The sequence below is a fragment of the Aliterella sp. E5.1 genome (assembly GCF_057473825.1).
On sequence record NZ_JBYCCV010000027.1, the window covers coordinates 1 to 46,682 of the forward strand.

At 40.4% G+C, this 46,682-nt stretch carries 32 protein-coding genes, 1 tRNA gene and 1 pseudogene; 10 read left to right on the forward strand and 24 right to left on the reverse strand.

From position 1 onward, the window contains the following. Window positions 1-129: 129 nt before the first annotated feature. Window positions 130-804: a CHAT domain-containing protein gene (locus AC2VE5_RS11535; RefSeq protein WP_486887889.1), complete on the forward strand. Its 675-nt coding sequence runs from the start codon at window positions 130-132 to the stop codon at window positions 802-804. 82 nt (window positions 805-886) lie between these two features. Here the strand turns inward: AC2VE5_RS11535 and AC2VE5_RS11540 are convergent, their stop codons facing one another. From AC2VE5_RS11540 to AC2VE5_RS11615, 16 genes are all read right to left on the reverse strand, one after another. Further along, window positions 887-1,975 (reverse strand): S66 peptidase family protein, encoded by a 1,089-nt coding sequence (locus AC2VE5_RS11540; protein WP_486887919.1) that lies wholly within the window; start codon window positions 1,973-1,975, stop codon window positions 887-889. Between the two features lie 702 nt (window positions 1,976-2,677). After that, entirely contained in the window at window positions 2,678-3,760 is a 1,083-nt protein-coding gene (locus AC2VE5_RS11545; RefSeq protein WP_486887890.1) for a hypothetical protein, read from the reverse strand. A 310-nt stretch (window positions 3,761-4,070) separates the two neighbouring features. After that, window positions 4,071-5,993 carry a glycosyl hydrolase family 28-related protein gene (locus tag AC2VE5_RS11550; protein WP_486887891.1) on the reverse strand — a complete coding sequence of 641 codons (1,923 nt, stop codon included), beginning with the start codon at window positions 5,991-5,993 and terminating at the stop codon, window positions 4,071-4,073. A gap of 40 nt (window positions 5,994-6,033) precedes the next feature. Next, window positions 6,034-6,999 (reverse strand): glycosyltransferase family 2 protein, encoded by a 966-nt coding sequence (locus AC2VE5_RS11555; RefSeq protein WP_486887892.1) that lies wholly within the window; start codon window positions 6,997-6,999, stop codon window positions 6,034-6,036. Window positions 7,000-7,104: 105 nt separating this feature from the next. Then, window positions 7,105-8,265, reverse strand: a complete 1,161-nt coding sequence (locus tag AC2VE5_RS11560) for a glycosyltransferase (protein WP_486887920.1) — start codon at window positions 8,263-8,265, stop codon at window positions 7,105-7,107. A 26-nt stretch (window positions 8,266-8,291) separates the two neighbouring features. Further along, window positions 8,292-9,749, reverse strand: a complete 1,458-nt coding sequence (locus tag AC2VE5_RS11565; protein WP_486887893.1) for a lipopolysaccharide biosynthesis protein — start codon at window positions 9,747-9,749, stop codon at window positions 8,292-8,294. Then, a complete protein-coding gene (locus AC2VE5_RS11570) occupies window positions 9,749-14,920 on the reverse strand; it encodes an SDR family NAD(P)-dependent oxidoreductase (RefSeq protein WP_486887894.1) in 5,172 nt (1,723 codons plus the stop codon). Before AC2VE5_RS11570 ends, AC2VE5_RS11565 begins: the two co-directional genes overlap by 1 nt. 460 nt (window positions 14,921-15,380) lie before the next feature. Next, window positions 15,381-15,836, reverse strand: coding sequence for a hypothetical protein (locus AC2VE5_RS11575; protein WP_486887895.1), 456 nt, complete (start codon window positions 15,834-15,836; stop codon window positions 15,381-15,383). Between the two features lie 208 nt (window positions 15,837-16,044). Further along, window positions 16,045-17,373: a tyrosinase family protein gene (locus tag AC2VE5_RS11580; RefSeq protein WP_486887896.1), complete on the reverse strand. Its 1,329-nt coding sequence runs from the start codon at window positions 17,371-17,373 to the stop codon at window positions 16,045-16,047. A 340-nt stretch (window positions 17,374-17,713) separates the two neighbouring features. Further along, on the reverse strand, window positions 17,714-18,850 hold the full coding sequence (locus AC2VE5_RS11585; RefSeq protein WP_486887897.1) for a glycosyltransferase: 1,137 nt from the start codon (window positions 18,848-18,850) through the stop codon (window positions 17,714-17,716). A gap of 47 nt (window positions 18,851-18,897) precedes the next feature. After that, complete coding sequence (locus AC2VE5_RS11590; RefSeq protein ID WP_486887898.1) at window positions 18,898-20,136, reverse strand: glycosyltransferase family 4 protein; 1,239 nt, start codon at window positions 20,134-20,136, stop codon at window positions 18,898-18,900. A 2-nt stretch (window positions 20,137-20,138) separates the two neighbouring features. Continuing rightward, a complete protein-coding gene (locus AC2VE5_RS11595; RefSeq protein ID WP_486887899.1) occupies window positions 20,139-21,284 on the reverse strand; it encodes a glycosyltransferase family 4 protein in 1,146 nt (381 codons plus the stop codon). Window positions 21,285-21,322: 38 nt separating this feature from the next. Next, window positions 21,323-22,576: a glycosyltransferase gene (locus tag AC2VE5_RS11600; RefSeq protein ID WP_486887900.1), complete on the reverse strand. Its 1,254-nt coding sequence runs from the start codon at window positions 22,574-22,576 to the stop codon at window positions 21,323-21,325. A gap of 94 nt (window positions 22,577-22,670) precedes the next feature. Next, the gene (locus tag AC2VE5_RS11605; RefSeq protein WP_486887901.1) at window positions 22,671-23,927 is read right to left on the reverse strand and encodes a glycosyltransferase family 4 protein; all 1,257 of its coding nucleotides are present in this window, start codon (window positions 23,925-23,927) and stop codon (window positions 22,671-22,673) included. Between the two features lie 5 nt (window positions 23,928-23,932). Beyond that, window positions 23,933-24,976, reverse strand: a complete 1,044-nt coding sequence (locus AC2VE5_RS11610; RefSeq protein WP_486887902.1) for a polysaccharide pyruvyl transferase family protein — start codon at window positions 24,974-24,976, stop codon at window positions 23,933-23,935. Window positions 24,977-25,136: 160 nt separating this feature from the next. Beyond that, complete coding sequence (locus tag AC2VE5_RS11615; RefSeq protein ID WP_486887903.1) at window positions 25,137-26,222, reverse strand: acyltransferase; 1,086 nt, start codon at window positions 26,220-26,222, stop codon at window positions 25,137-25,139. Between the two features lie 555 nt (window positions 26,223-26,777). Here AC2VE5_RS11615 and AC2VE5_RS11620 point away from each other — a divergent pair. The 5 genes from AC2VE5_RS11620 to hpsJ-A all read left to right on the forward strand — a co-directional run bounded on the left by AC2VE5_RS11620 (window position 26,778) and on the right by hpsJ-A (window position 32,740). After that, the gene (locus AC2VE5_RS11620) at window positions 26,778-29,090 is read left to right on the forward strand and encodes a GumC family protein (protein WP_486887904.1); all 2,313 of its coding nucleotides are present in this window, start codon (window positions 26,778-26,780) and stop codon (window positions 29,088-29,090) included. A gap of 458 nt (window positions 29,091-29,548) precedes the next feature. Next, complete coding sequence (locus AC2VE5_RS11625) at window positions 29,549-30,271, forward strand: cistern family PEP-CTERM protein (RefSeq protein WP_486887905.1); 723 nt, start codon at window positions 29,549-29,551, stop codon at window positions 30,269-30,271. A gap of 213 nt (window positions 30,272-30,484) precedes the next feature. After that, complete coding sequence (gene crtA / locus AC2VE5_RS11630; RefSeq protein ID WP_486887906.1) at window positions 30,485-31,351, forward strand: cyanoexosortase A; 867 nt, start codon at window positions 30,485-30,487, stop codon at window positions 31,349-31,351. Continuing rightward, on the forward strand, window positions 31,348-32,001 hold the full coding sequence (locus tag AC2VE5_RS11635) for a cyanoexosortase A system-associated protein (RefSeq protein ID WP_486887907.1): 654 nt from the start codon (window positions 31,348-31,350) through the stop codon (window positions 31,999-32,001). Before crtA ends, AC2VE5_RS11635 begins: the two co-directional genes overlap by 4 nt. 67 nt (window positions 32,002-32,068) lie before the next feature. Further along, on the forward strand, window positions 32,069-32,740 hold the full coding sequence (gene hpsJ-A, locus AC2VE5_RS11640; protein ID WP_486887908.1) for an HpsJ-like protein, cyanoexosortase A-associated: 672 nt from the start codon (window positions 32,069-32,071) through the stop codon (window positions 32,738-32,740). Window positions 32,741-33,421: 681 nt separating this feature from the next. Here the strand turns inward: hpsJ-A and AC2VE5_RS11645 are convergent. From AC2VE5_RS11645 to AC2VE5_RS11660, 4 genes are all read right to left on the reverse strand, one after another. Continuing rightward, entirely contained in the window at window positions 33,422-34,315 is an 894-nt protein-coding gene (locus tag AC2VE5_RS11645) for a WecB/TagA/CpsF family glycosyltransferase (RefSeq protein WP_486887909.1), read from the reverse strand. Window positions 34,316-35,460: 1,145 nt separating this feature from the next. Continuing rightward, window positions 35,461-35,838 (reverse strand): hypothetical protein, encoded by a 378-nt coding sequence (locus tag AC2VE5_RS11650; RefSeq protein WP_486887910.1) that lies wholly within the window; start codon window positions 35,836-35,838, stop codon window positions 35,461-35,463. Between the two features lie 41 nt (window positions 35,839-35,879). Beyond that, the gene (locus AC2VE5_RS11655; RefSeq protein WP_486887911.1) at window positions 35,880-36,131 is read right to left on the reverse strand and encodes a hypothetical protein; all 252 of its coding nucleotides are present in this window, start codon (window positions 36,129-36,131) and stop codon (window positions 35,880-35,882) included. Between the two features lie 143 nt (window positions 36,132-36,274). Continuing rightward, window positions 36,275-37,894, reverse strand: coding sequence for a mechanosensitive ion channel family protein (locus AC2VE5_RS11660; RefSeq protein ID WP_486887912.1), 1,620 nt, complete (start codon window positions 37,892-37,894; stop codon window positions 36,275-36,277). Window positions 37,895-38,005: 111 nt separating this feature from the next. On the opposite strand from AC2VE5_RS11660, the gene ahcY reads away from it, so the two are divergent. The 4 genes from ahcY (at window position 38,006) to AC2VE5_RS11680 (ending at window position 42,317) form a co-directional block, all read left to right on the forward strand. Further along, window positions 38,006-39,283 carry an adenosylhomocysteinase gene (ahcY, locus tag AC2VE5_RS11665; protein ID WP_486887913.1) on the forward strand — a complete coding sequence of 426 codons (1,278 nt, stop codon included), beginning with the start codon at window positions 38,006-38,008 and terminating at the stop codon, window positions 39,281-39,283. 90 nt (window positions 39,284-39,373) lie between these two features. Continuing rightward, on the forward strand, window positions 39,374-39,979 hold the full coding sequence (locus tag AC2VE5_RS11670) for a DedA family protein (protein WP_486887914.1): 606 nt from the start codon (window positions 39,374-39,376) through the stop codon (window positions 39,977-39,979). A 102-nt stretch (window positions 39,980-40,081) separates the two neighbouring features. Beyond that, window positions 40,082-41,809, forward strand: coding sequence for an ABC transporter ATP-binding protein (locus AC2VE5_RS11675; RefSeq protein WP_486887915.1), 1,728 nt, complete (start codon window positions 40,082-40,084; stop codon window positions 41,807-41,809). A 145-nt stretch (window positions 41,810-41,954) separates the two neighbouring features. After that, window positions 41,955-42,317 (forward strand): hypothetical protein, encoded by a 363-nt coding sequence (locus AC2VE5_RS11680; protein ID WP_486887916.1) that lies wholly within the window; start codon window positions 41,955-41,957, stop codon window positions 42,315-42,317. A gap of 36 nt (window positions 42,318-42,353) precedes the next feature. Here AC2VE5_RS11680 and AC2VE5_RS11685 read toward each other — a convergent pair. The 4 genes and pseudogenes from AC2VE5_RS11685 to glyQ all read right to left on the reverse strand — a co-directional run bounded on the left by AC2VE5_RS11685 (window position 42,354) and on the right by glyQ (window position 46,437). Continuing rightward, window positions 42,354-42,440, reverse strand: a tRNA-Ser gene (locus AC2VE5_RS11685). A gap of 39 nt (window positions 42,441-42,479) precedes the next feature. After that, the gene (locus tag AC2VE5_RS11690; RefSeq protein WP_486887917.1) at window positions 42,480-44,726 is read right to left on the reverse strand and encodes a ComEC/Rec2 family competence protein; all 2,247 of its coding nucleotides are present in this window, start codon (window positions 44,724-44,726) and stop codon (window positions 42,480-42,482) included. Window positions 44,727-44,738: 12 nt separating this feature from the next. Further along, a pseudogene (locus AC2VE5_RS11695) lies at window positions 44,739-45,516 on the reverse strand (NYN domain-containing protein). A 48-nt stretch (window positions 45,517-45,564) separates the two neighbouring features. Beyond that, a complete protein-coding gene (gene glyQ / locus AC2VE5_RS11700) occupies window positions 45,565-46,437 on the reverse strand; it encodes a glycine--tRNA ligase subunit alpha (protein ID WP_486887918.1) in 873 nt (290 codons plus the stop codon). Between the last annotated feature and the right edge of the window lie 245 nt (window positions 46,438-46,682).

A 46,682-nucleotide genomic window follows, 5' to 3' on the forward strand; every position in this document is an offset into this window, starting at 1 on the left:
TCTGCTTGACTGTCTCTAGGTCTAGATGAGGACAGGCTTGCGTTACTTGACTCCTGTACATTTATCTTTGCCAAAGTTCTCTCTATTTAATACTCTACTACCTCTGACCACAACTTAGTATTAGCAGTAATGATGAGCGCGTCCAGCGCAGTACAAAAGAGCAAAAATATCCGTCTAAACGTCGAACAGAGAGCCTTAGTCAGGGCATCTACCGGGTCGGGTGTGAGTTTTGCTCGTCTGCTAGGAACTCGCACCGAAGCCGAGCAAATTTTGCAACTTGTGCCAATGGGCGATCGCTTGCAAAAACTTGATTTTGCCGCTAGTCGTGCGGCAGTTATCAGTCCCCAACTCAGTCAGTGCCGAATCGTTTATTTTGCAACTCATGGCATCCTCAACAGCGTCAATCCAGAGTTATCTGGGATTGTTTTATCTTTAGTCGATCGGCAAGGAGCAACCCAAAACGGTTTTTTACGCTTGCACGAAATCTTTAACTTGAACTTGCCAGCCGAATTAATCGTAATTAGTGCTTGTCAAACGGGGCTAGGCGAAGAAGTACGAGGAGAAGGGATAGTAGGATTGACTAGAGGTTTTATGTATGCAGGCAGCCCGCGAGTTGTTGTCAGTTTGTGGAACGTGGACGATCGCGCGACTGGCAAATTGATGGCAAGATTCTATAAAGGTATTTTAAACAAAGGATTGCAGCCTGCTGCCGCCTTGAGAGCCGCCCACCTAGAAATGTTACAGACGCAATGGAAATCACCCTATTATTGGTCAGCTTTTGGATTGCAAGGTGAGTGGAAATAAATAGCTTTTAGATGAAGCTATTTTAAGCAATTTATGAATCAAACGCATTGCAGCTTCAAAATATGCGATCGCCTCCAATTTCTCAAACTACCGCAGGCTCTAACATTCTGATACTTCCGGTATTGGCATCAATTTCAACGTTTAAACCAATCGGCAGCGTGACGATATTCTCCACGTGACCAATCGCTGCACCGTAATAAGCAGGGATTTTTAGGGGTTGAATATGACTCCATACTACTTCTTCTAAGGTAAGCGATCCATAATCAGCATCCGGCGTACATCCCGGACATTGCCCAAAAATAAACCCTGCTAGTTTATCAAATACGCCAGCAATTTTGAGGTGAGTCATTAGGCGATCTAGGCGGTAAATATTTTCGCCTGTATCTTCTAAAAATAAAATTGCTCCAGCCATATTAGGCAAGTAAGGAGAACCGACAATTGCTGATAACACTGACAAGTTACCGCCGATTAGTTTGCCTTTAGCCTTGCCTGGGGTAATAGTTTGAATGCGATTTTTTACTTGCATTAAGCGGTCTGCATCGTCGCCATCTTTAATATTTGCAATAGTTACAAGTTCGCCTGCAAATAATACGCGGCGGAAATATTCAGTTTGACTTGTTCGCCACGAAGTTAAACCATGAGGTCCATGAAAAGTAACTACTTGACTTCGAGCATTAATACCTAAAATTAGGGCAGTAATATCGCTAAAACCGATAATAATTTTAGGGTTTTGGCGGATAACTTCATAATCTAAATAGGGCAAAATGCGACTGCATCCCCAACCACCGCGAATAGGCAACAACGCCGCTACTTGCGGATCTTGAAAAAATTGGTTGATGTCTGCGGCGCGATCGCGATCGTTGCCTGCCAAATAACCATAGCGATCGCTTACATGAGGCGCAAGCTTAGGCACAAGTCCCAGACCCCGCACGGCATCTAAAACTATGTTCAGTTCTTCCCGGACAAAAGTAGCGCTTGCTGGGCTGATAATACCTACTACCGCACCAGGTTTTAAACGAGCGGGTTTTAGGAGAAGGCGATCGCCTTTGGCGCTACGCTCTGTGTAATCGCCTTTGGCGCTACGCTCTGCATAATCGTTTGCTTTTACAATCTTTAACGGTATTGCTAAGACAGTAGTAGCAGAAAGCTGGAGAAACTGACGGCGATTCAGCATTTATGTGGGTAAAGCTTATTATTCTCAAATTCTTCCACTAAATCGGCTCAGATTGACAACCTTGCCCTCCACATATCCGGTGAGTCTGAATAGCATTCAACGGCAACTACGCGCAGTTGAATAGTTATAGTATCTCCAACCTTGACATTGCCTTGTCCTATCATATTGACAACCGAACCAGATTCGCTGTCTTGAGCAACCTCTAGAAAGAAATCCTCGTCAGGGACTAGGTTCGTATAGTTATGGTTTCTATTCTTTCTTTTGAGAAACTTCATTTTAGTAATACTGGAAAAGATACTATTTTCGGTTAGGTCAGTCATTCTGGCTTATACCTTATAAAAGCTAATTTTGATTGCCATCCTGCTAATTGAACATAGTTCTAAGCTACGTGTTATCTCAACTTATTCAAGCTAAATCCGATCGAGTTTAATGACCTAGTGTATTTAGACTTTGCCAGTACCCACGTCTATATCAAACACTAATGACTAGATTAACGTACCGTCTAGAAAGATTGTTAGGTTATTTAGGCGATACTCTTGTGTTGAAGCCCTAATACTAATATTTACTCCTCACCACATATTTTTAATCCATCACTTGATACATTTAGTCTCAGACAACTTATAGGGTGGTTTTTGTTCCAGCAGCTGATACCAATTTATACTAAGTAGAATACAGATTGCTAATCAATGTGAGCGATCGCTAGGTTTTTGAGAAAGTTTTGGTAGCAGAGCGATGTTCTTGCCAGCGCAGACCGATTACGCTAACGACAAACAACATATAACCAGGTTCTTCCATCTGAGAAAAAACTAGACCAAAAGCAAACACACTCAGCACCAAGAATTTCGAAAGGTCATCTAAACAAATATAGAACCATACTAAAAACCAAAGGTACAAATACGCTCCTAGCCCTAAAAAGCCCAGATCTCCCCAGATTCCTGCCCAACCAAATAGTGGAGAAAATAGGCTAGATTGGTTGCCGAGCCAGCTTGCTGCTGTTGCCTGCCAAACAGCTTTACTAGCAGGATGAATAGTAGAGCCTAGGGGCGTTAATAACTCCTGATATTCACGCAGCATCCACCCTCCTAACCGTCCAACAGTATGACCAGGTCCAAGACCAAGCCACGGATTGAGAAATGAATGATAGTACGAAGGAACAATTGAAAATGTTGCTAACTTTAGTCTAGTAGCCTCACCATCCGGTCCGTATATTTCTGGGCGAATCCAAGTATTGAAGGCATCGAAAGCTGGAACGTTTTGGATGCACCAAACCATAACAACAGCGATCGCAACCATAGCAGATAAATACTTTAACGCCTCTCCAGCATTTTTTAGCTTGGTTAATAGCAGTAGTACCCCCGCCACCAAAAATGATAAAAGAACTTGCTTGGCATCCGCCAGCAACATATGCCAAACCGTTGCTAGAACTACAGATGTACGTATCCAAATTGGTACATTTTTAGCACTGATAAAATAAAATACCGCAAAGGTCAAAGCTACGGAAGCACCAATTACATGACCTGCTCCTTGAGCGATAAATACGCCTTTAATATTATCGGAAAGACCTCGACGCACTTGTAAGTTAAGAACATAGCGCTGGGCAAAGGCAAACAGAGTATTGATAAAGCCAGAATATATGAGCAAACGGCGGATTTGGTTAATTCTAGTTGCTGACATTGGAATGCTGACGAACGCCAGCAACATCATGAAGGGTTCACCTAGCAATAAAAAATCTACAACTATATTAATAATTCCAGCACCGTTTAGAAGCGCACTAGAAACCATTACTCCCAGCAAGATAGTTAGCCCTAGTATTATTGCTTTAGAAATAGCTATTTGACTTTTATTCTTAGTTCGAGTTTTAAGAACTATAAATATGCAAATACAAGGTATCAGTCCTAAATGCAAAAGATTAATAGTTGAAGGAAATTTCAATAAAGTTAAAACGCGGGGATAAAAAGCAGAGCAAAAGCCAAATATTAACAAATAAGAAAGCTGAATATATGCTTTTCTTTTCCTTGGGATTGTAGATTGTAAAGCCACTCAAATTGCACCTGAATATAATGTTTTATTTACGAAAAAACGAGTATTAATATTATTTAGAGCTAGTGCATAGAGGAATTGTACTACCGTTACAATTTTGTGGCGTATCACCTCTATTAAGGGTTGTCTTTACACCATTGCGAATTTGATCAACTAAATTGAGATAGAAATTGCCATTGAAGTTACATTCACTAATTGTTAGAGAAATATCAGAATTTTCATTGGTAAACATTGGCGTAGTTTTTTGCTTTCCAGTGGAATAAATAAGCCCTCCCAATATCTCTGTTTTTGCGCCAGCTTTAGTTTCTACCAAAACACCTACTTTTTCAGTTTTAAGACCTAGTACCCATAACTCTCCAGCATTATTAGATATATGCGTGCCTGTATTTTCCGGATTAATTTGCCGCGCCCAAACCTTTTGACGCTCAAATTTCCAAGGTCCTCCTACTACATCTTCAATAAAAAGTTGACCATTACCAATATTAGAGTAGCTAGATTTATTGCCACTTGTACCCAAGCCCATACTACTAAGCACTAAGGTTCTTGAAGCCGCATGAATAATTCCGCTACCAACTCCGTCTAGACGTTCTATAACTACAACAGGTGCATTGCCGTTTTCAAAACGAAAAATCCCCTTACCAACAATATTAGCCTCTAAGCCAATAATTCTTTTAACATTATTTCTAATATAAATTGGCTGCTCGATAATATAGGAACCGTTAGGAAAATATATAGTAGTTTTGCCAGAATCAATTGCTGCTTGAATCGCTACGCTGTCATCAGACTTATCATTAGCAACTGCCCCAAAATGCGTCGGGCTTTCCCAATTGCTTAAGTTATCCCAGGCTATATCTGGAGTTTCTTTGACTGGCAAGTTTAAAGATTTGGCGGGTGTAGCAATAGTATTAGAGATTTGATGAGAAACGAATTCTGTTACTAACGAACCTGTAACACCTTGATGAGTACCTTTATTGTTTTGAATTGCAACTTGATAACCTGATGTTTTAATATTACGAGCAAAAAGCGTCGAGTCATTCTTAATTGCAGGTTGCGATCGCGAACTACCACCAGTAGTTAGATTCGCATCAAGTAAAGTGAGAAATCCGCCTTTGTTATAAATTGCTGGAACAACGTTTTTACTCTGCAAGCCACGAATGTTAATAACTTGACCGTAATTAGCTAACCCATATTTTTTTTGATTTTGTAAGATAATGCGTTCAAAAGTCTGACTATTTACTCTGTTGGCGGTCTTAATCCCAATATCAAAGCCATCGACTTTAACATTTTTGACTAACAAAGGTCCAATTTCATTGGTGTAAGACAGATCAAGACCAATAAGACCTCGATCGTCTCCCGATCGCATAGTTACATTCCGAATTGCGCCTTGATTGTTGGCAATAAACTGAATTGCGATCGCCCCAGAATTGCCCTTACCTGTATCTATTGTCAGGTTGCGTATTGCATTACGAAACCTTTGAGCGGGAGCTTTACCAGTCCAAATCACAGCTTTTGGCATCAACGGGTTAGTAAAGGAACTAGCATTATCTTTCAACTTAATAATAGTTTTACCCGTATTTTGCCCTTGCAAAATAGTTCTTTTGTGGGCGCTACCACCTTTGCCTATTGGCCACTGCAATTGGTCGGAAACTAAATAAGTACCTATGGGTAAATAAATAATCTTATTTTTATTTGGATAAGTCCTCAATGCTTGTTGAATTGCTAGGGTATCATCAGCAATTCCATTTCCCTTAGCGTTGTAAGGAGCATTTTTGACATTAATGACTCCTCCATCCTCAGGAAAAACAATATTATCTTTTGTCACTTCCACTGCTGGAAGAGCTACTGTAGCGGTATTCAAAGATAAAGGAGTAGCTTCTTGTGCCTGACTCAGTTGGTGCTGTTTCGTACCGCAGCCAGCTAAACCAACTATTAATATTCCACTAATGGAGAAGATAAGTATATGAATTTTTTTCATGAACGCACCATTTCAAAATTAAAAGTTCTAGCAGCCATTATTAAACTTTCTGCTTTAATCCTAAAAATTGGCGTGTTTTGGGGGAAAGTTTTTGTTTCCAGACACGCGGCACAGAGTAGGAAGGATTAGAAGCAATAGCTATAAATAAATACCAGAATGCTTGTAAGTAATTCCTCTCAGCAAAACACAAGCCTGCTTTTCTATACCAAAACTGACCTAATGTCCGCACTTGTTGCTCGATTCTAGGTAATAGCGATTGCTGGTGATACTCTGTAATAAACTGATCGAGGTCAGGCTCTTTTTCTCCGAATATATGAGATCTATGGCGCGCTACTATGTACCTTGCTAATTGTTTTTGTTTAAAAAACTTTTGCATAGATTCACTTTTTGAGTGAATGCGATATAAAAGTAAAGGTTCGGGGACAGCTAAAATAGGACCATAATTAGCCATGCGAGCAAACAAATCTAAATCTTCAACAAATTGATATTTGGGATCGTATCCTCCGACTTCGAGCAAAACATTTTTATTGAGTAAAGCTGTAGGATTGATTACAAATGGTATGTGTCCGTTATTCCACATATGATAAAAATCTTCTTCATTTACGGCTCCCTGTCGAATTAAACTGAGAATTTTTCCCCTTGCACTTACATGATGAGCATAAGTTCCCCAAACCACTACTTTGGGATTAGTGGCGATCGCATTTATTTGCTGCTCAAATCTTTTAGGTAAGGCAACATCATCAGCATCCATAATCGCAATCCATGGATATTTTGCTTCACCAACACCAAGATTTCGAGCAGAAGGAGCGCCAAGGTGGGGGCTTTGGATAGTTTTTACTCTGTTGTCTTTTTCTAGATAAAGTTTAATAATTTCCAAAGTATTATCTGTAGATCCGTCGTCAATAATAATTAGCTCAAATTCTCGATACGTTTGATTTAATATGCTTTCAATTGCTTGAGCAATAAAATCTTTAGCATTGTACGCTGCCATTATTACGCTGATCATTAATATCCCCTGCTGATGACTTTAGTAGTGTAAATATTTTTTGGTTCTACATATTTTATGATTTCTTAATTTTTTAGTTTGGGATCGCAAATTATTTTCTGCAAACTATGATTTACAGGCTAATTGATAAATGTTCATTAGCTGTTTGTAGTTCTGCTTAGCAGTATACTTAGACTCAAACTCAAATCGAACTTCCCGGCGCATTTGCTGGAGTGCTTGCGGATGTGCTAGAGCAAACTCTACTTGGCAAGCCAAGTCTTGGGCATCGCCAGCTTTGAAGTGCCATCCCGTACGACCGTGTTCGACGAGTTCCGCAATCGCGCCAATATTGGCAGCAACTACTGGAGTCCCTTTAGCAAAGGCTTCTAATGCAACCCGACCAAAAGTTTCGTACCATTTGGAAGGAAAAATGAGAATTGTGGCTTCTCCCATCAAGCGATAAACTTCTGCCATCGGCTGCCTGCCCAACCACTCTACACCATCAATTTTTTTTGTAGCGACAATTACCTGCTCTGCCAAAGGACCGTCTCCAACAATTTTTAGAGGTAGCTGGTTGCCCAAATGCTCCCAAGCGTTGAGTAAAGTGTCTAGCCCTTTTTCGACAGAAAGCCTTCCTACATACAAAGCATATCCTCCCTTTCCTCCGCCAATTCCTGGATCGGGATTAACAAAATTAGGTTTGACGACAATCTTGTCTGCTGGCAAACCGCCTTGAATAAACTTTTGCTTAGCAAACTCAGTCAGCGCAACGTACACATCTACCATTTTTATCCAAGTCTGCATAGCGCGATGCACGCTCAACATTGTGGCTACAACTCCACTTGCCGCTCGACTTTCTCGATAGCAGCCATGCCATACCCCAGGTAAAGGAACCGCTTGACCGAGGCAGTCTTCACAAACGCGCCCCTGACGGAAAAATAACCCATTAGGACACAGGAGGCGGTAATTACGCAAAGTTTGTACTACAGGAATTCCCTGAGACTTGGCTGCGTAGTAAACAGAGGGGGAAATAAGCGGAAAAAAGTTCTGGACGTGCATTAAATCGCATTGCTGCGTAGCCAACTGCTTCACTTTTTGATAAGCAGACTGCGACCAAATTGTATCAGCAGCCATTTGGAGAGCGTTGATATTAGCAATGCGATCGTTGTTTTCTGCATAAACTTCTACCGAGTGACCCATTTCCCTCAGTAAGTTTTGTTCCGACTCGCTAGATTCGTCTTCTCCCCCGCGAATTTGGTAATAGTTGTGGACGCTGAGAATACGCACGCGATCGTTCTCCTTTACTGTTTTGCTTAGGTCTTTTGTTTGAAAGCTGGTAATGTAGAACGGCATAAATCGATTACTTGCCGCAATAACTGCGGTGAAATTAGCAGAATTACTGTTAGATAAGTTATGGCTCCGATTGCAATACAAGCGCCTAATAGTATAGGTGAAGTAAAACTACTCAAAAAGTGTTTTGTCCCTAAGACTACAACAGCCATAACCAGTGCGCCACTTAGAGGCGCAACAAATTGAGAGAAATAAGTAATAAGGTTGATCCGGAGCAACTTATAGATTGCCCATAGTTGAATGGGTAGCATTAAGTAAGCTCGAATGGCAAAGGATGCAGCGACAGCGACAATACCCCACTGAACGGCGATCGCAAAACCAATTACATTGACTATCGTGTTAGCAAACATAATCTTGAGATTCCAGTTAGGTTTACCAACTGAAACCATGACAAGCCCGCTAATTGTGAACAATGATTGAGTAATCCCGCTCAAAGCAAGAAATTGCATCACTGGAGCGCTGGGCATCCACTGCTCCCCAAAAAGAGTCCGGATAATCTCCGGCGCTAGTACCGCCATGCCCAAAAAAGCCGGAAAAGTAATAAAACTTACTAGCTGCGTAGCTGAAAAAAACGCCCGCTCCAATTTAGCAGGTTCGCTCTGGAGCCTAGAAAATGTGGGTAAGGCAACTCGTTGAATAGTAGCGCTCAAAATCTGGGTCATAGCTACCAGCAACCGATAGGCAACACTGTAGTAGCCCAAGTTGGCAGGACCAAGAAAATAACCAATCAAAAAGTCATCGGAGCGGATACTGAAGAAAGAAAGGATGTTACCCCCCAAAAGGTTGAGACCAAAGGAGAATAGATCTTGGAAATGTTTGAGCGAAAACTTTAGCCTTGGTCGCCAATCGCTGACCCACCACAAAGTAATCACTGCAACTAACCGATTGACTAATTGCTGACCTACCAAGCTCCAAACGCCGCAGCCGTAATATGCCATAACTATACCGACCGTACCTGCTACCGACATAGACAAAAGACTTCGCATAGCTAAAGTTCTGAAGGCAAGCTGACGGTGTAGAAGGGACTGCTGCACGCTACTAAAACCGCTAATTAGAAAGGTCAGAGACAGCCAACTAATAATTGGTGTAAGCTGCGGCTGCTTGAAAAAGATCGATACTGGTGCTGCCGCCGCTAAGGTAATTAACGTTAACAAGGTACTGATTCCCAAGTTAGACCAAAAAGCTGTATCTAAGTGTTCTGGTTCGAGTTCTTGGCGTTGGATAATCGCACCGCTTAAGCCTTGATCGGCAAACACCGCCATAAAACTGATAAAAACCCCGGCTAGGGAAACTAACCCAAAAGCTTCCGAGCCAAGCAAACGGGCAAGGAGAAGAAAGACAATGAAATAAAGTGCTTGACCGCCTAGATTTTCTATCGTAGACCAAGCTACACCTCTAGCTGTTTTTTGGCGTAGATTCATTAATTCTCCACCTGTGCTTTGTTCAAGCAATCTTTCAATAACTTGGCTAGATTCTGGACGCTGGCTTCATCAGTAAGTAAGTTTTCTGAGTGATAGCCAGGGATATCATAGACCTCTAAATTGCCTGTAGCTATTTTTCCCCAACCGAGCTTAGGATCGTAGTAGCAACCTGGAGGCTGCTGCGTAGCTCGAAATAAAGCGATCGGCTGCGAATAAGGGTGCGGTGCATATTCCAGCATTGCCTTGACATTCGCCTCGCGGACTTTTTGCAAAGAGTTGGGTAAAGAACGCCCGCTACCTAAGTACAACCTGGGGACAACAAAAGCCCAAGGAGTAAAGCTTAAAGTCCAAAGGCTAAAGTTTTCTAGCCAGTCTTTAAATGAAGTAACATTTGTAGAAAAACTTCTACTGCTATCGACCATGCGCTCGATGTCATCTTGTTTTTCAGTTTGGTCGCTAGCTGGCAGTAATTCTTGGCTAATATTTAGATCGATTTGCTCCTCTACATTAGTTAGCTTAGGTTTGGATCTAAAGTAGCTTTCAAGGCGTGACTTAAATCTTTGGGCAAGATGGTAAGTTACAGGTGGAAATAATGCTATTAGCCTCGGTAATATAGGTAATAATTTGGGGTATCCAGGCCCGTGAGTGTCAATTAAGGCAAGGAGTGCGACCTCCTGCCCTTGGCTTTGGAGGCGCTGAGCTATTTCCAAAGATGCTATCCCACCAAAGGACAAACCGCCTAGAAAGTAAGGACCTTCTGGTTGAAGATCGCGAATTTCGTCAGTATAGTGAGCCGCCATGTCTTCAACTTGGGTAAGCATATCTTGCATTCCATCCATACCTTTTGCTTGCAACCCATACACTGGTTGGTCTTCACCTAAATACTGCGCTAACTTGCGATACATCAGCACATTACCGCCAGCACCGTGGATGCAGAAAAACGGTGGTTTGGAACCGTTAGGTTGAATTGCTACCAGTGAAGACCAAGGTGCAACCCATTCGTCTTGGCTGAGAATGGTAGCCAGTTTTTCGACGGTGGGAGCTTGGAATAAAGTTGCTAAGGGTAGATTTTGTCCGATCGCATCGTTAATTTGCGTAAACAATTGAGCGGCTAAAACAGAACTACCTCCTAGCTCGAAGAAGTTATCATGAATGCCAACTTGGGGAATACCTAAAACTTTTTTCCAAATGGCGACAAGTTTGGTTTCGATCTCTGTTCTCGGTGCTACTTGCTTAGCAGTTGCACGATTACCTGTAACGGCAAGCGTGCCTCGGTCGATTTCGCCTGTATCAGTGAGGGGCATCTCTTGAATTTTTACACAGTGGCAGGTGCTAGGCGTACCGAAGCGATCGCATACTGATATTTCTTTAAATTTGCTGTCAGCTATCTGTTGAGGAGTAGTATAGTAGGCAGCTAAAACTTGACTGCGATGGTAGGACGTTTCTGTATAGCGGCGAATGTTGCGATTGCTGCCATCTAATCCGACCAATAGTTGTCCTTGGTTGTGATGCAAGCCGACGAGCAGGCTCTGCATTCCCTGGGTTACGGTTACGGATTGATAACCTTTGGCACGCAATAAGTCCTGGGCTTGAGACTGACGACTCATACCTGTTTGCTGCCACATACTCCAAGCAAAACAATAACTCTGCAATGAGTAGCGATCGCGTTGAATGCGAGTAAAGCTATCTAAAAATGTGTTGGCAGCCGCGTAAGCGCCGATCAACGCTCCACCAAAAAAACTTGCAAGAGAAGAAAAGCTAATAAATAAGCTGTGGGGTTGGTCTTTAATGAGTTGATGTAATGCCCACGTACCCTGTACTTTAGGGCGCAGCGTTGCCGCTAGACTGTCGCGAGTTTCATCAATTAGCAGGCGTTCTGGTGCCAGCCCAGCCAAATGAATTACTCCATCTAACTTGCATTGCCATTGACTTTTTGCCTGCTCGACTACCTGTTGCAGTGCCACGGGATCGCAGATATCGACAGCTTTGTACTCAATTGTTCCTAGTGACTCTAGAGATAGGTAAGCTTCAATGCGCTCGTTGCCCGACCGCCTCTCTACATCCCAATTCTTTCTCTCTGGTAAAGAAGTTCTACCTATTAATAGCAATTTAGCATTGTATTCTTTGAGCAAATACTTAGAAATTTCGACGCTAATGCCTCCTAGTCCACCACTGATAACGTACATTCCTCCTTTTTGAAAAGGAATTTCTTGCTTGGGTGCTTGAAGTATATCGACTTTTTCTAAACAAGGAATCAAACGCTGCTTGTTGCGGTATGCTACTTCTGGCTCCTTTTGGGCAACTTGGAGTTCTTGCAAAATATGATTTGCATCGACTTCTAGCCGAGATCCTGCAAGATCGATATGGCGACAGTCTATTTGGGGGATTTCTTGGGGAATTGTTTTTATTAGTCCTAAAACTGGCGTGCGATCGCAGGCAATTTCATCGGTAGGTGAAATCGCTTGAGTATGACTGGAAACAACCAGCAAGCGCATTGATCTATCAGGAGACGATACTTCACTAATTGCTTGCACCAGAAACAACAAACTATATATACCTCGATCCTGAGCTTGTTCTAGTGCCTCCAAGCACAAGATGTCGGCAACTAGCTCTGCATAATTCCACAAATGTACTATTTGGTCAACTTGGCGGCTTTCTTCTGCCAATGTTTGCAGCAATTGCTGATAGTGGTCTGGGTTTTGCGGGTCTATGCTGTAAGAGTTAGCAGCCAATTTAGTAAAAATTTTGCCTACTTCAACTGCGATGTATTGCCGTTTATTTTGGCTGAGTTGCTGGCACAAAAGTTGTCCCAAGCCCAAGCTGTCAAGAAAAACTAAAGTTGTCCCAGTAGAAGTCGCCTCAGTTAAAATTGTTGCTGCTTTCGGTCGCCAAATTTTGCGGTAAAACCAGTCTGGTAGGGTATTGGCGTTACCAATAGCAATGTCAATTTGCTTGAGAATAAAGTCAAATTCCCCGGTTTCAAAACGCTTGCTCAGTTGCGATCGCTGAATTTTGCCAATGGCGGTTTTAGGAATTGCCGATTGAGCAACGGGGATTAGATAGTCGGGATTGACGGCTACTTGTTGCAACACGCGATCGCGTATTTGTTTTATGATTTCAAGTAAAGCATCGCCAGAATGGGGACAATTAAAGAAGATAGCCAATTTTTCCGTAGCGCTACCAGGAGTTTGTACGGCACAGGCGGCAGTATAAGATACTTCTACCCCGGCAACGGATTCGACTGCTGTTTCAATTTCATGGTTGTAATAGTTTGCGCCGTTAATAATGATTGTCTCTTTCGCTCTACCCGTGACTACAAGATGACCGTTAGCAATCAAGCCCAAATCTCCAGTATTAAACCAACCATCAGCTAAAAATACTTCTTGATTGACTGCTGGATTTTTGTAGTAGCCAGGAGAAACAGCTTCGCCCATTACTTGCAAGTTACCAATCGTATCTTCAGGTAACACAGCGTTTTCGCTATTGACAATCCGGATCGAAACGCTGGGGATAACTAAACCTAAATCGGTAAAAGTAGTGCTGTTAGGATGATATAAACCTACTCTCGTCACTGTTCCAGTCAAAGAAGCTTTATCAACAGTATGAAATCTGAGAGAATTCTTATCTTCGCTTTGGGCGTAAGTAATCCCCGATCCCATTTCTGCCATGCCAAAAGCTGGGCGAATTGCTGTGTTTTTAAATCCGTAGGTTGCTAAATTGGCAATAAAATCTTCTACTGCTCTAGATGAAACTGCTTCCCCTGCCGTTAGTAAAGCTTTGACACAGGACAAATCCCATTGATTGTTTTCATTTTGTTTTAGCGCATCATTAACTAGGGCATAGGCGAAATTAGGGGCCCAGCTATGAGTAATTCTGTATTTGGCGATCGCGTCTAACCAATTGAGGGGACGCGATAGCACGTATTCTTTATTGGCATAAACAAGCTGGCAACCCAAGTAGACGCAGCGTAGATGCCAGTCAGAGATACTACCGATATGGTCAAAAGGCAACCAGTTGAGAATGATATCGTCGCTGTTGTGGTGGCAAAGCTGATTCGTTCCTCTGGCACGAGATAATATGTTGCGGTGGGTCAAAATAATACATTTGGGCGTGCCTGTACTACCAGAAGTGAGGTTAAAAAATGCTACATCATCTGGTTGGCTAGGATGATAATTTTGATCGGGCTGGCTAGTTCTTAATGTTTCAATAGCAGCAATTTGTAATTTTTCCCCAGGTAGCCACTGAGCCAAAGATTGCACTGATTTTTGCAGAGCTTCGCAAGTAAGGATTAGAGGCTTATCTAAAAGTTGCCATAAGCTACAAAGCTTATCTACAGCGCCACCTGCTTCGCTGTAGGTAGGTGCGACTGGAGCGATCGTGGGGATAAATCCGCCCAAGATACAACCCCAAAAAGCTGGTAGCAAGTCCTGGCTGAGTTCCAACTGAATAATTATTTTGTCTTGCGCTTTGCGTCCCAAGCCCCTCAGCCCTGCTAAAATCCGTTCGGCTTCAGCTAATAATTCTGCATAAGATTGAGTTATTTCAGTGCCATCGGGGTGTAAGTAAACGATTTTTTGTCCCAAGCTTTGTCTTGCGGCTCTTTGCAAAGCTGCGGGTAATATAGCTGGCGCATTGGGTTCATCGCGTAGAGAGCCACCATAACTAATAGCTGGGCGCTGTTTTTCTACTAAAGCAGGTAACTGTACTGATGTTGTGTCTGTTGGCGTAACGACGGGATTGACTTTTTGTTGAGGGAGCAGATCTGATAAATGTAGCGGCGGAATATTTTGGGCGTACTCTTGAACAACAACGGCTACCTGCTCGACTTCCGGTAGAAGTTGCAACTGTTCTTCCCATTGTTTTTCTAAGTTTCGATCGATTACATCGATACTTTCTAGCGCCTGTTCGTCAATTTCTCCGGTAGCAGTCAGAGGCAAGCTAGATAGGGAGACGTACGTATTTGGTAACAAATTAGCGGGTAAAGCTGCTGTTAAGCGAGACTTAATTTGCTGCGGCAAAAATGCTCCCGTTACAACTACGTAAGCTACTAATTCTTGAATAGAAGTTGCTGTTTTTCGATTCAAAACTACGCAGTCATCAATAGCTGGATCGTTTAACAATGCTGCTTCTACGATTTGTCGTGTTAAAAACTTTTCTAGTGACTGGATCATATTTTTATTTGGCAGTTATTTTAATGTATAAGTATTCTTTACTAAGCTTGTGACGGGCCTACTGTGTTTGCTACTTACTTAAACAAAGTTTGTTAATAAAATTAAAAAAATCTACAATTTATGCAGTTTTTCTGTGTATAACTCACCTCAATATAAAAAACTAGCTCAGTTAAATTATTTGAGCTTAACTTGCTTTTAAAAAAAATATGTAAAAGTTATTTAAAGTTATGATAAATTCCCTAAAATAAGCAGGTAACTCTAGCTTGAATTTACCTCCTACCTCTTGAAGTTAAGATTAAGCTTTTGATTACAATCTGTCAATCTAAGTTGACAGTATATAATGACTTAGTTGTTAGGAAGCATACTAGGCTAAAAGCTGTACTAATTTGATGTAATTAAACAAAATTGGGCTTGCTTGGTAACTATTTCAAAGTAGCGAATTTAATTCAACTTACTTAAACTACGGACAGTAGTATTTGGGAGCAAGAAGTTGAATTGTGCTTAAGTCTACAACAGCTTGGCTTGTATCTGGTTGGATTTGGGCGAGTTTAGTAACTTGCTCAGTTTGTAAAGTCTGAACTTGCTCAGCAGAAAGCCCTACTTTAAGACCATGACAAACAGAACGAGCGTACTTAATATTTATTTCAGGTGGTTGTTTGAGTAGTATGTCTCGCAGATTTGGGTTTTTAGCGATCGCGGCTTGCTTGTAAGCGTTAAGAAATAAGGAATCAACACTAGCTACTGGCTGCACAACCGGATCGGGACGACGACAAAGAGAGTTTGATAAATCTACTACTTGATAACGCGAAGTAGTAATGTAACAAGCATAATCAGGTTCTTGAGCTTTTGCTGACTTTTGAACGCTGATGGCGATTGCCACAATAGATATAACAGTAAGACTTAGGAGTTTTAACATTTTGAACACTAAGCTATATTCTGCGTAGAAATGTATTAGATAAAAGGTTTAAGTATATATACAAAGCCGGGACGTTCAATTTCGTTATAGTTTCAAAATAATTTATTAGGGCAATTACTAAAATTACCCTAAATAAATGCTTTAGAAATTTTGTTGGGGGAAAAGGCAAGCCGCCAAAAAATGTTTGGTTTATGCCATTTCATCGACTCTATGCTGAACCCGTTTTCGCCGTAGTGGGCATAGCAAGATCGATATTGTCTTCATGATGCTGAGGCGCATCCATATCATGCTCGCCGCTAAAAGGGTTATATAGATGGTTTGTTTTATCCAAGAGTAGCTCTTCTGGAGTGCTAGCAACTCTAAACTCAGTTTTACCGCTAGCTTGAGGTGAAAATATACCTGGGACTAAAGCCTGCAAATCTGCCACCGCACTCATCCGACCTTGATCCCAAGGCCACATCAAGTCATTAAGCCCGTGTCCGTAAAATTTTGCGGTAGCAGGATACCAAGTATTACCCCAATGCCCATTAACTTGCCATTGCGCCCATAGACGATCTACATTTCCATGCAGCAACCAAAACATTGGATCGTTAGGGGAAGTCGCAACATTACCAAGCGAACCACCAACCCAGAGATGGATAGTGTCGTGTAAAGTCCGTTCAAGGCTACTCTCAAGATCTTTGTACGTAGTTGTAGCGAGCGTGGTACTTTGTTGAGTTTGTGTGGGTAAATCTCCCCAAGCCCGCAGTCTGCGCGTAAGTGGTTGGGTTAGTGTAGACTTTCCCGTCCAGGTTTTGCCGCTCAAATCTCTTCTTTGCCACCATCCACTAGCTGCGGAGAAAAAACCAGACTGGACAGCAAAATTAGTTGTACCATTAGGTCCCATAAAATTGTTTTGGAAGATGATATTTTGGGTGGCAGTAGGATCTGTATAGTCCCAGTACGGGATAGTTACAGTGGGGTCAACTACTTGTAGCATCTGTTCAAATTGATGCAGAAATTCGCGATGCCAAGGTAGAAAGGCAGGTCCCCTGTGACCGGGATTAGCGAAGGTATTTCCATTAGGATCTAGTCGTCCCGCTACATCGAAGCAGGCTAAATGGGTTGCTACAAATTGATCGTAAATACTGATTTGTGTGCCGTCGCGGGCTGAATTTATGGTGCTTTTTAAGACTTTGACCGCATTAGTAAATCTGTTTATTTCATCCTGAGTTAGACTAGCCGCATTTTTTCTGACATTGAGATTTGTATTTGCTCCTTGAATGGGCAGCGTGTCATAGGTATAACCCATAGCCTCGTAATCGATCGTATCTGCTGGTTGCACCGCATCGGAAGTGAAGTTAAATGCCTTGGCTGGCAAAGTCCAAAGCGACAGCCCCGTAGAAAGAATTAATCCGGTGATAAATAATAGTACGCTATTATTTAATATGCCGCGCCGAACTGATACGCCTAGCCGAGCATAAATAGATTTAAGAATCATGGCAACCCCTGCAAGGGAATGAATGTAAAGATTAAAAGCAGGATTAATTAGCAACATTTCCAAATTGGAGTGTTGGCTTTTTAAAGATATTGATTGCTTCTAGAGAGAACTTAACAAAATACAAGCGATCGCTAATTGCTCACAAGTAAAAAATCTCTAGGAACCTTATAAATCCTCAATTCTTTTATAGCAATTATTTGTTGAAACATACGTAAATTTACAAGATCTTGATATTATCTTCATCAGATATTTATCAAACCTCAAGTGTTTTCCATGAAAGTGAAAACCGTTTTTTGTTTAGCAACAGAGTATATATAAACTTAATTAGTATTAATAATTTTGATTGCGCCCTAGAATTACAATTATGTTGCCTAAACAAGTTGAGGCAGTAATCAAATTATCTACTCTCCTGCAAAACATTGGCATATATGCTTTCTAAAGCTTGCGTTTGCTTACCAAGGTCAAAATTAGCTCTAACTCGCTCCTGTCCCTTTAAGCTAAACCTTTGCCAAAGAGGAGGATTTTTGAGTAACTCTAGAATATGTGTGGCTAATCCATTCCAGTCGCGCTCGGCGGCTAAGAAGCCTGTCTCGCCATGGAGTACCGCTTGTGGAATTCCTGCATGAATAGAGCCGACGACGGGTAAACCCATAGCTTGGGCTTCAACTACCACTGTAGGCAGCCCCTCCGAGTCTCCATTAGAAGCTGTAACACTTGGAACCGCAAGAATTAGCGCTCGATTCATCCAACTTTTAACTACCTGCGATGGTTGTAATCCAAGAAATTGATAACGTTTAAGCGATTTTGCTGCCAAGTTTTCCAACTGAAGTCTTAAAGGACCATCACCAACGATCGCAAGTTCTACTTCAGGCATCACAGATTGTACCTGAGCCATCGCCTGAATTAAGTATTCACAACCTTTTTTCTCTGCCAAGCGTCCGACAAACAGCACCAGTGGTTCTCGCGGTATGGCAGGATCGCACCGAAAAGCGGCGGTGTCTACACCGTAGTAGTGGGCTATGACTTTTTCGGGGGGAAATCCTTGGGCTAAAAGCTTTTCTTTGATAAATTCCGATACACCAATAAACAATTTGGTTTCGCGCTTAAGAGCTTCGCGGCGGCGGAGGTAAACTCTAGTAGTGAGAGAGTCGTGGCGGGCATATTCATCCTTCATAGTGGCATCTAGACCATAGAAGGTAACAATCATCGGTATATTTAACTTTCTTGCCAAAGGCAGAGCTAAAGTCCCGCATACCCCAAAATGAGCGTGGATTAAAGCTGGTTTCAATTGCTGCACTTGCTGGTATAACTTAGGCGCCGTACCCAATAGTTTGAACGCTCCTTCTCGCACCGCCCCCAAAAGCCCACCTTGGTTGACAACGAGAGTGCGTTCTGGGGGTAAAGGCAAACCTTGCACCAAACGCGAACCAACATAATAAGGAGTAAATTGCTGCAATCCTTCCCCTTGAGCGCGAATAAAGGTTTCGGAGGCAGGTAGCAATAGACCGCTAAAAAACACAATAGGTTGAGGCATATCGTTTTCCTAAAAAATTAAGTAGCGATTAACAGTTGATAAAATTTTTATTTGGCTTGTAAAACTTTTTCGTAAAGCTGCACAAAATTCTGACCTTTAATTTGCCAGCTATAATTTTCGCGTACCCGCTTTTGACCTGCTTGCCCCATCTGTACCCGCACCTGAGGATCTTTTGCCAGTAAAGTCATTGCCACTGCTAGGTCGCGCACGGTCTGCTCTGGTGTATGGGCAGCAATTTTGTAGCCAGTTTCCGACGTGATCTGAAAGGCAGGACCGCCCAAATCTAAGCAAAGAACGGGGCGACCCATTGCCATCGCTTCTAAGCACACCCAGCCGCCGGAGTCGTGCAAACTAGGGTGTACTAGGGCAACAGATTCTCCCAATTTTTGCAAAGTTTCCTCCCGTGGCAGTCGGTTCCAAAACTTAACTTGGCGCTCGATTCCCAAGTCTGCAACTAAAGCTTCTAGTCGCGATCGCTCTGGACCATCTCCCAAAACCCAATACTCCGCATCTTCCGGCAAATCCGCTTGAGCAAAGGCACGTAACCCCAAATGAAAGCCCTTCCAGTGCAATAGCCTACCCATACTGATAAACCGGATTAGATTGCTATCTGGTAGCGATCGCTGTGCTAACTGCGCTATTTCTGCATTATCTAAAGCTGTTTCGGAAGACAGTTGCACGTTATTTGTAATGCCCATTTTGTAGATCCGCTTGGCTGTATCGTCTGTTGTTGACTGGATAGCAGCACTACGTTGGGCAGTAAGGCGGACAAATGGATCTTTTTCACCTATCCAACGCGCCCCGTCTCGCAAGGCTTCATAAGCTTTGCCGCGCAAACTAAAATCTTGCCAGAAAGCTTTTGGTGCAGACTCTCCGCCGCCAACGGGTCCCCAAATAAAGGGTACTGGTAACAGGGACAAAAAACTAGGCGACCAATACTTTACATAGGTCACGTGATGCACGATATCAAAGTCAACTTCGCGATGTAAGCTTCGAGCCATATAGTAGGCTCCAATCTGCCAAAGATAATAATGAAGTTGGACTCCTTGTTGCCCGCGATACCACCATCTAGCCCAAGCTGGCAAGTCGTAGTAAACCACTTGCAGCCCAGGAATTGGATTTTTAGCCAATTCTGCCTCAATAGTAGGGCGATTATCCGATCGCGTGATCGTCCATACTTGACATTGTTTGACTATCTCTCTCATAACATTCCAACCTACACCAGGCTCGGAACCTTGATCTGGTCTACAAGCATAGGCAGAGATTAAGACTTTTGTTGATTTCATAATTAATTTTCCATAACAAAAGCTGTAGTTTTAGCTAGAAATTGGGCTGCTAATTCTGGTGTATATTGCGCCATTAATTGCTGCGCCTTATTGCCCATGAGCATACTTAATTCTGGTTGCTCGATAAAGTAACGCATAATTTTTGCTAGTTCTTCTGGTTTGTGGGGATCGAATACGCAACCATTTTCACCTTCAGTAATCATTTCTGAAGCTCCTGCCCATTTGGAACATAAAACAGGCTTGCCTAAAATCATCGCTTCTAGCACGACGACACCCCAAGTATCTTCTAACGTAGGTAAAACAAAAATATCTGCCGCATTAAAGTAATTGCCCAATTGCCCGTAGTCTACTCTGCCTATCCACTGGATATTGTTTGTTAGTTGATGCTGGCTAGCAAAAGTTTCAAGTTCTTGCCGTTGCCCTCCATCACCAACTACTAATAATGTGTAGTTGTTACACCCTTGTTGTTGCAAAATAGCGCAAGCTTCTAGTAGCAAATGCAGACCTTTTCTGGGTATTAAACCACCAACAAACAAAAAAACTGGCTTTTGAAACTGGTGATCGCTTGGAACATTTGATTGTCCTAACAAAGCTTTTATGGCTGGGACTTCGTAAGGTTGATGAAATACTCTACTTGCTTGGGCATTAAGAATATTTATCAAATAATCTTTTCCAGCTTGACTGTTAGTAATTAAGGCATCCGCAGCTTTTACCATTGCCCTACGCATCAACAAGCGCGGTGCAGAACCCCGATAATCTACACCAGGCGAACTACCTTCATACGCCAGAACAACTCGCCACTTGCCTATTGGTTTAAATAGCAATGCAAGTAAAGTCCAAATTCCAAAGGAACTTGTAAAAATTACATCTGGCTTTAACTGCAATAATTTATTAACAATGTTTAATGATAAGTAGGTGAAGTTATCACCGTAGCTGGTTTCTTTTTTAGTTAGAGGAATAACTTTTCGCTCTAAAACTTCGATAGCAAAAGAGTCTTCAAACCCTGGAGCAAAGCCTTGCCAGTACCCAGTAAATACTGTTGTTTGCGGAAACATTCGGGCTAGTTCGCTGATGGCAGGTTGCCAATAAAAAAATGCTGATGGCAGCAACCAGGCAATCTTAAGGTTGGCATTATTACCTTGAAACATTTTTAGACCTATAAAGCTTTTTTATAAAAAATCTTACTCTACATACGCTCAATTAGTGTTTGAGCAAATTTTTCTGGGGAATTTTGAATGGCAAATGCCAGCATTTTTGTGCGATCGCCTAAATCTGTAGATTCTACCAAACAACGAGTTAATCCTTGAGCAATTTGCTCTGGTATCGTTGAATCAACGGCTACCCCAAGACTGTGCTGTCCGACAAGTTCGCCCATCAAACCGTAGTTTGAGGTTAAAACTGGCTTTTGTGCTGCCGCCGCTAGTAATAAAATTCCACTCATTCCTACATGATGCTGATAGGGAGCAAGCACCACATCTGTTAGTTGAAAGTATGCTTGCACTTCTAGATCGGACACAAACTCGTATTGACTAATAATTTGAATAGGTTTTGCTTCACGAGCAATTTTTATTTTAGCCTCAATTAAAGCTTTGTCTGTAGGATTTGCTTCTCCTACAAATAACAAGCATAACTTTTGACAAATCTCCGTTGGCAACAACACAATAGCATCTAGTAACTGATAGATGCCTTTGCGCCCATTCAAAGCCCCAAATAACAGAAATACTTGTCTGCCATTATCAATTTGCAAGTTCTGTTTGAGGTTGGTTTGGGGCAAATTACTAGGAGGCAAAACTACCGGATCTGGTAAATGTACTACTTTAGATTCGCGGTACAAACTATTAATATGCTTGATGGCAAAAGAATCGAGACAAAACAAAGTTTGCAGAGAAGAACGGCGTAAGACACGCTTGAGAATAAATTTTTCTCGCCATTGTTGGAAGCGATGATTACGCGAGGGTAAATAATTACTAAATTCAGGATAATGAAATGTTGGTCTAAAGTAAATGCCAGAAAAAGAGCAAGGTGATTTCTTGCCTAAAGCTAATGGTAGCAAGCAAGTATCAAAGTACATAATTAGACACTTAGTAGCTTGCAGTGAAGCTGCATACTTACAAAGTAAGTCCCACTCTTGAAAGGCTCTAATATTGCGATTAATGCTGGAGTTTCTAGCTTTAAGATTAGCTTCCTCGGCGGTACTAATTGCTACAAAATTAATAGCTAAACTATACTTTTTTGCCTTTTCTACTACATCAGCATGGGCTTGAAGAAACTTAGGCGATACAACAATATCTAAGCTATCTGATGATTTTTGTTGGCTCCAGTGTTCTATAAAATGCTGGATATAGCTGGGGTGATGACCGTAGATAGAAAGGTCAAAGAGCAGTAATTTTTGCTTGCCGCCGCCAGGATTAATAGATGAATTTATATTGTTACTAGACATTATTTTATTAGCTAAGTAGACAGATAATTGTACTTGGATATTTCCGTCATTTGTAAAAAATCTTGTTACGTTTAAAACTTGCAATGAGATTAATTTATTTGCCTTTGCGTTGCCATGCTTCCACAAGCTCTGTAAATAAGGATAAATAGCGATGTGCTTGTAGTTGCAGCGCAAATTCTTGTTCGCCCTTAGCACGAGCGCGATCGCTCAATTTTTGGTGGCGATCGCGATCTTCTAGTACCCAAGCAATACCGCGCTCTAGATCGTCAATGTCAAAGGGTTTGGCTAGGTAGCCATCTTGCTGATGAGTAACAATATCTTTTAAGCCAGTGGCATTGAAGGCGACGACAGGCGTACCGCAAGCTATAGATTCCGAGGCAGTTTGTCCGTAAGCTTCTTGTATAGAAGGTACGAGAGTTACATCCGCTGCCGAATAAGCCAGTGCTAAGGTAATATCGTCGTGCAATCGACCCAGGTAGCGGATTTTAAAACCTAAATCGATGGGATTTTCTGGTGGAGATGCACCAAAAATAACTAGCTCTACTCGCTCTTGCCATCCAGATTTACTTAAATTTTGCAAAGCTGGGTAAAGCAAGTGAAAACCTTTTCTTAAGTCATTCATCGCCCCAGAGGATGCGCCAAACAAAATTAGTTGTTTGTCTTGAGGTAAGTTGAGTAATTTTCGGGCGACCTGTCGCTCTATGGGTTGATAATTTTCTGTATCAAGACCGTGAGGAATCACTTCTACTCTTAAATCTTTAAATAAGGCGCTAGATTTGGCTCGTTCGGCTAACCAGGTGCTAGGGCTAACAATAGTTAAGTTTAAGTTTTGCCAAGCTTTAAGTTTGCGCTGCCATACCCACCGCGACAAGTCCCAATTGCGATCGCTATTAAGCTGAGGACAAGCACCGCACGAATTAGTATAGCGATCGCAATCTTCGCTGTAATGACATCCGCCAGTAAATGCCCACATATCGTGTAAAGTCCAAACTAAAGGCTTGTTGAACTTGGCGATCGTTTCAATTTGCAAGTAGCCATTGCAAAACCAATGCAGATTAATAATATCTGGAGCGATTTTAGCTACTTTAGCCGCTATTGCGTCGGGGAACCATTGCAGAGAATACATACCCCGCTTCCGATTTCGGTATAATTGCAAAGGTAACTGGTCTAAACTAGGTCCTAGCTTAGCAAGAGTAGGCTTGTAGGCGGTTACTGCTTTGCCAACACCAAACTTTGCACGTACCAACATCTGGGAGTTTGTACCATCAGCTTGCAAGCTTTGGTGCAATCTATAGGCAGCACGGGCGGCTCCACCATCAATATCTGAAGTGCTAATAATTAGCGTATTCATCTTAACTATGTTTTGTTGTGATGGTTAACAAGCTCTTTTAGCCGATCGATATGACCCCAGCTTGATTTTTTGTGTTGTTCTATAGTGGCAAAGTCAAACTTGGCTCTGGCATTGCGAATGTTATCAGCTTTTGCCAAAAATGTCGCTAATTTAATATTTTTGACACTAGCAGGCAAAATAGCAAAATCAGCATTAATACTTTTTAATAGAGCGCGAGTTTTACCTTGACCGCCCACACTATAAAACGGGACATTTAAAGCCAATGCTGTTAGTCCTACGTGCAGCTTGTAGGAAATTATTAGATCGAGTGAGGCAATAAATTTCAACGTCGAATCTGGGTCAGTGTAGACGTGATGCTGAATATAAGGTGAGTCGAGCTTAGGCAGCAACTCATGATTGATTGGGGAATTTGGCAAGTAGGTGCGGATAAAGTGAAAAACTATATCTTTTCTCACTTTGGCGATCGCGTTAAGCTGATAGGCAAGCAAACGACCACTTAGGGAATTAGGGATATTTATGCCTACTTGGAGGCGATCGCTTGATTTAGCTACTGGTGGAATTTGCCAAAAATCCCCTACTGTCCACAGAACATCGGGATAATAAACTGCTTCCTTGCCTAACTTTTTCACCAACTCTACGTCTTCCTCTAGTCTGACTGTAGCCGATTTACAAGCCCCTCCTTGCCAAAATTCCTGACGGGGGGCGGAAAGAACGGTGTCTATTCCGCCACCATCACCGCCAATAGAAATAGAAAATACTGGACACTGATGCTGAATTGCGATCGCATTTAGTTCGCTAAAGTCTTTTTCAAGAACAGTAGTGCCTCCCCCCAGTATTCCACCGCCACCTATAATGCAGAATTTGGAGTTATCAAAAAGTTCTGCCAATGTGTCTACGGTATTGACTGAGTATTGTTGCGCTAATTGTTTATCTAGTCGATATACTAATGGTTCTGTACCGAGCTTTTCCAATTCCTTCGCAAACTGAATTGCCATTAAGTCATCACCGTAGTTTCCGTAGTTATAAGAACCCCAAATTGCTACTTTCATATCAAATGTTCCTTAATTTAAGTAATAACTTTATTGAATAGACATATTTAGTCTTATCACTCATAATTGTGACAATTACTTTGGTTTAGCTTTGATGTTTGTATTAGGTTTATAAAAAATAGGCTTTATTTACTTTTAGTTTTAGCAATTAATGTTTAGCTTAAATACCAAACATTAATTTAGCAATTGCTTTTCGTTTGCTAAGGTAATAAACGAGTATCCAGCTAATAAAAAAACTAAGCTCGGCGAATATTAATATAGTGAAAACAGATATCTGGTCGTCAGCATATATTTTTTTGGTAAGGCTTTGCAAGGTTTCTACTACTAAAAGGTGAATAAGATAGATTCCGAAAGAACAAGAACCTAAGTTAGCAATTATAGGACTTATAGGACTTTTCGGAAGATTAGCTGACAAACAGATAGCGACAAGCAAAGGTACGTAACCTCTACTGACTTCATAAATTGATTCTGGTAGAAAACTACCATACATATTTAGGAGCAACATTGCAGCAGTGCAAACCATAAAATTTCTACTAACAAATCTTAGCCAGACTGCTTTTATAGTTGGTTGAGTCAAGATCATTGCCGTAAAAATGTATGGCGTACACCTAATTACCCAAGACATCTCTACCAATAATAACCTCAACAACGGATTATCCTCTAAAGTTTTTGGTGGATTTAATAACGCTTGAAAAGCGCTATACAAATCTAACCTAAATGAATTTCCAGATATCAGTAGTGTTTCGTATACAATTAGACTAATAATACATAGTAAAAATATATACTTAATGTTTATTTTCTTTTTAATTAAATGCCCTATCCACTGGTTTGCGATTGTACCTGTTAATAAAAGTGGTAGAAAATAGAGATGAAATGCTGCTCCGCCGAAAAAGATCAGCGCCACAGGATCTTGAAACAAATCTAGTAACTTATCAAAATCATTTTTGATGGCATATTTAATTATTTTTTGTAATAAATAAACTGCGCTCCAAAACCCATAAGGAATCAGTAATCTTGTCAATCTCAACTTTAAGTTGTGTGGGCGATCGCTAATATACAGCCGATCGATTGCCAGATAAAAAGATGTAGCTAAAAAGAATGGCACGGCAAAACTCGAAAACTGTGCAATAGCCGTCCAACCTAAAGGCTTAACTACAATTCCTTCATCTGAATGCAGAATAATAACTGCGTAAGTAGCAATACCCCGCAACAAATCTATCCCTATTAATCTGGGCTTTTTATCCACTTATATTTGCCAACTCTAAATGATTGCAAGGTTTAAAACGAACTTTCTCCCTTAACTTTGACAACCGGAAATTTGTATTTTTCTGCTTTTGTTCAAAGTGAACGCTTTATTACTAAGCTTTTACCAGAACTAGCTGATTGATTTTAAAGCAGTGCTAATATTTTGTAGATGCTGTGGTTGTGCGATCACATTCTAAGCGCTACTTAAGCCAAACTCGATGTTTAAGTGTAACTTTACTTAATTTTTACAATTTGACTAATATTTATAAATACTTAGGTAAATATTTTGTTGGCATAAATTAAACTATTTATATACAATAGCCAGTTCCGTTCTTCTGTCGGTAAGTTGAGCTTAAATCGTACTGGTAAAAAAAGTATAATTGGCTATTGGGTACAATTCAAAGCGCAAAGTCGCCTCGATCTGTACCAACTAATCAGCAGTAATACCAAAATAATTAATTTTTGTGAAATGTTGCGTAAATGCTCAAAATACAAAGGTATTAGAGCTTAAGATTTCTTGTGCAGAACGGGTCATCATTACATAGGAACAACAAAGATGGCAACCAAAAAAAAACCTCAGTATTTGTCATCTAGAAAGTATGACAAGCAGCCACAGCCTTTGTCTGTCGTTTATACACAGCCAGAGGACGAGGATGAAGGTGGCTTAGATTTGGGCAATCTATTAGCAGCAATACGGAGAAGGCTGCTGGTAATTGCCAGTATCACCACAGTAGTCACAGCAGCATCAGCGATCGCTGCTTTAACAAATCAACCCACTTACAAAGCTAAATTTGAACTTTTGACTGAGCCTGTGACAGTGGAAAACAAGTTAGTTTCCTCTTTGCCTGAATCCTTAAACAGTCAAGAAGACCTAAATGCGCCAGATGGGGTAGATAAAACAGAGTTAAGAATTTTGCAAAGTCCCCAGCTAATGTTGCCGCTTGTGCAACAGATTGAAGCTCGCTATCCAGATAGTAGTTTGCGCGAACTTAAACTCAACCCTGTTCCTGAAACCAATATTTTAGAAGTTAGTTACGAAGATCCAGACCCAGAAAAGCTTAGATTTGTCTTAGACTTGGTTGCTCAAGCCTACTTGAGATACTCTTTAGAGCAAAGGCGCTCGGATATTCGTCAAGGAATTGAATTTGTTGAGGATCAACTGCCACAGCTACAACAACGAGTTGAGGTATTGCAAACTCGACTTCAATTATTTCGCCAACAGTACGACTTGATCGATCCTCAAGGGCAAGGACAACAATTATCTGCTCGGCTTGACCAAATGGTGCAACAAAGAGTAGCGAATCGGACGCAGTTAACCAGTATTCGCGCTCTGTACGATACACTGAAAAGTCAGTTAAATCTACAACCAAATGAAGCTAAAGCCGCGCTGGCTTTAAGTGAAGCTCCTCGTTACCAAGCACTACTAAATAAGCTCCAAGAAGTAGAAACACAAATTGCCATAGAATCAGCTCGATATCTTGAAAATAGTCCTACTATTGTGGCTCTACGCCGACAGCGCCAAAATTTGCTGGTGTTAGTAGAGAAAGAGGCAGGCAATGTTTTAGACAAAAAAGTTGCTAGTAGTACAAATAATACCCAGGGTTTGACATCTCCCAATGGATTACGAGATAAGCAAACCCAGCAATTTTTTGAAGCCGCTCAACAAATACAAACATTAGAAGCACAAGATAAAGCTTTGGCTCAGGCGGAAACCAGTTTGAGACAGCAAGTTAAGCAGTTTCCGCTTCTAGCACGCCAAAATGACGATCTAGAACGAAAATTAAAGATTGCTGTAGATAATCTCAATCAATTTTTGAGTAAAAGAGAAACATTAAGGATAGATGCCGCTCAAAAACAAGTCCCTTGGCAGTTACTCACGCCTCCTACTATGCCTCAGCCTTCTGTAGATAATCTGAAAATTAATCTAATTTTAGGCATGGGTTTAGGTTTGTTTCTAGGAACTGGAGTTGCGTTATTAATAGATAAATTAACCAACGTCTTATACAGCACTAAAGAAATTAAAGATAAAACTAAACTCGTAGTATTAGGTGAAATTCCTTTTATGCAAGCTCCAGAAACTCTACCAGAGATGGGAGGAATAGCTGGTTTAGTTCAAAGGTTAAGTCTGATGATTAGGTTTGGTTCAAGTCATAGCTTATTTCAAACCAATACTGTTTCTCAATTTTGGGAATCCTTACGCTCTCTTTACACAAATATTCGGTTTCTTCGTTTTGAGAATCCAGTGCATTCCATCGCAATTATCTCAGCGACTTCAGAGGATGGTAGATCGACAATTGCTCTACATTTAGCCCAAACGGCAGCAGCAATGGGTCAAAAAGTCCTATTAGTAGATGCAGATCTGCGTAACCCAAAAATTCATGCCATGCTGGGTCTATCAAATACTAGGGGACTAAGTAATATTATTGTTGAAGATGTTGAATTTGATTCTGCGCTTCAAAATTCAAGTAGTATTTCCTGCCAAGAAGTTCAGCATGATAGGATAATCGATGCAGAATTGATACAGATAGAGGAATTATATTCAGAAAATAGTTTTTTTATTTTGACTGCCGGACAAGTACCGCCCAATCCTACAAATCTACTATCTTCTCCCCGAATGCAGGAGCTAGTAAAACAATTTTCAGCCAAATTTGACTTAGTCATCTACGATACGTCACCTCTATTGGGCGTAGCTGATAGCAACTTACTTGCTGCTTACACGGATGCAAGTTTATTAGTTGTAAGACTTGGTAAAACAAATTGCTCCAAGTTAGAAACTGCATTGGAAGGCTCGAAAATTTCTAATATACCAATTTTAGGCGTAATTGCAAATGGGGTAAGAAATTATTCTGATACATTAGTTGTACGATAAAAAATTAATGATGATATATTTACACTTCAAAATACGAAATTGTTTACATAATAGATATTGATTGGCAAAGCTATTTTCGTTTTTTCATGAATAAAAATTTATTTTTCTGGACAATATTCAGATCTTAGTTAGTTGGTACTTAGGGCAAGTGAACAGAATTATTTCTGATTAATAAAGCTGAAATAATTTCTATTGATATTTTTTATTGGGCTTATAATTAGTCAGCTAAATTATATTATTCAATAGTTTGTATTGTAGTAGCTGCTTAATACTAAACTGCTTCAGTTATAAGTTTTTCACAGGCTTTAAGTATGTTCGCTGAAGCTTCATTGAATCTTTAACTTACGGACTTGAATCCCTCAGTAGTCTTATGTTACTTTTGAAACTATAGACTTGATACTTTATAGCTATAAAGCTATAGGAGTGTTGTTTTAGGTAGGAAATATTAGGGAAATATAATGAATGTAAAAAGTGTTTGTATAACTTCATTGCTTGCTGCTAGTTTTGTGCTTGGTTCTTCCCAATTTTTGCCAGCTAACGCTTACGGCGTTACCTCCACTAATGCTATTACTTTAGATCCTTTATACGATATAGGAAGAACCCTAGATCCCATAACATGGCTAGTTCCAGCTAGTTCCAGTACAGCTCCTCAAGATCTCTCAGCTAGAGCGATTGTTACAGTATTAGATTTACAGGCAAATTTTATAGATTTGTCGTTTAACATCTCAAATACGACACAAGCGCCATTCAAGTCGTCAATACTCAGTCTTGGTTTGGGTATAGAGCAAAGCGTTGATAGCGTAAGCGTAATAAATTCAGGAACTACTTTTGACAGCGCAACGGTTCTTGCAAGTAATAAAATTTTTCCTGGCGGATTCAAAGGCATTGATATTTGTACTTTTGCAGCTAACAACTGTAATGTAGGAAATATCAACCAAGGTTTACAAAACGGTCAATCTGACACTTTTACTTTGAGAATTGCTAACACAACAGGTAGCTTTGCTTCAGGCGTTACTATAGGCTCGTATCCAATAAAATTTCAATCAGATTATGGTAGCTATGAGGCGGCGGGTGTTCCTGAACCAGTAACGATCATTGGCTCAGGCTTGGCATTAGGATTTGGAGCTTTATTTAAAAAAGAAGCTACCAAAAAACGTAGCAAAGACAAAGTTAAAGCCTAAAGTAGCAGTTTGATTAATTCAAGCTGGTTAGACTTATGATGCTTACGCTTACCGACTGCAAGAACAAATAAAGATTTTCTGGAAACTATTAATTTAGTTCCCAGAGTTTTTTTATCATCGTTCGGTTCAATCTAGGATTTTAATTTTAAAATCCTAGTATAAGTGGAAAAAATGTTAATAATTAAATATAATGTGAGAGCTTTGCGTAGCGCTATGGATGCTACTAAATTAATTAATATCAATTCTTTAAAAAATTCTAAGTTTTGGCTTTTGGGTATATCAGCCACCTTGATTGCTATTCATTTAACTCTAATATCAAGAGCTAACGACGACAGCTTGCTGGGTACTTGCGTATTATTTTGGCTTGCTGTGTCGTCTATGGTGTGGTCAAAGCAAGATAGTTTGAACTTGAATAGCGGATTTTTTTCTAGTTTGTGGGCGTTGTTTCTGATTACTTTGGTTCTTTTTAAAAGCGCCTTCATATTCCAATACGACTATTTTCTGCGCTTTTCTCCCTTGCTTTCAGCTTTGGGTATCGCTTTACTTGCTTCTGGGTTCAAGGGATTAAAGCAATATTGGCGAGAGCTACTGATTCTGTGTTTTTTAGTGCCATCTCCAGGAGCGATCGCATTATTAATTGATATATCCACCTTTACCGCCCAATTTACAACTGTTATTCTCTGGTATTTGGGATTCGATGTTGTCCGCCAAGGAGTTTTTATTCATTTAGCAACAGGAAGCGTAGAGGTGTATCCAGGCTGTTCTGGAATAGAGTCGATGTTGCAAATGTTAGGACTAGCAGTTCTTTTTTTAGTGATATTTCCTACGACTAAGCAAGACAAAATCTTCGTGCCTATTTTGGCTATCTTTACAGCATTTATAGTTAATGGGTTTCGAGTCGCACTGATGGCTGTACTGGCAGCATCTTCTGAACCTCAATCTCTTCACTACTGGCATAAAGGCGATGGTTCGCTAATATTTTCAACACTTTCTGTGGCGATTTTGGGGCTTTACTGTCTTTTCCTACTCCGACGAAGCAATTTAGATATTCGCCATCGAGAGGAATATCAAGAGCTATGAGTTATGGTAATAATCTTCGTATCTCGCTTCTAGCCATAACTTTAAGTAGTGCGCTATTGATATTGGCAAAAGTAATTTTATATCCCGCTACGATCCGCTATATAGTTAGTGCTTTTACTTTTCCTTTAGTAGTCCCCTTAGCTGGATGGCAGTTATTACCAAGCGTTCCTATTTCTACTGAACAAGAACATCCGGAGTATCTTTCTGGAAGGCGCTATCAATACATACAGGCAACTGTACCATTGACTATTGAAATGCGTTACTTAAGCAATACCAATGGTGAAGTTAAAAACTTGTTAAAAAGTTATACATCTATTCCTTTGTCTCCTAAATTACATTATCAAGAAGGAATAGGATTCTATGGCACATTTATATATCAACAGAAAGCATACTTAAGTAGCTGTATTAATCCACGGGGCGGTAGTACAGTTACCCAAAGTCAGTTTAACCAAAATCGCCATACCTATGACGTAAAAATCAATCGTTTATTGCCTTGGTTATTGGGACAAGCAAAACTTGAGGACAAGCGCTGTCTTTGGACTCAGTTGTCTACTCCTTTAAAAAGCTCTTCATCTGAAGCGTCCCAGACCTTAGAAACTGCTTGGTTTACCTGGTATCAATGGTGGTATCCGCGTTTTCCAAAGCCTTAAAACACAACAAAAATACTTTAATTGAAACAGGAAATTTATACCTATGACTCAGTCAGAACTCAAAGACTTGCACTCAAATGAAATATTATTTCACTCTATTGGTTACGGTCTATTGTTATTTGTATTAATTGACTTTATCGGTATTGTTTTTCCTCCACATTTTATGGATCCTATCTGGGAGTTTCAAACAATAGGAGCAATAGTTGAGCGAGTGCCTTTACCTTTAATTGGGCTAGTATTAATCTTTTATAAGAAAGTAGATTTCCGCAAAAAATGGGAATTGAAAATATTAAAGCTCTTATCTCATGGTTCTTTATTAGTAGGTATATTCTTTTTACTATTGATTTTTTTATGTGCCAGCAATACTTTACGTATTAATAAATTAAATGACGATAGGGTGAATACAGTAACTAATCAGCAACTAGCTCAACTTCAAGAAACTGAGCAGCAAGTAAATAAAGCTACCCCCGTAGAGCTGGAAGGTTTTCTTGCCCGCATCAACACGCAAGGGGCTTCGCCTATTCAAAACTCTCAAGAACTGAGAAGCCGTCTTCTAAGCGAACTTACTAAGTCCAAAAACCAATTGAAAACGGAAGCTGCAACAACACGTCGAACTAAAAGACTTGCACTAATAAAAAGTGCAGTCAAATGGGGCTTAGGATGTTTAATTGCTGGTGATTTATTTATTCACGTTTGGCAGTCTACTAAATGGGCGAGGAAGGATACCAAACGGAACTAAGCTAATCTTACCGATTCTACATAAATAAATGCTCTGACTAACAAGCAGGGCAACAACAAATATACAGCCGTTGCGAAGAAACTATTACCAAAAAATCCACAAGTCTGCTTAAGACTTTGATTTGCAATATTCCGCAAGACACCTCTTGCATGAATTTATTTTTGGTACGCTCTTACGATAGTTCGATCTACTTACAGCCGTTCTTAGTTGGGGAAACATAGCAACAGCAACTGATAACCCAACTAATAATATTTTGGGTAGTGACCGCAGGGAGAACATCTGCGATCGCTTAGTATACCTTGTGCATAAGCACGTGCCGCTCTGGCGCGCAAAAACTCTTTGACCTCCGACCAACAGTTTTCAACTGGTGAAAAATTTGACGAGTAGGGAGACAAATAGATGGCTGTTGTTTCTCAAATGCCTATGACTTTGTAGGCAGGCAGATTATCCCTGATACGCGCATCCCTTCCATCCAGAGATTAGGCACTAGACCAACTAAGTACAAAAATCTACCCACAATAATTAAATGCAGGTAGATACGAGTAAAAATTAAGTTATGGTTCTGAATTGTCTTTATTAGTCTTAGCTCGATAGATCAAATTATTTAAGACTTATCGTTGTAGAGACAACATCCACAGCTATTGCTAGCTAATTTCTTCTGAAGACTGTTTTTAGCCACTTTTAAGAAAAAGAGTGTTTATCTGTTGGATCGACCTTTTTTGTTAATAGCTGTTTTAAAGCTAGCCAAACAAAAGGTGGAATAGTTGTTTTATATCTGCTCCAAAGTCGGCGCGGCTCTTGAATCAATCGATATAGCCACTCTAGCCCTAATTGTCGTATCCACATAGGCGCTCTTTTTTGAAGTCCTGCCAGCACGGGAAAAACTCCACCCAAGCCAATCATTACGGCTTGAACTTTGTTTTTATGCTGGTGCATCCAATGTTCTTGTTTAGGACATCCTAGCGATACTAAAACTATCCCTGCTCCACTTTGATTAATTTGTTCGACAATAGCCGCATCTTCTTGAGGAGTTAAAGGACGAAAAGGTAATGGCTCCATGCCAGCAATCTGAAGTTGAGGAAATTTTTGTTCTAGCTCTACGCGCATTTTGTCCAATATTTTTGACTCAGAACCCAAGAAAAATATCTTCACGTTTTGCTCAGGAGCAAGCTCACCTAAAGCTAATAAAATATCCATACCAGCAACTCGATCTTGCTGGCTTGCTCCCAATAGTTTCATCATCCAAACTAATGGCATTCCATCAGGAGTCACAAGATCGGCGTTTTGTAAGACTAAAGATAATTCAGGATGCCAGTAAGCTTCTGTTAACATATGTACGTTAGCTACACAAACAACCTTGCTTGAACGCTCTCTACCCCAATCTAATATTGTTTTTATTTGTTCTTTGAAAGGCAAAGCTGTGACTGAAGAACCAACCACGTTTAAGGCAGGTTTATTAGGTTGGTTATTACCAACTTCTTTATCTAAATTATTAATAATTTGACAATCGTACTCAGCTTGAACCTTAGATTTGATTTTATCCTTCAACTTAGCTTGAGCCTCTTGTATAATCATGTCAACTTTCCTTTTATTTTTTTATGGCAGGGGTTCATCTTTGATTTTTCAAGTTACAAAGTTGAATGCCATGTTTACATTAGTTATTTAGTGCTGCTCTTGAACACAGTTTTAGTTAGAGCCTGAACAGTACAACTGTCTATAAGTTAAGAAACTACTTACAAAATTGATTAGAAAGAAAATTGTAAGTGGGGAACAATATATATTTAGCTTTACTCATGCAAAAGCTCCAATTACGAATGATTGTCATAGGCTCATAGTTGCGTCATCAAAATTGCTGCATTCACGATTGGTAAATGGTAAATAATGACAAGCAGATAACTTGTATCTAGCATTTGTCATACAACACAACTATTGATTTGTAATTGATGCACCACTGAACTAAAATTGCCCTACCTTCAGAAATGCAGAGAAATATTAGATTTGCTAGGCAAAGTAAATCTTGTAACGATGTACTTTTATTGCACAGCCTTGATAGGCGTTAGTAAAAATATTAGTCGAATCTACTTAGCCTCGTTGTTCTAGTTTACATCTCAGTGCATGAAATTATGTGAGGTACTTGAAATCTTTATAGTTTGGATTAAAAATCTTCATAGTTTCAACTAAATTCAAATATTCATATACGCTTTTTTAGCAATAACATCTCTATACATATACAGTAAATATATAATTATGCTTATCTCCTATACACTTCATATAAAAATTACAATCACTTCACACAAAGTTTATGTAAGAATTAAATATCAAACAAGTTTTATGAATAAATTCGTTGAGTTCCAGGTTTTGCCAGTAAATCCGATCTAATAGCTAATTTTTGTCTGGTATCTAGAAAAAGATTTGCCTAGATAAAGCATTTGCAATTTACAGCTACAAAAAATACCCTGTTTCCAGAGCTAATGTTTGGCTAGTATAAGTCTTATTTAATACATAAAAGCTATGTAAAGTTAACGTATCTATATTATTGCTGAAGGATTGATTCAGGCGCTTAATGCATAGCTTAGGAGATGTTTTGAAAGTACAAACAAGTACTAAAATATACTAAAGACAACTGAAAAATAAGTGTATTGTAGGTAGGTCAGCTTATTGCCCAAATAAAAAGCAGTGATAATAATTCACTGCTCAATAATTACTAATTTGCTGGCAAGTTACAGTCCTATTAATTCACGGGATTCAAAATCTGTTAGTTGTTGAGCGATCGCGCGTCTTGTTTCTAACTTGGCTACGCTAAACTGGTTACGTAGATATTCTAAGTGAGCTAGAGCATTAGCTTTTTCGGCTGTTAGTCGCATCAAGGTGTTTGTGGCGATTTGATATTCTCTATCTGTGAGTAAGACTTCAAACCTCCGTGCCTTGCGTTGAGTGTCATTTTTTAAATCCATGTCAAAAGCCGAACGAGTATCGGCGTGACCTTCAACTCGATCTAGCAATTGTTGTACTGCCATAATTTCCGAATCTAGTTCATTGACCCGTTGAGCCGCTTGAGCGATCGCTCCTGGGTAATGACTCAGTTCTATTGCGATCATATTCTTCCCCTAGCAATTACTGAAATTAATTCTCTTAAGCTTTATGCCACCAATTCTTGGAGTTGATGCACTGTCGTCAAAGGTAGTTGCTCCGCTTGTGGCATCCCTGCTTGTTCTAATACTTTGACTTCGATATTGACAGAAACCAAGTAGCTACCAGGTTCGGCTCCAATAGCTTCAGCAATTAGTTTTGCAAGTTCTGGACGCTTAGCAGTAATAGGATCTCTTAAACTACAACGATCCCAATCATGCTTTGCTGTCGGATTTAAGTTGAGAATATAGTGCTTAGTCATAGGTTAAAGTCTGGAATCCATTCTCTGTAACAACTCTATTGAGCCATTGGCTGAATGACTCTACTCTTTTATTATAGTACAAACGTACTAAAAATGCGATCACACCTCTAATCGCATTTTTAGCAAGGTTTCTTTTCTAGGGATTAAATCGATCCTGTGTCTTTATCTTTATGCTCAGAGACAGATTTAGGTGCTGATACTACTTCATTTACCCAAATAGCTTGTTGAGGCAAAGGAATGGCAATACCAGCTTTATCGAAAGCAACTTTAACGCGGCGGCGATACTCCCTAGCAACCTCCCATTGTTTGAGAGGTTGGGTTTTAATCCAAACACGAATCATTAAACCGCGATCACCAAAATCGTCAACTCCCAGCACTTGCGGCGTTTCAATAATTTGCTCAAGCCATTTTGGCTCTTTATCCATTTGTACGCCAATAGTATTAATTAGTTCTAAAGCTTGGTCGATATCTGCATGGTAAGTAACAGGAATACTGAGATCGGCTCTCGACCAACGACTAGAAAGATTAGCAACAATTTTGATTTCACTATTGGGAATAGTAATCAAGCGTCCTTCTGAGTCTCGCAATTGAGTAATGCGGAGATTAAGGTTTTCCACCAAACCTCCAACATTTCCTACATTAATTACATCACCTAGAGCATACTGGTCTTCCAAAATAATGAAGAAACCATTAATCGCATCTTTAATTATGTTCTGAGAAGCCAAAGAAACGGCAACCCCCAATAAACCCGCACCAGCGAGTAAAGGCGCGATATTTACACCAACCGTAGTGAGAGCAATCAGCGCCCCGATCGCTACCCCGCTTAAAGTTGCTATGCTTTTGGTGACTCCAGAAACAGTCGAAACCCGTAAACGCAAGCGCAAAGCATCTTCCGGTGTAAGTAAAGTATTAATTGCCAGCGCTCCGGTAAAGCGATCAATTAAAACATAACTTAGTCGGACAGTTACATAAGTTGCTAATGCCACAATGCCAAGGGTAAAAGGCACTCTTAACACTGTCACAATCCAGGCTGGAATCACCCGCGTGTAGGGAAACAAACCCAAAATTAACAGCGCTCCACTACCCCAAATCAGGCTTTGTGCTAACTGAAATAACCTCCGCCTAACTTCTTGGATGTTATTTTGTTGCTGGTTGCTAAGCTGAGTTGTGACTGAATCGATTGATGGTGTAGTAATAATTGGGCGCTGATTTAGTCGCCCTTGCCAACTACAGGCTGCCCAGCTAGTTAAAACTATCGTTACAAACACTCCAGTAGCGATCGCTCCAGAACGGGCTAAAAACGGCGGCTGGCGTTCTTGTTTGGCTCGTCTTAAGTCTTGCTCTAAAGATAATATCAGTTCTTTAGCTAGATTAAATGGTTCTTCCGCTTGCAGTTTGGCATCTGGGCCAGTAATGGTAAATAAATATTCACCGTTGACATAGATTTCGGGTAAATTATTTTCTTCCTCAAATTGTACCTGGAGTTTTGTAGAATTGCTTTGAAAGTAATTTTGGCTAATACTTTGCAAGCGTTGTTGAATTTCATCAACGCGATTGGCTAAATTACTTCTAGTTCCGGCTATCTGAAATAGACGGCGACCATCTAAGGAAATCCAAGTAGTTACCACTTCGCTATCTGACCTTAACTGTGGGGAAGAAGTTGGCAAAGGTAAATTGGGTAAAGGAAACTGGGCAGTTGCTGGGCAAACTACTACAACAGTTAGCATAGTTGACAGCGCGATCGCCCAAAATTTAGACCGCATTTTCTACTCCTAATAACTACTTCTTAAATTAAGGGTAGATGTTCACAATTAATAAAAATGCGGTTAAGCTGAGTGAGACTACTTAGTGTAAGTATTTAAGGAATATTTTTAATGACCGCAACTACTGCTCGCGTAAAGCATGAAATCAAAGATATTAATTTAGCTCCTTCTGGCAGACAAAGAATTGAATGGGCGGGTCGAGAAATGCCCGTCCTCAAGCAAATACGCGATCGCTTTGCTCAAGAAAAGCCTTTTGCTGGTATTCGTCTAATTGCCTGCTGTCACGTCACTACCGAAACCGCTCATTTAGCGATCGCTCTCAAAGCTGGTGGTGCAGACGCGATATTAATTGCTAGTAATCCTCTTTCTACTCAAGATGACGTAGCTGCTAGTTTAGTTGCTGACCACGAAATTCCTGTTTTTGCAATCAAGGGCGAAGACAATGACACTTATCACCGCCACGTCCAAATTGCTCTAGATCACCGCCCCAACATCATTATTGATGATGGTAGCGATGTAGTTGCTACCTTAATTCAAGAGCGCCAAGACCAAGTTGCAGACTTAATCGGTACAACCGAAGAAACTACCACCGGAATTGTTCGTTTAAAAGCCATGTTCAAAGACGGCGTATTGACATTCCCAGCAATGAATGTTAATGATGCCGATACCAAGCACTTTTTTGATAATCGTTACGGTACAGGACAATCAACTCTAGACGGAATTATCCGCGCCACAAATATTTTACTAGCAGGTAAAACAATCGTAGTCGCTGGTTATGGCTGGTGCGGTAAAGGTACAGCACTGCGGGCGCGGGGACTTGGGGGTAATATAATTGTTACCGAAATCGATCCAATCCGGGCAATTGAAGCAGTTATGGATGGCTTTAGAGTGCTACCAATGGCAGAAGCTGCTACTCAAGGGGATATTTTTATTACTGTTACAGGCAACAAGCACGTAATTCGCGCCGAGCATTTTGAAGTTATGAAAGATGGTGCGATCGTTTGTAATTCTGGTCACTTTGATATTGAAATTGACCTCAAATCTTTGGGTGCAAAAGCTCAAGAAGTCAAGGAAGTACGCAACTTTACCCAACAGTATCAAATGCCTAATGGCAAATCTGTTGTGGTTCTAGGTGAAGGTAGACTAATCAACTTAGCCGCCGCCGAAGGACATCCAAGTGCAGTAATGGATATGAGTTTTGCTAACCAAGCTTTGGCTTGCGAATATTTGGTCAAAAACAAAGGCAAACTAGAACCCGGTTTGCACTCTATCCCTGTAGACGTAGATGCAAACATTGCTAAATTGAAGTTGCAAGCAATGGGCATCAATATTGACACTCTCACTTCAGAGCAAACTGAGTACATCAATTCTTGGACTGCGGGAACTTAAGACGATATAAGTTGGTTAGTAAAAGGAGGCATAGTTAGTTAGCTATGTCTCCTTTCGTTTATACGTTAGTTAGCAACAGGAAATAAATTAATGGTTGAATGGATTACTGAAACTATGAATTCCCTTGGCTATTGGGGTATTGGCTTATTAATGTTTTTAGAAAACCTGTTTCCTCCTATCCCTTCAGAGTTAATTATGCCTCTAGCGGGGTTTACTGTAGCTCAAGGGAAATTACAGTTTGCGCCAGTAGTATTTGCAGGGGTTTTTGGGACAGTAATCGGTGCGCTACCTTGGTATTATGCAGGTAAGGTACTTGGCGAAGTGCGCTTAAAAAGTTTAGCCGATCGCTATGGTAAGTGGTTGACGGTTTCAAGTAAGGACATCACCAAAGCTACAGGTTGGTTTGATAAACATGGCAGTAAAGCTGTATTTTTATGCCGTCTCGTACCCGGAGTCCGCACTTTAATTTCCTTACCAGCAGGTATTAGTAATATGCCTCTGCTGCCGTTTTTAGCTTATTCAACTATTGGTACAACATTGTGGGTAGGGCTGCTAACTTATGCAGGCTACGTGTTGGGAGATAATTACGAACTTGTAGATAAGTATCTTGGTCCTGTTTCTAAGGTTGTTTTAGCTATCATCCTTGCCGCCTTTGCTATTTGGGTAGTAAGAAGAATTATGCGCCGTTCTACTTGAGTTTTCCTTAATTACAAGGAATTCCCAAAAGTTAGTTTTGTATATTTAGTCCAAAACTGATAGCTTCAAATTTGAGGCATTAACACTTTATAAATATTCAGCTTGAAAAATCGCTCTAATTACTGGCAGTTACAACCTTATATTCAAAAGCAGTGGAAAACTATTGCCAAAGGATTTATTTGCATCCTCGGCTATGTAATTTCTACTTTACTCCTGATTTATTTAGCGGGGAAGTTACCTGCACCGTTTGCAGAAGGTAATGTAATTGTGATCGCTCAAATATCGGCGATCGCTCTAGGGATATTTTTGGTCAGGGGAATTTCTCAGTCTGGGCAAGATATATTCATGGCTCAAGCGGCTTTAAAAGTTGCTTTAAATTTGCGCACGCAAGTTTACACCCATATGCACAAGTTAAATCTTAGCTACTTTGAAACTACCCAAGCTGGAGACTTATCCTATCGCCTCACCGAAGATGTAGACAGAGTTGGGGAAGTAGTCAATAAGCTATTTCATGATTTTGTGCCTTGCGTCTTCCAACTGGTAGCAATTCCTATCTACATGATTTATCTCAATTGGCAATTAACCCTAGCTACGTTAATCGTTGCACCACTGATGGGGGTTTTGATTGGTTGGTTTGGCGAAAGACTACGCAAGTTTTCTCGTAAAAGTCAAAATCGCGTCTCTAATTTATCAGCAATCCTTACAGAAGTTTTTAGTGGAATCCGTCTAGTCCAAGCTTTTGCCGCAGAAAAATATGAAATCGCTAGATTTACTCATGAAGCTGAAGCCAGCCGTCAAGCAAAGTATTCGGCGGAGCGCTTGAAGGCTATTCAAATCCCAATTATCGGGTTTTTAGAAGCTCTAAGTATACTTTTACTGTTATGTATCGGTGGCTGGCAAATTTCCCTAGGCAACTTAAATGTAGCTGAGTTTTTTAGTTTCTTAACGGCGGGAGTAACCTTACTCGATCCCATTAGTCATGTTACTAGCAACTACAACGAGTTCAAGCAAGGGGAGGCATCCGTTGACAGAGTTTTTGAGATTTTGGCGATCGCACCTACGGTAGTCGAAAAGCCAAATGCGATCGCGCTGCCCGAAGTTACAGGTAAAGTAGAATACCGCCGCGTTAGCTTTGCTTACAAGAGCGACCAACCTGTATTAAACAACTTGAGCTTACTGGCATTGCCTGGAGAAACAATTGCCTTAGTAGGCGCTTCGGGAGCAGGGAAAACAACTTTAGTTAATTTATTGCCTCGCTTCTATAACCCTTTAGCTGGGGATATTTTAATTGACGGCATCAATATTCAAGATGTAACAATTAGCAGTTTGCGGCAACAAATTGGCATTGTTCCTCAAGAAACTGTACTATTTTCTGGAACAATTGCCCAAAATATCGCTTTTGGACAAACAGACTTTGATTTAGACGCAGTGCAAGCTGCCGCCCAAGTAGCCAATGCTCATCAATTTATTAGTCAATTACCTGATGGTTATTATACTTGGGTGGGAGAAAGAGGCGTAAACTTATCAGGTGGACAAAGACAAAGAATTGCGATCGCTCGTGCTGTATTACTCAATCCCCGCATCCTCATTTTAGATGAGGCGACATCAGCCCTAGATTCTGAGTCCGAAGCTTTAGTACAAGAAGCATTAGAACGAATTATGTATAATCGCACTGTGTTTATTATTGCTCACCGTTTAACTACAGTAAGAAGATGCGATCGCATTTTAGTAGTCGAAAAAGGAGTAGTTGTAGAATCTGGCACTCATGAGGAGTTACTATCACTCTCTCGCCAGTATGCTCACTATTACAGCCAGCAGTTTAGTTCATAACTCAAACACCTTTGATTAACTTTCTGGTATGTAAACAAAGCGTTAAAAATTTAACCAAGGTATGCTGAAGGTATTATTGGCTTGTCAAGTCGTTAAAATTAAAACTTTTGGCACAATACTAAAATCAGAGAGTTAAATACACATAATGACAGTATCAGGTTTCGACAAATCTTCTCCTCGTATGGATATCAAAGTAGCCGTAGCTAAGTTGCGAAATGACACTTTCTATAAAATGGCTGATGGACGTACCATGATTTTGTCACCGAGTAATTGCGGCGGGATGAAATGGACGCATGATAAAAGTCATGTGTTATCTAAAGACGCAACAGAAGGTTATTACCTGAGAAGAACCACTGACGCAGGGTTTAATAACATTGGTATTGAATGGAAACAAGCCGCATTTAATTTAGCCCAATCTGGTTACTTAGCTCTTTCCCGCAAAGAGGCTGTTGATGATAGTATGCCCGTACAGATAGTAGAAAGTAACTTATCAACAGTCGAGCGCTAACAGGATTGACGATCTTGTTTTTTGCTTAGTTTTCAACGGAGAGGAGAGGATTCGAACCTCCGTTGGGTTTGACCCCAAAACTGATTTCGAGTCAGTCGCATTCAACCACTCTGCCACCTCTCCAATAGACAAAAAATGTCATAGCTATTGAGTATAGCATTTTTATAGCAGAGATGCGTTGTTTTCAACCGTTTCTGTAGTTGACTCAAATTTATTACCAGGTGTCCATTGAATAGCGCCATCTCGTGAGGTTAAAAATATCTTTGTCTTGATTTTTTGTAAGCCAGCCGTGTTTGAGGCAGTGTTTTGAGAATAAGCAATCGCAAATTCTGGCTTTATTGTTTCAATCAACTCTGCATCAAGTGCTTTTGCAAATACTAGAACTTGAATAGAAGTTACATTTTTACTTGCAGCTTGAACTGCTTGGCTATTTGGCTTCGTATTGCCTACCAGTAACCATTTTTGATTTTGAATCCGTAGTTGCCACAGAGGGATGCGATCGCCAATTAACTCAATTTGTGAAGAACCTGCCAATACTGACTCCCTAGCACCTAAAACTTTGTAGTTCCCACTATTAAGCGATCGCACTTTTTGCTTAATTTTCTCATCATCTGCAATGCTATAAAAGTTTTTAACAGGCAGTTGTGCCAAAATCTCCATCCAACCATCTTGATCGTTTAGAGGATTTGTAGCGATCGCCCAATCAATAGAGTTAATTCCTTGCTGTTGTAAAAAAGGTAAAACCGTAAAACGGGCGCTAGTGAGACTGCCACTATTAACTAGCAACACTTTACCCCGATCTTGAACTACTATTAGTGGTTCCACTTTATCTGCCAGTATCGTAACTTGAAAACCTGTAGCTGAATGCCAAATTGGAACCAATACCAAAGTCACTACTACTACACCAACCAGCCACCAACGTTTGTGCAACCAAGGTAGAAACCAAAGTAAACCCATCAATCCATAAATTGCTAATAGTTGCCAAAGGGCTATTTTGCCCACAGCTAGAGAATTTCCTGGTAACTGAGAAAAAAATTGTACCAGCCAAATTAAAACATAAGTAGGGTAGTACAAAAGCCAAGCGATCGCACTTCCGGCGGTAGAAGAAACCAAAGCAGCGATCGCGCTAACAATGCCACCGATACTAATAATTGAGATTAAAGGTATCGTCAGAATATTTATGACCAAGCTATAAGGCGGAATTACCCCAAAAATGTAAAGTTGTAGGGGTAAGGTCCACAAAGCTGCTGACAGGGGAACAGCAATCAAAGTTGCGATCGTTTTTGGTATCCAATTCAACTTTGTAGTTACTGCGGGTACAGTGACAACTAATCCTAATGTCGCTAGGAAGCTTAATTCAAAACCTAAATCCCAAATCCATAAAGGATTCCATAACAGCAAGAGGGTTGCGGCTACTAATAATGATCCTAGAGGCTTGATTTTTCGGGTGGTAGCTACACCAATTAATGCCCCAAATCCCATAATTACGGCTCGAAGTACCGAAGGCTGCAAGCCAGTTAAACCAACGAATCCTATCAATGCAGTTGCACCACAGCCAAATTGCCATCCTAGAGGTAAACCTTTGCTTAAAGCCATTACCAAACCAAGAATCAAGGCAGTTTGAAACCCTGAAGCAGCCAAAGCATGAGCTAATCCAACTCGAACAAATAAGTCCCGGATGTCATAGGGTAAATCAACTGCTTTGCTGCCTAAAACCATTGAACTAACAAGCTGTCCTTCAGGACTTCCTAGCCAACGAACTTGCGATCGCACAATCTGCTTACTAACTTGCCATAATCCCCATCTTGGCTGTTCGCTAACGGTAAAATTTACTTGCCTTCCATTTATGCCAGCGAAGGTACTTTGTTGTTGCAAAAATCTCTTAAAATCAAAACCACCTGGATTAGTTGCGGGTTTTGGTCTATATAAAATACCTTTAATTGCGATCGCTTGTCCTGGATATAAACCAGTAGATTGAAGTATAGGCACAGTTACATACAAATTGCCTGTGACTTTAATTACTTTACCTATTTGATTGAGTTCTTTTGCCTCTAACCAAAATTGTCCCTTTTGACTCCGAGTTAAACGAGGTAAGCTAGCGACTTCGCCTTGAACTGTAACAACTTGCTTTTCATTATTGATAAATTGACTAATATCATTAACGGCTGGTTGAGGCGTTTTTATCTGAAAATACAGCGTTGCTAAAAATCCAACTATACCTGCTGCTAAAAATAGTTTTGGTTTAGACTTCCGCCATTTATCAGATGACTCCCTACCATAGTTTCTATGTGATACGTAGCTTAAAATAACTCCTATAGCAATGCTCCCATAACCCCCCCAGCTAAGAGGCGTAGATAGCAGACCTATAATATAAGCAAGACATAAAACTACAGCATTCGTCTGACTCATTAAGTTTGATTATTAATTTTTTAATTTGATATATAAGACTTTATCTGCTTGATTTTTCTCATGAGGTACAGTTTTAATCTCGAATATCTCAATAGCTCTAATCAATTCACCTAACTTTTTATATCCATAATTTCTCGAATCAAAAGATGAAGATAGCTTATTGATTTGCCCTCCCAATTCTCTTAAGTCAGCCCATCTATCTTCCTCTGCAATTGCCTCGTAAGCATTTTTGACAAGCTTAACCAATTTGGAGTTTTCTTTCAGTTCGGAGCTACTTTTTAAGTTATTATTCGGACTATCTTTTTTAGCTTTGGTTATTTCGGCTCCCCCTTGATCTTCCATTTCTTCTAGATTCTCTGTATAAGTAAACTTATCGCAGGCTTTTTGGAAAGGCTCAGGAGTTTTTTTCTCACCAAATCCATAAACAATCAATCCCGATTCTCGAATCCTACACGTCAATCTAGTAAAGTCACTATCGCTGAAAACAATACGAAACCCATTAAAGTTATTTGTGTATAGTATCCATCGCATGAATGATCAACGCGCTATCAGTAGAGCTTTTACCCAAAGTATAACTAAACTGTTGAATTGGTTGTATGGCGAATCTATTTAACTTATCTTTCCAGCTATTTGAGTGAGTGCTTGTCCAATCTCCATAAACTCGTTTGACATGAGCGGTACCATACTTAGCAACTTCTTTAAGTAAAGTCTCAATCATAGTTGCAGTTGCATTATCAGCATCAATTAAAACCGCAAGTCTATCTGATTTTAATTGATTATCACTTTTCATACTTCTGCGGAATTTTTTGTCTTATAGCCTCCTAAAAATATACACTAGCTATAGATTTTTTAAAAGTGGAAATCCTAACTTTTCTCGTTGTTGCAAATACAGATTAGATATTTTCCTTGCTAGGTTACGGATTCTACCTATATAGCGAGTCCGCTCTGTCACAGCAATGACACCTCTAGCATCTAAGAGATTAAATGTATGAGAACACTTTAGAACATAGTCCAAGCTTGGCAAAACGAGTCCTCTTTGGGTAAGCTGCTGTGCTTCTTGCTCGTACAAACCGAATAGAGTTATCAGCATCTCTGAATTGGCAGCCTCAAAGTTATATATGCACTGTTCTATCTCACCTTGTAAGTAAATGTCTCCATAAGTCAGATTGTCTGTCCACTGGATTTTAGAAATCGCTTCTACTCCTTGGAGGTACATAGCCAACCTCTCCAACCCATAAGTAATCTCAATAGAAACAGGGCGACAATCAATGCCTCCACATTGTTGAAAGTAAGTAAATTGAGTAACTTCCATTCCGTCAAGCCAGACCTCCCAGCCTGTTCCCCACGCTCCCACAGTCGCATCTTCCCAGTTATCTTCTACAAACCGAACATCATGTTCTTCAGGCGCAATGCCTAAAGCTCGTAAGGAATCAAGATAAATACCCTGAATGTTTTCTGGTGACGGTTTGATTAAAACTTGATACTGATAATAGTATTGGAAGCGATTAGGGTTTTCGCCATAACGTCCATCAGTGGGACGGCGACAAGGCTCAACATAAGCAACAGACCAAGGCTCTGGCCCCAACGCTCGTAAAAAAGTCTGAGGATTCTTTGTCCCAGCCCCCTTTTCTATGTCATAAGGTTGGGCAATTAGACAACCGCGATCGCTCCAAAATGTATGCAGTGCTGCAATTACTGATTGAAAATTCATAGCTTCCTTTGATCGTCAGGACAATATTATCAATCATTGTTGTCTAAAACTACTGTCAGATCTAGACTTGAGAGCTTTAGAAAATTCTTTTCTGTAAGCCCTTGACAATTTTATTTAGAGTTGATAGATTAATAAAGCGCTGGAGAGGGAAGCGAAAGCGGAGCGAACCAGAAGGCACGCCGAACCATGAAAAAATTATAGTTGAAAAGCCAAAAAAAAGCACTATAGTCTTCGTCAGAGAAACT

Bases quoted from the DNA above. Each gene is read 5' to 3' on its own strand.
- AC2VE5_RS11535 (WP_486887889.1), top strand. From the start codon at position 130: ATGATGAGCGCGTCCAGCGCAGTACAAAAGAGCAAAAATATCCGTCTA.
- AC2VE5_RS11545 (WP_486887890.1), bottom strand. From the start codon at position 3,760: ATGGTTTCTAGTGCGCTTCTAAACGGTGCTGGAATTATTAATATAGTT.
- AC2VE5_RS11550 (WP_486887891.1), bottom strand. From the start codon at position 5,993: ATGAAAAAAATTCATATACTTATCTTCTCCATTAGTGGAATATTAATA.
- AC2VE5_RS11555 (WP_486887892.1), bottom strand. From the start codon at position 6,999: ATGATCAGCGTAATAATGGCAGCGTACAATGCTAAAGATTTTATTGCT.
- AC2VE5_RS11565 (WP_486887893.1), bottom strand. From the start codon at position 9,749: ATGAATCTACGCCAAAAAACAGCTAGAGGTGTAGCTTGGTCTACGATA.
- AC2VE5_RS11570 (WP_486887894.1), bottom strand. From the start codon at position 14,920: ATGATCCAGTCACTAGAAAAGTTTTTAACACGACAAATCGTAGAAGCA.
- AC2VE5_RS11575 (WP_486887895.1), bottom strand. From the start codon at position 15,836: ATGTTAAAACTCCTAAGTCTTACTGTTATATCTATTGTGGCAATCGCC.
- AC2VE5_RS11580 (WP_486887896.1), bottom strand. From the start codon at position 17,373: ATGTTGCTAATTAATCCTGCTTTTAATCTTTACATTCATTCCCTTGCA.
- AC2VE5_RS11585 (WP_486887897.1), bottom strand. From the start codon at position 18,850: ATGCCTCAACCTATTGTGTTTTTTAGCGGTCTATTGCTACCTGCCTCC.
- AC2VE5_RS11590 (WP_486887898.1), bottom strand. From the start codon at position 20,136: ATGAAATCAACAAAAGTCTTAATCTCTGCCTATGCTTGTAGACCAGAT.
- AC2VE5_RS11595 (WP_486887899.1), bottom strand. From the start codon at position 21,284: ATGTTTCAAGGTAATAATGCCAACCTTAAGATTGCCTGGTTGCTGCCA.
- AC2VE5_RS11600 (WP_486887900.1), bottom strand. From the start codon at position 22,576: ATGTCTAGTAACAATATAAATTCATCTATTAATCCTGGCGGCGGCAAG.
- AC2VE5_RS11605 (WP_486887901.1), bottom strand. From the start codon at position 23,927: ATGAATACGCTAATTATTAGCACTTCAGATATTGATGGTGGAGCCGCC.
- AC2VE5_RS11610 (WP_486887902.1), bottom strand. From the start codon at position 24,976: ATGAAAGTAGCAATTTGGGGTTCTTATAACTACGGAAACTACGGTGAT.
- AC2VE5_RS11620 (WP_486887904.1), top strand. From the start codon at position 26,778: ATGGCAACCAAAAAAAAACCTCAGTATTTGTCATCTAGAAAGTATGAC.
- AC2VE5_RS11625 (WP_486887905.1), top strand. From the start codon at position 29,549: ATGAATGTAAAAAGTGTTTGTATAACTTCATTGCTTGCTGCTAGTTTT.
- crtA (WP_486887906.1), top strand. From the start codon at position 30,485: ATGGATGCTACTAAATTAATTAATATCAATTCTTTAAAAAATTCTAAG.
- AC2VE5_RS11635 (WP_486887907.1), top strand. From the start codon at position 31,348: ATGAGTTATGGTAATAATCTTCGTATCTCGCTTCTAGCCATAACTTTA.
- AC2VE5_RS11645 (WP_486887909.1), bottom strand. From the start codon at position 34,315: ATGATTATACAAGAGGCTCAAGCTAAGTTGAAGGATAAAATCAAATCT.
- AC2VE5_RS11650 (WP_486887910.1), bottom strand. From the start codon at position 35,838: ATGATCGCAATAGAACTGAGTCATTACCCAGGAGCGATCGCTCAAGCG.
- AC2VE5_RS11655 (WP_486887911.1), bottom strand. From the start codon at position 36,131: ATGACTAAGCACTATATTCTCAACTTAAATCCGACAGCAAAGCATGAT.
- AC2VE5_RS11660 (WP_486887912.1), bottom strand. From the start codon at position 37,894: ATGCGGTCTAAATTTTGGGCGATCGCGCTGTCAACTATGCTAACTGTT.
- ahcY (WP_486887913.1), top strand. From the start codon at position 38,006: ATGACCGCAACTACTGCTCGCGTAAAGCATGAAATCAAAGATATTAAT.
- AC2VE5_RS11670 (WP_486887914.1), top strand. From the start codon at position 39,374: ATGGTTGAATGGATTACTGAAACTATGAATTCCCTTGGCTATTGGGGT.
- AC2VE5_RS11680 (WP_486887916.1), top strand. From the start codon at position 41,955: ATGACAGTATCAGGTTTCGACAAATCTTCTCCTCGTATGGATATCAAA.
- AC2VE5_RS11690 (WP_486887917.1), bottom strand. From the start codon at position 44,726: ATGAGTCAGACGAATGCTGTAGTTTTATGTCTTGCTTATATTATAGGT.
- glyQ (WP_486887918.1), bottom strand. From the start codon at position 46,437: ATGAATTTTCAATCAGTAATTGCAGCACTGCATACATTTTGGAGCGAT.